Below are 48696 nucleotides of genomic sequence, written 5' to 3' on the forward strand. Positions count from 1 at the left end.
ATAAACAGAATTTGCCTGGCGGCTGTAGCGCGGTGGTCCCACCTGACCCCATGCCGAACTCAGAAGTGAAACGCCGTAGCGCCGATGGTAGTGTGGGGTCTCCCCATGCGAGAGTAGGGAACTGCCAGGCATCAAATAAGCAAAAAGGCCATCCGAAAGGATGGCCTTTTTGCGTTGTGCTGAGAAAAAACAGGGCGGCACTGCATTTATCCGGCCTGCACGACAAATCAGGCAATATCTGGCTAAAATAATAAGACCTACTGTGATGTGAGGTTATTTTGCCGAACCCACCCTTCAATTATCAACAGGATTTCGCTAATACTAATTTTCGCACCCATCCCGAGCTCTACCAGGTTGGGCGGGGAGAACAAGGCGTTCTGTCAGTTGAGCCCTATAAAAGCGAAATCTTGCCTCACTGGCGATATAAAAACGCTGAAGTTGCCACAACATCTGCGCAGGAAATCTATGCGCTATTTGAGCAATACCGCCAGCAAAACGATTTTGTGGGAATGGATATGGCACGAAAATTCATTCAGATGGGATACACCCGCGCAAGACGCTATGCCAATCATAAAGGTGGAAAAAAATATGATGAAGAGGGGAATGTCCGTCCATTAGATCACGATCCTGTCAAAACCGAAGCGGCTGGGATCTTTAAAAAGTGGTGGGATAAAATTCGCGCCGATCGGGATTATCTGCAACGAAAACAAGCGCATCAAAAGCAGTGGGGATGAGTTCGACCTTATCTGCGTTAATGTTCTGCCAGCTGCCATACAGCGTAGCCGGTAGTTGCACCTGCTACGTCCCAGGCAAAGTCTTTCCAGCTCCACCCACTTCCGCCTGGGCGACTGTCCCAGAACTCTTTCGTTGCCCCAAGACTGACAGAAAACATCAACCCAATGGCCGCGCTGCGGTCGGGACTATTACCCTGACGCTGTGCATACTCATTACCAGCGGCAGATAACATCGCCGAGGCAATAAAGTGCTGCGCTTTATCCTGGCCCTGCCAGCGGTCGTTTGCCGTATGGCTGCAGCCGGTCAGAAGCAGAGCGGTAAAGATGAGAGCCAAACGCATGGCGGATTCCATAAAAAAAGCCCCGTCAATGACAGGGCCTGTGGGTTACAGAATACGGCTGATTAAGCGGTCGATACGAATGCGGCGTAAACGACGAATCAGCTTACGCACTTTAACCGGATAGTCGGCGATACTTTGCAGATCGCGATAGTGACGCACCACGGTGGTGTGAGTGCGGATCAATTCCAGTTCACGATCGCGCTGGACTGCCAGCTCCTGACGTGGATCGTGGATCAAAATGGCGTTCTCAAGATCCAGACGCCATGCGCGCGGGTTAAGGTTGTTCCCCGTTAGCAGCATCCATTCATCATCAACCCACATCCCTTTCAGATGATAGCTATTGTCATCATCTTTCCAGAGACGCACGACCAGCTGATCGGTATTCACATAATATTGCAGGCGACTCAGGAAACGACGCAGGTTAATCTCGTACAGATAAGGCAGTGCGCCGATGATTTTAAACGGCTGATCTTCCGGGATAAAGAAGTCGTTTGCGGTTTTATCACCAACGATAATTTCTACCTTTTTACCGTCGCGCAGAAGCTGAATAATATTGCGCACCAGCACCGCTGGCAGGTTGAAGTACGGGGTGCAAATCGTCAGCTTATGCTCGGTGCATGGCATCAGATGGAAGATAGTTTTATTGAGCAGGCTCGATTTACCGAGACCTACCAGTGGGGTCACTGCGAGCTGTTCGTTATCCGCATCACCCTGGAAATGGAATGTGGCATCGCGCAGCTCCTGACGGAAAACGCGAATGTCATTTTTAATTTCAGGGCTTTTTGGCCGATGGGGATCGTCCAGGCGATTCACGCCGCGACCCTGAATCAGGTTCTGATCTACCCACTCGAACATGACGTCAGCCATCCGGGCATTGCGCACCAGGTGATAGCGATCGTAGCGGTATTTATCGAGCTGATGCAGATAGACATCATTCAGACTGGCGCCGCTGTACAGCACGCTGTCATCAATAATGAAGCCTTTAAAATGAAGGACGCCCAGCGCCTCGCGGGTATTCACCGGCACGCCATAGACAGGTACCTCAACGCCCGGGTTCTCCTGGGCCATGCGGCAGTACCAATCGGCATTGGTGTTGGAGGCTGCGGCGCCAATGCGTCCACGCTGGCCACGGTGCCAGTCTACCAGAACGCGAACGTCCAGCTCTGGACGCTGGCGTTTGGCGTCGTACAGTGCGCGTAAAATAGCGCTGCCGCCCTCATCCTGTTCAAGATAGAGGGCGATAATGCAGATACGATGCGTTGCGCTGGCAATTTTTTCCAGAAGCGTCTCCCGAAAATGGGCGGGAGCGTAAAAGAACTCTACATCATCAACTGACTGAGAAATCTTCGGTAGTTGAGCAAGGTGTTGTTGATGTTTATTACGCTTAAATTTTGACAACATCACAGTGCGTTTCTTCTCTGTTCATTGAAGGATTATATGTACTATGCAGACGACATAAGCCGGCAATGATACCACCAGTGCCGTTTAAAGTGGTCAACATTTCCAGTACCTTACTCTTGTTTACCTGCTGCCTTTAGCTGCAGCGTTAGGCCGACAATGCCCTCTTCGAGCTGGACATCAACGGTGAAGCCTAATTTCCGCGCCAGGGCGACCATGCCGCGATTGTTGGGCATAGTAATGCCATTCAGGCGGATGAGTCCGTGATCGCGCGTGTAACTGATAAGCTTTTCCAGCAGTTTTCTACCCAGCCCCAGACCTTTAAGATCTGAGCGAACAAGCACGGCAAATTCCGCATCGACATTATCTGGATCGGAAATCGCACGCGTCACGCCAAGGATCTCATCACCTGCATCCGATCGTCTAACGGCAACGAAAGCCATTTCCCGATCGTAGTCGATCTGCGTCATATTGGCTAAATCTTCGTGGGTAAATTCGTTGATTTCGCTAAAGTAGCGATAGTACAAATCTTCTTTTGTTACCTGGGCAATAAAGCGCTGAAGCTGCGGTTCATCTTCCGGAAGAATAGGGCGAAACAGCGACGATTCGCCATTTTTCATCTCGACCCACTCTTCAAGCTGGTGAGGATATGGGCGGATAGCGAGTCGGCTTTCACGATCGCCGGTAAAAGCGGCAACCTCCAGCGTCACATCCAGCGCGGTCAGTTCGCTGCCTGAGACCAATAAAGGGTGAATATCCAGGCGCTGAATTTCCGGGCTATCGATAATCAGGTTCGAGACCTGCACGAGAAACTGGCTGAGTCCGGCGATGTCCAGCGGTCGCAGGGCGCTGCGCCCGCGGATCTTCTTGCTTTTAATGGCCTGGATCACCAGATAGCGCGCCAGGTTCATGTTCAGCGGCGGCAGGGCGACGACGGCCTGCTCTTCCGGATGCCACTCCACGCCCCCTTCGCCGAGCATGATCAGCGGACCAAAGACCGGATCCTGTTCCACCACCACCCGTAGCTCCTGTGCGCCCGCGCGGTTGGCCATGCTTTGCACCAGCAGCCCGTGGATCCGCGCCTGGGGCCAGGCCATTTTTACGCGATCGATAATCGCATCTGCAGCCTGTTGAACTTCCGCAGCGGTCCGCAGATACAGCATCACCCCCTGAACTTCAGATTTATGGGGGATATCGGGTGAACGCAGTTTTAACGCCACCGGATAACCGATTTGCTCGGCAATATGGACTGCTTCTGCACTGTCGCTGGCAATCCAGGTCGGCAGGGTATGCATGCCATAGGCATTCAGAATCGGCTGTACTTCATGGGTATCCAGGGTACGCACGCCGTCATCAATGGCGCTTTGCAACAGGTTACGTACGTGGCCAGTGTTTGCCGTCAGATTGCCCGGCAGCGCAGGGGTTTCCCTCAGCTGCTTCTGATTACGCCGGTACTCCACCATATGCATAAAGGCGGTGATCGTCCCTTCCGGGGTTCGATAGGTTGGCAGCCCCGCTTCGCTGAACAGACGGCGCGCCTCCTGCGAGGAGAACTCCCCGCACCAGTTGGTCAGCAGAGAGACATATTTCCCGCGCGGATGCTGCTTAACTGCTTCAATCAGCGAGCGGGCGCTTTCGCTACCGGGTGCCACGGCGCTCGGAGAGTGGATCACCATCAGAGCGTCAAAATCCTGGCTATCCAGCAGGATATTCAGTGCGCTGAGATAGCGCTCGCTGCTGGCGTCATCGCGGAGATCGAGCGGATTACCAGGCTCCACGCCGGGCGGCAGAGCATCACGCAGGCGCGCAAGCGTCGCGTCGCTGAGGGTGGCGAGTTTGCCATTGCGCAGCCAGAGCTCGTCCAGTGCCAGCGCCGCGGGTGCGGCACCGTTGCTGATAATCATCAGTCGCTCACCCCGTAGCGGACGCATGTGGCTGAGGGTTTCTACCGCTGAAAAGAGCTCGTGCGTATCCTGCACGCGCAGTAACCCTGCGCGCTGGATGGCGGCATCCCACGCCGGATCCATCCCTGAATGGGAATGCAGCAGACGCTGGGCGGCCGGACTACGTCCACTTTTGATGACCAGAATGGGCTTATTGCGTGAAGCGCTGCGCGCGGCCGAGACAAAGCGTCGCGCGTCGCTGAGATGCTCAAGATACAGCAGGATTGCACTGGTTTTGCTGTCCCTCGCCAGAAAATCCAGCAGTTCATCAACATCAATATCCAGCCCATCACCCAGGGCGATGAAATAGGAAAAGCCCATTTCGCGCTGCTGGGCCCAGTCGAGGATCGTATTTGAGACCGCTGCCGACTGGGAGATAAAGGCCAGCTTGCCTTTGCGAATGGGAACCGGAGAAAAACTGGCATTCAGCCCTTGCCACGGCGCCAGTAACCCGAGGCTGTTTGGTCCCAGCAAGCGCATCTGGAATCGCGTGGCGCAGGCCAGCAACGCGGCCTGCTGTTCAGGTGGTGAAGAGAGAATGATGCAGGTTTTACAGCCTTTTTGCCCTAATGCCTCAAGTAACGCCAGGTTGCGTCTGGCATGAACGCAGAGCACCGCGAGATCGGGGATGAAGGGCAGGCTGTCGACATCGGGCCAGGCGAGAACGCCGAGCACGGCTTTATACGCGGGCGTCACCGGCATCACCGGGCCATTAAAACCGCCTGCCAGCAGATTTCGCATCATCAGATAACCGGCGCGATCGGGTTTCATCGACGCGCCAATGACGGCGATGGATTTAGGGCGGAGTAACGCTTCTAACCCGCGCTGGCTCATACAAGTCTCCTGAAAAGGCGAATGACCTGATGATTTTAAACGCTTTCCGGCTCCGCTGCTGTGATGCTTCCCGTACGAATGGGTTTTCCCGCCAGGTAGCGTTCGCGAAAACAGGAGAAGTGATCGCCCAGCGCGTTTGCCGCCTGGATATCACCCGCCAGATCCAAAAGCGCAATCGCCACTTCAGCGGTGCAATACTGTCCCTCGGCATGGGCTTCACGCAGCCGGTAAGTGGACACGCGGGAGAGGTCGACAGAGATAACCGGCAGTGCATCCAGATAAGGACTCTTGCGGAACATTTTGCGTGCTTCGGTCCAGGTACCGTCCAGCATAATAAACAGCGGCGGCTTTCCGGAAGGGGGAGTAGCAAGAACCTGACGTGCTTCACCCGCATAGGATGCCGGGAACACGACCATCGGCTGATAATCAGGGCTGGCGACCAAATCCAGTAACGCCTGCGGCGGCTCGGTGCGTGACCACTGGAAGGCGGCGGTATCCGGCAAAATATCGGCGATCAGACGGCCGGTATTGCTGGGCTTCATCGGTTCGGTATCAAACATCACCAGACAGAACCGGCTTTGGGCGTGGCTGGGGGCCAGCGTAGCGCACAGGCACTGCTTTAACGGCAGCAGACAGCGCTGGCAGCGTCGAACACGATTACCACGGGCAAGAAAAGGGCGGGTCGCACGCGCCAGGCGTTCGGCACGCAATTGCAGTACGGCGTTATCAGTCATGGGGGAGGGCGCAGAAAAAACGCCATTCTCGCAGAGGCGAGGACGGGGCACAAGTTACGTGCCCCGGAATGTCAGATGGATTCGTTAAGCCAGCTATCAAAGGGGGCTTTAGGCACTGCGCCATTTAGCATATCGACAACTTCACCCTTTTTGAAAATCATGATGGTCGGAATGCTGCGAATGCGAAAACGGGCGCTAAGCTCAGGTTCAGCTTCAGTGTTGACCTTAACGAAACGCACTTTGCCGCTACGCTCTTCGGCGACATCTTCAAAGATCGGCGCAAAATTACGGCACGGACCACACCACGGTGCCCAGAAGTCTACAACCACGGGCAGATCGTCCTTGAGGAGTTTATCCAGAGTTGCACCGGTAGCATTAATGACATCACCATCGAACAATTCCTGACCGCAGCGACCGCATTTTGCTCCATCATCAATTCGATCGTCTGGAATGCGGTTAAGAGCCTGGCAGTTGGCACATACGGTATTCATAACTAACCTCAGGTAGTGCAGGGGGAGCAAACCGGCATGGCGCCGATCATGTTTCAAATATGTTACATATTATCAACGACCCTGTTTGAAACGACAATGCGTTTTATTCAATGAGAACAATAGTCACAGGCTTTTATACGAAGTAATGGCTATGCGCGGGTACATCGGGTAATCTGCGCGCTTCGCGCAGCGCTGGTGGAGAAAAGCATGAACGACGAACTGAAAAACAAAAGCGGCAAGGTCAAAGTGATGTATGTCCGCAGTGATGATGACTCTGATAAACGCACCGAAAATCCGCGTACCGGAAAAGGTGGCGGGCGTCCAGGGCCATCTCGTGCAGACGGTGGCCGTCGCCCCGCCCGCGATGAGAGAAATAGCCGCGGTAATGACCGCAAAAGCGACGATCGCAAACGTGACGATCGTAAACGCGATGATTTTAAACGTGATGACTTCAGTCGCGATGCATCACCATGGCGCACTGTTTCTCGCGCCCCAAATGATGAGTCGACGGCACCTGTCGATCATGGCAGCATGAGCGGTAAAGCGGTTATCGATCCTGAAGTCATCCGCCGTCAACGTGCGGAAGAAACCCGTGTGTATGGCGAAAATGCCTGTCAGGCCCTGTTCCAGAGCCGCCCTGATTGCATCGTGCGCGCCTGGTTTATCCAGGGCGTAACGCCGCGTTTCAAAGAGGCGCTGCGCTGGATGGCGGCTAACCGCAAAGCCTACCACGTGGTGGATGACGCTGAGATCGCCAAAGCGTCTGGTACCGAGCACCATGGCGGTGTTTGCTTCATCATCAAGAAACGTAACGGTACCACCGTTCAGCAGTGGGTCAGTCAGGCTGATGAAGATGACTGCGTACTGGCGCTGGAAGATGTGGGCAATCCCCACAACCTCGGTGCAATGATGCGTAGCTGTGCGCATTTCGGCGTGAAAGGTGTCCTGCTGCAGGATGCTGCTCTGCTGGAATCCGGCGCGGCCATCCGTACTGCGGAAGGCGGAGCGGAACACGTTCAGCCAATCACCGGTGATAGCGTCCTTGAGGCAATTGAGCAGTTCCGTAAAGCGGGCTACGCCATCGTGACCACCTCCAGCCATAAAGGCACCACGCCGCTGTTTAAAGCGACGCTGCCGCGTAAAATGGTACTGGTACTGGGTCAGGAGCGTGATGGTCTGTCCGATGCGGCACTGGAGAGCGCCGATCTGAGCGTCTCTATCGATGGGACTGGCAAAGTAGAAAGCCTCAACGTCTCCGTGGCGACCGGCGTACTGCTGGCAGAGTGGTGGCGTCAGAACAAAGCGTAATCACGCGTTGTTTGTGTTGTTTTGTAAGCCGGGTCAGGCGAAGCCGCCACCCGGCACTATTTCCGATAAATCTATTCGCTTTCGGCCGGCAACACCGGCATCCAGTCAATTGGCGTTTCACCCCGTTTTTCCAGCCATTCATTCGCCAGTGTAAAATGATGACATCCCAGAAAACCGCGATGCGCTGACAGCGGTGAAGGGTGCGGTGCTTTCAGCACATGGTGACGCTGGGTATCAATAATCGCCCCTTTCTTCTGCGCATGCGCACCCCACAGCAAGAACACCACACCTTCGCGGTGCTGGTTAATCAGGCTTATCACTTTATCCGTAAAAGTTTCCCAGCCGAGGCTGGCATGCGAATGCGCCTGTCCCGCACGAACCGTCAATACAGTGTTCAGCAGCAATACGCCCTGTCGCGCCCAGCTTTCCAGATAACCATGTGCCGGTCGGCTAAAGCCCGGTATCGACGCCTCGAGCTCTTTATACATGTTCAGCAATGAAGGTGGCGTCGCCACACCCGGACGCACGGAAAATGCCAGACCGTGGGCCTGCCCCGGACCGTGATAGGGATCCTGACCGAGGATCACCACTTTTACCTCGCCCAGTTCGGTAAAGCGAAAGGCGTTAAAAACATCTTTCTGCGGGGGATAAATGGTGATCTCCGCCTGGCGTTCGGCGGCGACGGTATTTAGGGTGTTCAAAAAATAGGGCTGCTGTTTTTCATCGGCCAGTACGTCGTGCCATGTCAAAGAGGTTGTCATCTCGCTCTCCTGCGAATTTTCTCTGGCCCTAGCTTAACTGCATATGGCGACGACGCAAAATCGGCAGACTAAAAACGCCATCTTGCTGAATAATATTTAAAAATTATTAAAAAAGTTGAAGTTTGGGAGGGGTGAAAATTGATATAAAACAATAATATTCTGTTATCACCCTTTTGCTGGTGGGGTTTTTATTGATTTAGGTCAATGAATGACAGAGGGTCGCCTGATATATATACACTCAAGCAACAATGGTTTTACCAATTGCCCTGAACAGGGCAGACACCTAATACTGTAGTTTAAGGGAGGCATCACATGATTACTGGTATCCAGATTACTAAAGCTGCAAATGACGACCTGCTGAACTCTTTCTGGCTGCTGGACAGCGATAAAGGCGAAGCGCGTTGCGTCGTCGCGAAAGCCGGTTTTGCCGAAGATGAAATTGTACCGGTGAACAAACTGGGTGAAATCGAATATCGCGAAATCCCAATGGAAATCAAACCGGAAGTGCGTGTTGAAGGTGGTCAGCATCTGAACGTTAACGTGCTGCGCCGCGAAACGCTGGAAGATGCGGTAAAACACCCGGAAAAATATCCGCAGCTGACTATCCGTGTTTCTGGCTATGCCGTTCGCTTCAACTCACTGACGCCAGAACAGCAGCGCGACGTTATTGCGCGTACCTTTACCGCAAGCCTGTAAGGTTCGCTGTAAATAAAAACGCCGGGTGATAAGCCCGGCGTTTTTTTATTCTTCTTTCGCAGAAGTCGCTGTCGTGCCACTCGGCTTACGGCGTTTACCAATATTCTTGGCGTCGCGGTGACGTTTCTTCACGCGCGGTTTCTCTTTGTCTTTCTGTTTCTGCTCTTCGCGCTTAGCGAGCACTTTCTTAGACGGTTTACCCGTCATTTTCTCGCTGGGTGGACGCGTTGTCGGGCGCAGTTCATCGATTACGCGCGCTTTCACTGACTCTTCGATGTAGCGACCCACTTTCTGCAGCAGCAGATAGTCATGCGCTTCAACCAGAGAAATAGCCGTACCTTTGAGGCCAGCACGTCCGGTACGACCGATACGGTGGAGGTAAGTATCCCCGCTGCGTGGCATGTCGAAGTTAATCACATGGCTCACTTCAGGAATGTCGATACCGCGCGCCGCCACGTCAGTGGCCACCAGGACATTGACGCGACCTTCAGTCAGACGTTTAATCCCTTCGGTGCGTTTCACCTGCGGCATGTCACCTTCAAGATAACAGTTATCGATGCCTGCAGAACGCAGCTGAGCGGCCAGCTCATGCACACGCTCACGTTTACGAACGAAGATGATGGTACGCGTCGTATCATCTTGTTTCAGCACGTGTTTGAGTAATTCAAACTTATGTTCATAATTATCAGCACGGTAATACCACTGATGAATTTTCTTGCGCTCACGCGTGGACGGCGTGGCAGAGACTTCTACCGGCTCTTCAAGCAGACGATCAGCAAAGTCCTTGATCGCATCGCCTTCAAGCGTTGCGGAGAACAGCATCGTCTGTTTACGCCAGCGCGTTTCACCTGCGATGTGTTCAATATCCTGCGCGAAGCCCAGTTCCAGCATGCGGTCGGCTTCATCCAGAATCAGCGTTTCGACAGCACGACAGTCAAAGTTCTCTTCTTTGATGTACTGCATCAGGCGCCCAGTCGTGGCGACCACGATATCCTGGTTCTCACTGAACACTTCGGCGTGGTTCATATAGGCAACGCCACCGGTGATTGTCGCAATATCCAGATGGGTATTGGCGGCCAGTTCACGCGCATGCTCCGCAACCTGAACGGCTAACTCACGTGTCGGTGTCAGAATCAGAATGCGCGGCGGGCCGGATTTTTTGCGTGGAAAATCAATCAGATGCTGCAAGACGGGCAGCAGGTACGCCGCCGTTTTACCGGTGCCTGTCGGCGCTGAACCGAGTACGTCGCGGCCTTCTAATGCAGGCGGAATGGCTGCCGCCTGGATGGCAGTCGGGCGTGTGAAACCTTTATTCTGGAGTGCTTCCAGCAGGCTTTCATCGAGTTCAAGTTCGGAAAAAGTCGTTACAGTCATGTTCTACCTCTGTGTGGGGCGCTGATTATAGACGTTATGGCTGCAATCTTCATCTGTTTGTATGGATATCCCTTTTCCACCCCTTCGGTTTCCCCTATGCTACTCCGGTTTTGAAGAAGAAGGTTGCTTTGATATGTCTCAACTCAAAGCGCAGTTGCGCCGCGATGGTTTTACCTTTAAGCAGTGCTTTGTTGCGCACGATCGCTGTGCGATGAAAGTCGGCACGGATGGCATTTTACTGGGCGCATGGGCGCCGGTTGCTGGCGCTACACGTATCCTCGATATCGGCAGCGGCAGCGGATTGTTAGCGCTGATGCTGGCCCAGCGTACCGAACCATCCGTTACCCTCGACGCGGTTGAACTGGATCCCCAGGCGGCCGGGCAGGCGGCAGAAAACGTAGCCGAGTCGCCGTGGGCCTCGCGCATCACGCTTCATTGTGCTGATGTTCTCAGCTGGGCGCCAGAGCAAACGGCACGCTATGACTTAATTGTCAGCAATCCTCCTTATTATGAACCCGGCGTTCAGTGCGCGACGCCTGAGCGCGACCAGGCCCGCTATACGGGCTCACTCGACCATAGCGCACTGCTGACCTGTGCAGCTGAGCTCATCTCGGAAGAGGGTTTTTTCTGCGTGGTACTCCCGGAGAGTACGGGCAGCGCATTTGTGAAAAACGCACTGGAGATGGGCTGGTTTTTACGCCTGCGTACCGATATCGCCGATACCGATGGCAGACTCCCGCATCGGGTTCTGCTGGCGCTGTCGCCGAAAGAGGGAGAGTGCTTCAGCGACAGGATGGTGATCCGCGGGCCAGATCAGCGTTATTCCGACGATTACACGGCGCTGACCCGCGAGTTTTATCTGTTTATGTGAGCCAGCGGCGAAAGCACGGAGGGCCCGGAGTGCTCAAGTTGCTCCGGGTAATCCAGCGTGTAATGCAGGCCGCGGCTCTCTTTTCGCATCATTGCGCAGCGCACGATCAGCTCCGCCACCTGCACCAGATTACGTAATTCAAGCAGATTGTTTGAGACGCGGAAATTGGCGTAATACTCGTCCATCTCCTGCTGCAGCATGGTGATACGGCGCAGGGCACGCTCCAGGCGCTTGCTGGTGCGCACAATACCAACGTAATCCCACATAAAGAGGCGCAGCTCGTGCCAGTTGTGCTGGATAACAACGCGCTCGTCCGGGTTTTCTACCCGACTTTCATCCCAGGCCGGCAGGCTTTCTGCGTGGCGGGCGTATGGCATGCGCTTAATAATATCCTCAGCCGCCGACCAGCCGTACACCAGACACTCCAGCAGAGAGTTGGATGCCATGCGGTTAGCACCGTGCAGGCCGGTGTAACTCACTTCGCCGATAGCGTACAGACCATCAACATCGGTCCGACCATGATCGTCCACCATCACGCCACCGCAGGTATAGTGCGCGGCAGGTACCACAGGTACCGGATCTTTGGTGAGGTCAATGCCTAAGCCCATCAGCTTCTCATAAATGGTCGGGAAGTGCTGACGTACAAATTCTTCGGGCTTATGGCTAATATCCAGATACATGCAGTCCACGCCTAAACGCTTCATTTCATGATCAATGGCGCGGGCGACGATGTCGCGCGGGGCCAGCTCGCCACGCTCATCGAAGTCCGGCATAAAGCGCGTCCCGTCAGGGCGTTTTAAGTGCGCACCTTCACCACGAAGGGCTTCGGTGAGCAGAAAATTACGCGCCTGCGGGTGAAATAACGCGGTGGGGTGGAACTGGTTAAATTCAAGGTTGGCGACGCGACAGCCCGCGCGCCAGGCCATGGCAATGCCATCCCCGGAGGAGATATCCGGGTTGGTGGTATACTGATAAACCTTGGACGCGCCGCCGGTCGCAAGCACAACGGATTTCGCCCGGCAGGTTTCAACCGTTTCTTTATTCCGGTTCCAGACCCAGGCACCGACAACGCGACGCGTTCCCGGCAGGCCAATTTTATCGGAAATGATCAGGTCGACCGCATTGCTGCGTTCCAGTACCTGGATATTCGGGTGACTCAACGCCTGACTGACCAGCGTGGTTTCAACTTCTTTACCGGTGGCGTCCGCCGCATGCAGGATCCGGCGATGGCTGTGCCCGCCTTCCCGCGTCAGATGATAACCCTCTTCACCGTTCGCCTGCATGTGGGTATCAAACAACACGCCCTGATCGATAAGCCACTGTACGCACTGTCGGGCGTTACTGGCGACGAATCTGGCCGCGTGGGGATCCACGATCCCGGCTCCGGCAATCAGGGTGTCGTCCACGTGCGAGTCGATGCTGTCGGTCTCATCAAACACTGCGGCAATACCGCCCTGGGCATAGAAGGTGGAGCCTTCGCTGACAGGACCTTTGCTAAGGACAATCACTTTTTGATGTGGCGCGAGTCGCAGCGCCAGGGAGAGTCCAGCGGCGCCGCTGCCAATAATCAGTACATCACAGGTAAGTTCAGACATTGCGTTCATGATGTTTGTTTAATTTACTAAACAGTGTCGGGCCAGCATAGCACCCGAATGCGATGAATCGCACGTTTTATTTGCATGGGGTTGCAATGGCTAAACACGTGGGGCGACACGGGGAAGCGCAAAAAAGACGAAAATATTTTGCGAAGCAGATCGTTAGCTTCAGATTTTGTGATGAAATAAAGCCCGTCTTGCGGTACCCTTCAAGCGGAAAATGCCATTTCTTATCAGAAACTGGGTGCGTATCAGTATCAGACTTATAATGATAGAAAATGAACAGTCTGCGACGTGATTAACAAAAACAAAGGCGTGACGGAACTATTTGAAAAAAAGACCCTCAAAGCAACTGCTTGCTCACAGTGCAGTGTTTGGAGTGGCGTTTCGATAACGCGTGGATTTTAGGTTTGGGGAGACATTACCTCGGATGAGCGAGCAGTTAACGGACCAGGTCCTGGTTGAACGGGTCCAGAAGGGAGAACAGAAAGCCTTTAACTTACTGGTGGTGCGCTACCAGCATAAAGTGGCGAGTCTGGTTTCCCGCTATGTACCGTCAGGGGATGTCCCTGATGTAGTACAAGAATCTTTTATTAAGGCCTATCGCGCGCTGGAATCTTTCCGGGGGGATAGTGCTTTTTACACCTGGCTTTACCGTATTGCCGTCAATACGGCCAAAAATTACCTGGTTGCTCAGGGTCGTCGTCCGCCTTCAAGCGATGTGGACGCTATCGACGCAGAGAATTTTGAAAGCGGCGGCGCGCTGAAAGAAATTTCGAACCCTGAGAACTTAATGTTGTCAGAAGAACTGAGACAAATAGTTTTTCGTACCATCGAGTCGCTTCCGGAAGATTTACGTATGGCAATTACGTTGCGGGAGCTGGATGGGCTGAGCTATGAAGAGATAGCCGCTATCATGGATTGCCCGGTCGGTACGGTTCGCTCACGTATTTTTCGTGCGCGAGAAGCTATTGATAATAAAGTTCAACCGCTAATCAGGCGTTGACTCTAGCGGGATACTGGAAAAGGTATTAGGCATGCAGAAAGAAAAACTTTCCGCTTTAATGGATGGTGAAACGCTGGACAGTGAGCTGCTCAACGAGCTCTCTCGCTCTCCTGAGATGCAAAAAACCTGGGAGAGTTATCACCTCATCCGCGATACTTTGCGCGGTGATACCGGCGACGTCCTCCATTTCGATATCTCAGCACGTGTAATGGCGGCCATTGAGAACGAACCTGTTCCTCAGGCCACTCCGCTGATTCCTGAAGCCCAACCTGCACCGCACCTGTGGCAGAAGATGCCGTTCTGGAACAAAGTGCGTCCCTGGGCGAGTCAATTGACTCAAATGGGAGTGGCTGCTTGCGTATCGCTTGCAGTTATTGTTGGCGTCCAGCAGTATAATACCCAATCTGAAGCGAACCAGCAGCCAGAAGCGCCAGTGTTTAACACGCTGCCGATGATGGGCAAAGCCAGCCCGGTAAGTCTGGGCATACCTTCTGATGCATCGTCGGCGGGAGCCGGTCAGCAGCAGCAGGTACAAGAGCAGCGCCGTCGCATCAATGCGATGTTGCAGGATTACGAATTGCAGCGTCGTCTGCATTCCGAACAGCTCCAGTTTGAGCAGGCGCAAACCCAGCAAGCTGCTGTGCAAGTGCCCGGAAACCAAACCTTAGGAACGCAATCGCAGTAATGAAGCAACTTTGGTGCGCCATGTCTCTGATGGCGGGTGGCCTGTTCTTCTCTGTAAACGCCTCGGCTGATAATTCATCCGGGGCGTTGTTGCAGCAAATGAACCAGGCCAGCCAGTCACTCAACTACGAACTGGCTTTTATCAGTATCAACAAGCAAGGTGTAGAATCATTACGCTACCGCCATGCCCGACTTGATAAACAGCCGCTTGCCCAGCTCTTGCAGATGGATGGCCCGCGCCGCGAAGTGGTGCAGCGTGGCAATGAAATCAGCTATTTTGAGCCGGGGCTCGAACCCTTTACGCTAAACGGCGACTACATCGTAGATTCGCTGCCTTCGCTAATCTACACAGACTTCAAGCGTCTTGCGCCTTACTACGACTTTATCTCCGTAGGCCGCACCCGTATTGCGGACAGGCTGTGCGACGTCCTGCGCGTGGTGGCAAGAGACGGTACGCGATATAGCTATATCGTCTGGATGGATGCAGAAACCAAGCTGCCAATGCGTGTCGATCTGCTGGATCGCGACGGTGAGACGCTGGAACAGTTCCGCGTAATCTCCTTCACCGTGGATAACCAGGTCGGCAATAGCATGCAGAATCTGGCTAAAGCCAACCTGCCGCCGTTACTCTCCGTGCCTGTGGGTGATACGGTTAATTTCAACTGGGCACCAAACTGGATCCCGCAAGGGTTTAGTGAAGTGTCCAGCAGTCGACGTCAGCTGCCCACCATTGATACTCCGGTTGAATCACGTCTCTATTCCGACGGTTTGTTTAGCTTCTCGGTCAATATCAACCGCGCCACAGCGGTGAGCGCCGATCAGATGCTGCGCACCGGACGTCGTACGGTGAGCACTACGGTGCGCGATAATGCAGAGATCACCATAGTCGGTGAACTGCCGCCTCCGACGGCAAAACGCATCGCCGACAGTATTAAATTCAAGGCCGGACAATGATCAAAGAATGGGCAACCGTCGTTTCATGGCAGGACGGTGTCGCGCGGGTGAGCTGTGATGTTAAAGCCTCCTGCAACAGTTGCGCCTCCCGGGCGGGTTGCGGAAGCCGGGTCCTCAATAAACTGGGTCCGCAAACCACGCACACCATCGTCGTGCCCAGCTCTCAGCCGCTGGTAGAAGGGCAGAAGGTGGAGCTAGGTATCGCAGAAGGTAGCTTGCTGGGATCAGCCATGCTGGTCTACCTCTCTCCATTGGTGGGACTCTTTACGGTAGGCGGCGTATTCCAGGTGCTGTTCGGCACCGATCTGGCCGCCATGTGCGGCGCAGCGCTGGGTGGCGTTGGCGGCTTTTTACTGGCGCGTGGCTTTTCGCATAAGCTCGCGGTGCGTGAAGCATGGCAGCCCGTTATCCTCAGCGTCGGGTTACCGCCCGATGAGCTTCGTGTCGAAATGCTCTCCTCAGAAGCCCGGTGAATTAAACCGGGCTTTATTATATTTACATCTCATAAAAGAAAACGCTGAATCTTCACGCTATGCTTGCGGGAAGAGCATTTCCTGGTGAAGGAGATGTAGTGTAGAATGCTGCGTTTTCGCACTGAAAAACGTCAGGCTAATAACAGCGGCCCCCAGGAATTCGTAAGGCATAATTATTAACTATATGAAGAACATACGTAACTTTTCGATCATTGCTCACATTGACCACGGTAAGTCGACGCTGTCTGACCGTATTATCCAGATTTGCGGTGGCCTGTCTGATCGTGAAATGGAAGCCCAGGTTCTGGACTCCATGGACCTGGAACGCGAACGTGGTATCACCATCAAAGCGCAGAGCGTAACGCTCGACTTCAAATCTGCTGATGGCGAAACTTATCAACTGAATTTTATCGATACCCCAGGCCACGTTGACTTCTCTTATGAAGTTTCCCGTTCGCTGGCGGCCTGCGAAGGTGCGCTGCTGGTGGTTGATGCCGGGCAGGGCGTAGAAGCTCAGACCCTGGCAAACTGCTATACCGCGCTGGAAATGGATCTTCAGGTGGTACCGGTGCTTAACAAAATCGACCTGCCTGCGGCCGATCCTGAGCGCGTAGCGGAAGAGATTGAAGACATCGTCGGCATTGATGCCACTGATGCAGTGCGCTGCTCGGCGAAAACCGGTGTGGGCGTGACCGACGTTCTGGAACGTCTGGTGCGTGAAATTCCGGGCCCGGAAGGTGACGCAGATGGCCCACTGCAGGCATTGATCATCGACTCCTGGTTCGATAACTATCTGGGCGTGGTGTCGCTGGTGCGTATTAAAAACGGCACCATGCGTAAAGGCGACAAGATTAAGGTTATGAGTACCGGACAGGTCTATAACGCCGATCGCCTGGGGATCTTCACGCCGAAGCAGGTCGACCGTACCGAACTGAAGTGCGGTGAAGTTGGCTGGCTGGTGTGTGCGATTAAAGACATCCTGGGCGCGCCGGTTGGCGATACCCTGACTCAGGCACGTAACCCGGCAGATAAAGCGCTGCCAGGCTTTAAAAAAGTGAAGCCGCAGGTTTACGCTGGTCTGTTCCCGGTGAGCTCCGACGACTACGAAAACTTCCGCGACGCGCTTGGTAAACTGAGCCTGAACGACGCCTCCCTGTTCTATGAGCCAGAAAGCTCAACGGCGCTGGGCTTCGGCTTCCGCTGTGGCTTCCTCGGCCTGCTGCACATGGAGATCATTCAGGAACGTCTGGAGCGTGAATACGATCTGGATCTGATCACCACGGCACCAACGGTTGTTTACGAAGTTGAAACCACCTCTAAAGAGGTGATCTATGTCGACAGCCCATCCAAGCTGCCACCGCTGAACAACATTGCTGAACTGCGTGAACCTATCGCCGAGTGTCACATGCTGCTGCCGCAGGAATTCCTCGGCAACGTGATCACCCTGTGTATCGAAAAGCGCGGCGTGCAGACCAACATGGTTTACCACGGCAACCAGGTTGCGCTGACCTATGAAATTCCAATGGCGGAAGTGGTGCTCGACTTCTTCGACCGCCTGAAGTCAACGTCGCGCGGCTATGCGTCGCTGGACTACAACTTCAAGCGTTTCCAGGCCTCTAACATGGTGCGTGTGGACGTGCTGATCAACAGTGAGCGCGTTGATGCGCTGGCGCTGATCACCCACAACGATAATGCCCCGTATCGTGGTCGTGAGCTGGTCGAGAAGATGAAAGAACTGATCCCACGCCAGCAGTTCGACATTGCGATTCAGGCGGCGATCGGTAACCACATCATCGCTCGTGCGACGGTGAAACAGTTACGTAAAAACGTTCTGGCAAAATGCTATGGCGGTGACGTCAGCCGTAAGAAAAAGCTGCTCCAGAAGCAGAAAGACGGTAAGAAACGTATGAAGCAGGTCGGTAACGTCGAGCTGCCGCAGGAAGCGTTCCTCGCCATTCTGCACGTGGGTAAAGACGGAAAATAATTCTTAAGGAGTTGGCATGGCGAACATGTTTGCCCTGATCCTGGTGATTGCCACACTGGTGACGGGGCTGTTGTGGTGTCTGGATAAGTTTATTTTTGCACCAAAACGTCGCGAACGTCAGGCCGCCGCACAGGCGGCCACGGGCGACCAGTTAGATCCGAAAACCCTGAAAAAAGTCAGCCCGAAGCCGGGCTGGCTGGAAACAGGCGCTTCGGTCTTTCCGGTGCTGGCGATTGTGCTGGTGGTACGTTCGTTCATCTATGAACCTTTCCAGATCCCATCCGGTTCGATGATGCCAACGCTGCTGATCGGTGATTTTATTCTGGTAGAAAAGTTTGCCTACGGCATTAAAGATCCTATCTACCAGAAAACGCTGATCGAGACCGGTCATCCGAAGCGTGGCGACATTGTGGTGTTCAAATATCCGGACGATCCGCGTCTGGACTACATCAAACGCACCGTTGGCGTTCCGGGCGATAAGGTCACTTATAACCCGGTTTCAAAAGAGGTGACGGTTCAGCCAGGCTGCAGTTCCGGTACAGCCTGTGGCAGCGCCTTAGCGGTGACCTATTCTGGCGTTGAGCCCAGCGATTTTGTGCAGACCTTTGCGCGTCGCAACGGCGGTGAAGCGACCAGCGGGTTCTTCCAACTGCCGAAAAGCGAGAGCAAAGAGAACGGCATCCGCCTGAGCGAACGTAAAGAGACATTGGGTGATGTTACCCACCGTATTCTGACCGTCTCGATCGCCCAGGATCAACTCGGCATGTACTATCAGCAGCAAGGCCAGCAGCTGGCGACCTGGATTGTGCCGCCTGGACACTACTTCATGATGGGTGATAACCGCGATAACAGCGCGGACAGCCGTTACTGGGGCTTTGTACCGGAAGCGAATCTGGTGGGTAAAGCGACCGCTATCTGGATGAGTTTTGAGAAACAGGAAGGTGAATGGCCTACCGGCGTACGTTTAAATCGTATTGGCGGCATCCATTAATTCCTGAGAAATGAATACGTAGCCTCTTTTATTGGAGGCTACGTAAATTATTTAACTGATAAATGCCTACGGACTAACGACAACCCCTGTCGTTGTGTATAGAATATTCCCCCGAAGTTTAAGGTTGGCGCTGACTCAGTGCCACGGCACACGAAACCGCGTTGGCTCCCCCAGGTCGGTTTCGTGTGCTGCATTTTTGACGCATTCATTTATTGGTATCGCATGAACCCCATCGTAATTAATCGGCTTCAACGAAAGCTGGGCTACACTTTTCAGCATCAGGAGTTGTTGCAACAGGCATTAACCCACCGCAGTGCCAGCAGCAAACACAACGAGCGTCTCGAGTTCCTGGGCGACTCCATTTTGAGTTACGTTATTGCCAACGCGCTTTATCATCGCTTCCCGCGGGTGGACGAGGGTGATATGAGCCGCATGCGTGCAACGTTGGTGCGTGGAAATACGCTTGCTGAAATCGCGCGCGAATTTGAACTGGGTGAATGTCTGCGACTCGGTCCTGGCGAACTGAAGAGCGGCGGTTTCCGTCGTGAATCTATTCTCGCAGATACGGTCGAAGCTCTGATCGGTGGTGTTTTCCTCGACAGTGACATTCAGACAGTTGAACAACTGATCCTGAACTGGTACCAGACGCGTCTGGATGAAATCAGTCCCGGTGATAAGCAGAAAGATCCAAAAACACGTTTGCAGGAGTACCTGCAGGGTCGCCATCTGCCGCTGCCATCGTATCTGGTGGTGCAGGTACGTGGCGAAGCACACGATCAAGAATTTACCATCCATTGCCAGGTTAGCGGCCTGAGTGAACCGGTGGTTGGCACAGGTTCAAGTCGTCGTAAGGCTGAACAGGCTGCCGCCGAACAGGCGTTGAAAATACTGGAGCTGGAATGAGCGAAGAAAAAAGTTACTGCGGTTTTATTGCCATCGTCGGACGCCCGAACGTTGGCAAATCAACCCTGTTGAATAATCTGCTGGGTCAGAAAATTTCCATCACCTCTCGTAAGGCGCAGACCACGCGTCACCGTATTGTCGGTATTCATACCGAAGGTGTGTATCAGGCTATCTACGTTGATACCCCGGGTCTGCACATGGAAGAGAAGCGCGCCATCAACCGTCTGATGAACAAGGCGGCGAGCAGCTCTATCGGTGACGTTGAGCTGGTTATCTTCGTGGTTGAAGGCACCCGCTGGACCGCGGACGACGAGATGGTGCTGAATAAACTGCGTGATGGCAAAGTGCCGGTGATCCTCGCGGTCAATAAAGTGGACAATGTGCAGGAAAAAGCCGACCTGCTGCCGCATCTGCAGTGGCTGGGTAGCCAGATGAACTTCCTCGATATCGTTCCGCTGTCTGCAGAGACCGGTCTGAATGTCGATACCATCGCGGGCATTGTGCGTAAACATCTGCCGGAAGCGATTCATCACTTCCCGGAAGATTACATCACAGACCGTTCTCAGCGCTTCATGGCGTCAGAAATCATCCGCGAGAAGCTGATGCGTTTCCTCGGTGCTGAACTGCCATACTCCGTTACCGTGGAAATCGAACGTTTCCAGACCAACGAGCGCGGCGGGTACGACATCAACGGCTTGATCCTCGTTGAGCGCGAAGGGCAGAAGAAGATGGTAATCGGTAACAAAGGTTCCAAAATCAAAACCATCGGTATCGAAGCTCGCAAAGACATGCAGGAAATGTTTGAAGCGCCGGTTCACCTCGAACTGTGGGTGAAAGTGAAATCCGGCTGGGCCGATGACGAGCGCGCTCTGCGCAGCCTCGGTTACGGCGACGACGTCTAAGCCACTAAAACGTGGAAGGCTGGCAGCGCGCATTCGTCCTGCATAGTCGTCCCTGGAGCGAAACCAGCCTGATGCTGGACGTCTTCACGGAAGAGTCGGGCCGCGTGCGCCTTGTTGCCAAAGGCGCACGTTCCAAACGCTCGAATCTGAAAGGGGCCCTGCAACCCTTCACACCTCTGCTGGTGCGTTTTGGCGGACGCGGAGAAGTCAAAACCCTGCGCAGTGCTGAAGCCGTCTCTCTGGCGCTCCCCCTCTCTGGTATTACGCTGTACAGCGGTCTGTATGTGAACGAGCTTATCTCGCGCGTACTGGAACATGAGACCCGCTTTTCTGAACTCTTTTTCGACTATCTGTACTGTATCCAGGCCCTGGCGGGCACCACCGGCTCGCCGGAACCTGCGCTGCGTCGCTTTGAGCTGGCGCTGCTCGGCCATCTGGGATACGGCGTCGATTTTCTGCACTGTGCGGGCAGCGGCGAACCTGTGGATGACACCATGACCTACCGCTATCGCGAAGAGAAAGGCTTTATCGCGAGTATCGTCATCGATAACAGCACCTTTACTGGACGGGATCTCCGGGCGCTGGCGGAACGCGAATTTCCTGATGCCACCACCCTGCGTGCGGCAAAACGCTTTACCCGCATTGCGCTCAAGCCGTATCTTGGTGGCAAGCCCTTAAAGAGCCGAGAATTATTCCGGCATTTTTTGCCGAAGCGTTAACGAATCAAAAGAAAATCGAGGATTGTCATGGCTGAATTACTGTTAGGCATCAACATTGACCACATCGCCACCCTGCGCAATGCGCGCGGCACCGCGTATCCGGATCCGGTTCAGGCAGCATTTATCGCCGAGCAGGCGGGCGCAGACGGCATTACCGTGCACCTGCGTGAAGATCGTCGCCACATCACCGACCGCGACGTGCGCGTTTTGCGCCAGACTCTGGATACGCGCATGAATCTGGAGATGGCGGTCACTGAAGAGATGCTGGCGATTGCCGTTGAGACGAAACCGCATTTCTGCTGCCTGGTGCCGGAAAAGCGTCAGGAAGTGACCACCGAAGGCGGGCTGGATGTGGCCGGGCAACTGGACAAAATGCGCGATGCCTGCAAACGTCTGGCCGATGCTGGGATCCTTGTGTCGCTGTTCATCGATGCTGACGAGGCGCAGATCAAAGCCGCTGCGGACGTGGGCGCGCCCTACATTGAGATCCACACCGGCTGCTATGCCGATGCTGAAGACGAAGCCACCCAGGCCAAAGAGCTGGCGCGGATCGCCAAAGCTGCCACCTATGCGGCAGGCCTTGGCCTGAAGGTCAACGCCGGTCACGGTCTGACTTACCATAATGTCAAAGCCATTGCGGCGATCCCGGAGATGCACGAGCTGAACATCGGCCATGCGATTATCGGTCGCGCGGTAATGAGCGGCCTGAAAGACGCCGTCGCCGAGATGAAACGCCTGATGCTGGAAGCGCGCAACTAATGGCCATCCTTGGCTTAGGAACCGATATCGTTGAAATCACCCGCATCGAAGCAGTGATTTCCCGCAGCGGCGATCGCCTGGCGCGACGAGTGCTCAGCGATAACGAATGGGCCATCTGGGAAACGCACCAGCAGCCGGTGCGTTTTCTTGCCAAACGCTTTGCAGTCAAAGAAGCAGCGGCTAAAGCTTTCGGTACCGGGATCCGCAACGGTCTGGCGTTTAATCAGTTTGAAGTGTTTAACGATGAGCTGGGCAAGCCGCGTCTGCGGTTGTGGGGCGAGGCGTTAAAGCTGGCAGAAAAGCTGGGCGTGGCGCACATGCACGTGACGCTGGCGGATGAACGTCATTACGCCTGCGCGACGGTGATTATCGAAAGCTAGATTTTGTCCGCGTGGTGCATCAGGACAAACTTATCCCACAGCTGCTCTTCGGATTCAGGACGTGCCGGATCTTTCAGGATTGTATTGGGGATCGGGCACACCTTCTGGCAGGTCGGCGTTTCATAATGGCCGATGCATTCGGTGCAAAGATCGCTGTTAATCTCATAAATGTCGTTACCCATCGAGATGGCCTGGTTAGGGCATTCGGGCTCGCACATATCGCAATTAATGCATTTTTTGGTAATTAACAGCGCCATCAGGAAATTCTCAGAAACATCACAAACAGGGCGGGCATTATACGCTCATTCCCTGTTCAGACCAGTTTTTTTACCAGCGCCTCACTGTGGCGAATGCGCTCGGGGGCATGCTCCAGATCCTGCTGAACCAGCGCCATAAACAGCAGATCAGTCAGCAGCATCTGCGCGCTGGTGGACGAAATCGCCGCGCTGCGGGTGGCCTGCTCCTCGGCGATGGTGTACAGACAGCGCGTCGCCCGCTGCTGCAGGGCATTGGGGGTAAACCCGGTGATCGCCAGTATTTTCCCGCCCACGCGCAGCGCCTCATCGGCGGCAAGATTAATTTCACGCCGTTCCCCGGAATACGAGATGGCCAGCAGCAGATCGTCGGGCGCCATCGCCTGAACCGTCGCCAGCAGGGCGTGCATGTCCTGTTCCGCAATCGCGATCAGACCAATTTTGTTTAGCTTCCAGCCAAAATTACGTGCCACCAGCCCCGAGGCACCAATCCCGGTCAGGATCACCCGCCGTGCCGCGCGCAGCATGCCGACGCTTTCCAGCAGCTTCTCCTCGCTGTTCACATCCAGCGTGGCGTGCATCGCCGCCACCTTCTCTTTAATCAGCTTCTCGCCGACAAGGCGCATTGGGTCATCGCCGCGGATCTGATTATGCACCGGCATCGACTGCGGGTTAGGGTTACTGGCCAGCGCTTCGCTGATCGCCAGCTTCAGCGCCGGAAAGCCTTTAAACCCCATCTTCTGGGCAAATTTAACCACGCTGGACTGGCTGACGCCCGCTTCGCTTGCCAGCTGCTGCGAGCTTAAATGGCGTGCGCGATCGGGCTGGGAGAGCAAAAAATCCGCCAGCTTTTTGTCGCTCTGGGCAAGACCCGCGTAGCGCTGGCGGATCCGAATTAAACAGTTCATGAGTACTCCTGGCGAAATGTGATGACTACAGCAATTGCGAATTCTTCTCGCCTGAATGAATTTTATATTCCATTATAGTGTGACTATTATGAATTAAAAATTCTTGAGGTACAAAAGATGAATCTCGGCTCACTCGTTTCTGAATCCCGCAACCCACAAACTCTGGATCTGGACGCGCTCTCCACGTTCGACCTTGTTACTCGTTTTAATCAGCAGGATACGCTGGTCGCGCAGGCAGTAAAAGAGACATTGCCGGAAGTGGCAAAAGCCGTGGATGCCGCCGCAGGTGCACTGAAAGCGGGCGGGCGCATCATCTACATGGGCGCTGGCACCAGCGGGCGTCTCGGGGTGCTGGATGCCTCGGAATGCCCGCCCACTTTTGGCGTTCCACACGGTCTGGTGGTTGGCCTGATTGCCGGCGGTCCCGGTGCGCTGCTGAAGGCGGTGGAAGGGGCAGAGGACAGCAAGCAGCTCGGCGAAGACGACCTGAAGGCCCTCAACCTGACGGCAAACGACCTGGTGGTGGGGCTCGCGGCCTCCGGGCGCACGCCGTATGTGATTGGTGGGCTGGAGTATGCCAACCAGACTGGCTGCACCACGGTGGCAATCTCCTGTAATCCGGGATCGCCAATTGCCCAGGTTGCGGCGATTGCTATCTCGCCGGTGGTGGGGCCGGAAGCCCTGACCGGCTCCACCCGCATGAAGTCCGGCACCGCGCAGAAGCTGGTGCTGAACATGATCTCCACCGGCGCGATGGTGAAATTCGGCAAGGTGTATCAGAACCTGATGGTGGACATGAAAGCCACCAACGTGAAGCTGATTGACCGGGCGTGTCGGATGGTGGTCGAGGCCACCGGTGCGGCGCGCGAAGAGGCAGAAACGGTGCTCCAGCAGACCGGGTATGACGTCAAACCCGCCATTCTGATGATCCTGAGCGGTCTCGATGCCGCCGCAGCGCGCGCAAAACTCGATGCGCATCAGGGATTCTTACGGGCAGCATTAGAAAACTAAAGAGGCGTGTATGGAAAAAACAGCGGCGCTCGCCAGCGATATTCTTGCCGGTATCGGCGGAGAGCACAATATTCTGCGTCTGGAAAACTGCATGACGCGGGTGCGGGTGGAAGTTCAGGATGACGACATGCTCGATCTGACGCGGCTCAAAAAGCTGCCCGGGATCAGCGGCTATGTTAAGCAGGGTGCGCAGCATCAGCTGATTGTCGGCCCCGGCAAAGCCGCGCAGGTGGTGGACGCCATGCGCTCGCTGATGGGTGGCGCGGTGGTTGATGACGCCGAGCGTACGAAAGCGCAGGCGAAGGCCAAATATAAAGCCCCGATGAGTGACGCGCTGCGCCAGCTGGCGAACGTTTTCATACCGCTGATCCCGGCCTTTATCGCCTCGGGGCTGATCACCGGCATCATCAACATTCTTAAACGCCCGGACATCGTCGGTGACTTTGCGACCCACTATCCAAACCTGCTGGGGATCCTCGGCATTTTCGGTAGCGCGGTGTTTGCCATCATGAACATTCTGGTGGGGGTCAACACTGCCAAAGTGTTTGGTGGCTCGCAGGCGTTAGGCGGGGTAATGGCGGGGATCCTGTCCAGCCCGCAGCTGGCACAAATCACCCTGTTTGGTGAAGCCCTGCAGCCGGGACGCGGCGGGGTGATCGCCGTCCTGCTGGTGGTGGTGCTGATGTGCTGGATCGAGAAAAAGCTACGCAATGCCCTGCCGGGCTCGCTGGAGCTGATCCTTAATCCGCTGCTGACCACCTTAATTACCGGCAGCGTGGCGATCATTGCCCTGCAGCCGCTGGGCGGCGTGATCTCTGAATCCATCGCCCACGGTGCCTCCTGGGCTATCGACCGCGGCGGCTTCCTCGTGGGGGCAGTGCTGTCGGGGACCTTCCTGCCGCTGGTCTTGACTGGATTACACCAGGGCCTGGTGCCGATCCACGTGGAACTGGTGCAGGCGCACGGCTACAACGCGCTGCTGCCGATCCTGTCGATGGCGGGCGTCGGCCAGGTCGGGGCGGCCATTGCGGTGCTGATGAAAACCCGCAATCAACGCCTGAAAAAAGTGATCAAAGGCGCGCTGCCGGTGGGTCTGCTGGGAATTGGCGAGCCGCTGATCTTTGGCGTTACGCTGCCGCTGGGCAAGCCCTTTATCGGCGCCTGTCTGGGCGGTGCGGTCGGCGGGGCGCTGATCAGCTACTGGAAAGTGGCGACGGTGATCACCTTCGGGATTTCCGGTTTGCCACTGGCATTAACCATCGTGACCGGAAAAGTCATGCTCTATCTGTTAGGCTATTTAGTAGCGGTTATCGCCGGGTTCCTGTTTACCTGGCTGTTGGGGTTCAACGATCCAGAGGAGTAAGATTTGGTTAATCATGCGCGTCGCGTTGTCTTTTTTGACCTGGACGGAACGCTGCATCAGCAGGATATGTTCGGCACCTTTATGCGCTACTTACTGCGCCGACAGCCCTTAAATGTGCTGCTTGTGTTGCCACTCCTGCCGATTGTAGGCGTTGCGCTGCTGATCAAAGGGCGCGCCGCCCGCTGGCCAATGAGCCTACTGCTGTGGGGATGTACTTTTGGCCACAGCGAGGCGCGGCTCAAGCAGCTTGAGCAGGATTTTGCCCTCTGGTTTCGCGGGCACGTTACCGCGTTTCCGGTTGTGCAGGAGAGGCTGACCAATTACCTGAGCGCCAGCGATGCCGACATCTGGCTGATTACCGGTTCGCCGCAGTCGCTGGTCGAGCAGGTCTACTTCGATACCCCGTGGCTACCGCGGGTCAATCTTATCGCGACCCAGATGGGGCGCGCGTATGGCGGATGGGTGCTGACCCTGCGCTGCCTTGGGCACGAGAAAGTGGTGCAGCTGGAGAAGCAAATCGGTACCCCGCTGCGCCTCTACAGCGGCTACAGCGACAGCAAGCAGGACAACCCGCTGCTCTACTTCTGCCAGCACCGCTGGCGCGTCACGCCGCTCGGCGAACTTCAGCAACTGGAATGATTTTGTGATTATGTATAGCGGGTGTGTATAATGCGCCCGCTTTTCAGACTGGAGTAATCACCGTTGTCCGACCTCGAACACAATCATGAATACTGGATGCACCACGCACTCCAGCTTGCCAGACGCGCCTGGGAAGAGGGCGAAGTGCCCGTTGGCGCCGTGCTGGTACACAATAATCAGGTGATTGGCGAAGGCTGGAACCGCCCGATTGGCCGTCACGATCCCACCGCTCACGCCGAAATCATGGCCCTGCGCCAGGGCGGGCTGGTGCTGCAAAACTACCGCCTGCTGGATACCACGCTGTATGTCACCCTCGAGCCCTGCGTCATGTGTTCCGGCGCGATGGTCCACAGCCGGATCGGTACGCTGGTGTTCGGGGCGCGGGATGAAAAAACCGGGGCGGCAGGCTCGCTACTGGACGTGCTCAGACATCCCGGTATGAATCACCAGGTGAATGTTATTGGGGAAGTACTGGCGCCAGCATGTTCGGCGATGCTAAGTGACTTCTTTCGAATGCGGCGTCAGCAGAAAAAGCAACAAAAGGCAGGATTGGCGTTATCGGGCGAGTAAGTTCATTCGGCGTCACCACCGGATAACTTTGCGCCAGCTGCTCTGCCGCCATCGCCTCTTTCTCTTTCTCCATCAGATAGCCGACCAGGCTTATCTGATATTTGCGGATATTTTCCACGTAGGCGTAAGCTTCGTGACCGCGCGCGTAGCCGTAGGTCAGCTTGTTGTACCACGGCTTCTGGCTCAGCAGCGGCAGGCGCTGTTTGACATCTGACCAGCTGTCGGGGTTGCCTTTGGTCTTCGCCGTCAGGGCGCGGGCGTCGATCATGTGGGCATAGCCCATGTTATACGCCGCCAGTGCAAACCAGATCCGCTCCTCTTCCGGCACCGTCTCCGGCACCTTATCCATCATGTCCTGCAGATAGCGCGCGCCGCCGCTGATGCTCTGTTCCGCATCGGTACGGTCGGTCAGGCCAAGGCTCTGGGCGGTGTTTTTGGTCAACATCATCAGACCGCGCACGCCGGTAGGCGAGGTGGCCTGCGCATCCCAGTGGGATTCCTGATACGAGATTGCTGCCAGTAACCGCCAGTCAATTTCCTGCGCGTATTTTTCAAACAGCGGCTGCAGGTCCGGCAGGACGTTATCCACCGCCCGCAAGAAGCTGCGGGTGTCGACATAATCAAAGTCACCGCCGTGACCGAGGTACTTCTCCTCCAGCCGCGCCAGGGTGCCGTCTTCATTCATGCCGTTAAAGAAATCGAGCATCGCCGCGGACAGGGTCTGGTCGTCATCCAGTCGGCTGAACCAGGTCACCGGCTGCTCGTCGGTCACATCCAGCGCCACCGCCAGCTCCGGGTGGACGCGCTGATACAGGCTGATGGCGACCGAGTCGGCAATGGTATAAGGCAGCTTGCCATCCTTAACCTGCTCCAGCAGCTCAGTGGTGCCCAGCTTCTCATCGACCGTCCAGCCAAGGTTTGGATACTTTTTCTCTTTCAGCGCGCGCAGGTCATCGATAACCACGTGTCCTGGGGCGACGGTGAGCTGGTCTGCGTTGAGGCCAGTAAGCGAGCGCGGGCGCAGCTTGCCCACGCGATAGACCAGCTGCTGCGAAACGGAGTAATAGGTCGGGCCCGGCTGATAGTTTTTGCTGCGCTCGCTGTTATAAACCAGACCGGCGGCCAGCATGTCGGCCTCGTCATGATCCAGGTCATCAAACAGCTGGCTGATGTTCTGTCGCACCGTGATTTTGAGTTTTACGCCCAGGTAGTCAGCAAACTGCTGCGCCAGTTCGTAATCCAGCCCAATTACTTTGTCGTTGATGGCGGTATAGGTCAGCGGCGAGGAGATCGTACTGACGCGCAGCTCCCCCCGCGCCTGGATGGCGGCGATGCGGTTGTCGGCTTTGCCGAACCAGGGTATGGAAGGCCATAGCGCCGCTGCCAGTAGCAGGGTCACGATGCCAATAAACAAATAATTAATCTTTAATTTTTTCAATAAGTTAATTCTATGTGCTGGGTGTTATGTCGGTCTGTAGTGGCCATAGTAAAAACAAGTATTGCCAAAGATTTCGCGGCATTTTGCGCAAAGTTACGCCACTTGGCAACTTATTAGCGGGAATCGCCATACCGATGGCTAAATAACCGCGTCGATTTTATTACGACGCAAACGGTTTCGTCGGCGCTCAGGATCCACTATAATAGCGCCCGTTTTCCCCCCTTGCGCACACTGTAAGCGCCCCGGCGCTTCGAAGACGAGAGACTTATGATGGAAATTCTGCGTGGTTCGCCTGCACTGTCTGCCTTCCGTATCAACAAACTGCTGGCACGTTTCCAGGCGGCCGACCTTCCGGTAAGCAATATTTACGCTGAGTATGTCCATTTTGCTGACCTGAACGCTCCCTTAACGGCAGAGGAGCTGACCCGCCTTGAACGCCTGCTGAAATACGGCCCAAGCCTGAGCAGCCATACACCGAACGGTAAACTCCTGCTGGTCACGCCTCGCCCGGGCACCATCTCCCCCTGGTCTTCTAAAGCAACCGACATCGCCCACAACTGCGGCCTGAGCCAGGTAAGCCGTCTTGAGCGCGGCGTAGCGTATTACGTTGAAGCCTCTACCCTGACTGACGCACAGTGGGCGGTCGTGGCGACCGAACTGCACGATCGCATGATGGAGAGCGTGTTTGCCTCTCTGGACGACGCGCAGAAGCTGTTCTCTCACCACCAGCCTGCGCCAGTACAGAGCGTGGATCTGCTGGGTGAGGGCCGTCAGGCGCTGATCGACGCCAACCTGCGTTTAGGTCTGGCGCTGGCAGAGGATGAAATTGATTACCTGCAGGACGCGTTTGTTAAGCTCAACCGCAATCCGAACGACATCGAACTGTATATGTTCGCGCAGGCTAACTCTGAACACTGCCGCCACAAGATTTTTAACGCCGACTGGATTATCGACGGCGAGCAACAGCCAAAGTCGCTGTTCAAAATGATCAAGAACACCATGGAACAGACCCCTGACCACGTGCTGTCTGCTTATAAAGACAACGCCGCGGTGATGGAAGGTTCCGAGGTGGGCCGCTTCTTCGCCGATCGCGAAGCAGGGCGCTATGACTTCCATCAGGAAGCCGCGCACATTCTGATGAAGGTTGAAACCCATAACCACCCGACGGCGATCTCCCCATGGCCGGGCGCGGCGACCGGTTCTGGCGGTGAAATTCGTGACGAAGGCGCCACCGGCCGTGGCGCTAAGCCAAAAGCGGGTCTGGTGGGCTTCTCGGTCTCTAACCTGCGTATCCCGGGCTTTGAACAGCCGTGGGAAGAAGATTTCGGCAAGCCGGAGCGCATTGTTACCGCACTCGACATCATGACCGACGGCCCGCTGGGCGGCGCGGCATTCAACAATGAATTTGGTCGTCCGGCGCTGAACGGCTACTTCCGTACCTATGAAGAGAAAGTTGAGAGCCATAACGGCGAAGAGCTGCGCGGCTACCACAAGCCGATCATGCTGGCAGGCGGGATCGGCAACATCCGCGCCGATCACGTGCAGAAAGGCGAGATCGTCGTAGGCGCGAAGCTGATCGTCCTCGGCGGTCCGGCGATGAATATCGGTCTGGGCGGCGGGGCGGCGTCGTCGATGGCCTCGGGCCAGTCTGACGCCGACCTTGATTTTGCCTCGGTCCAGCGCGACAACCCGGAGATGGAACGCCGCTGCCAGGAAGTGATTGACCGCTGCTGGCAGCTGGGTGAAGCCAACCCGATCCTGTTTATTCACGACGTCGGCGCGGGTGGCCTGTCTAACGCCATGCCGGAGCTGGTGAGCGATGGCAACCGCGGTGGCCGCTTCAACCTGCGCGATATCCTCAGCGATGAGCCAGGCATGAGCCCGCTGGAGATCTGGTGTAACGAATCCCAGGAGCGTTACGTGCTGGCCGTTGCCCCGGATCAACTCCCGCTGTTTGATGAGCTGTGCCGCCGCGAGCGCGCGCCGTACGCGGTGATCGGTGAAGCCACCGAAGAGATGCACCTCTCTTTAAGCGACACCCATTTTGACAACCAGCCGATTGACCTGCCGCTGGACGTGCTGCTGGGCAAAACGCCGAAGATGACCCGCGACGTACAAACCCGTAAAGCCAGTGGTAAAGCTCTCGATCTGCAGGGCGTCACTGTCGCCGATGCCGTCAACCGCGTATTGCATCTGCCGGCCGTCGCGGAGAAAACCTTCCTTGTTACCATTGGCGACCGTACCGTGACCGGCATGGTAGCGCGCGATCAGATGGTTGGCCCGTGGCAGGTACCCGTAGCAAACTGCGCGGTGACCACCGCCAGCCTCGACAGTTACTACGGTGAAGCGATGGCGCTGGGCGAACGCTCCCCGGTTGCGCTGCTGGACTTTGCGGCCTCGGCTCGTCTGGCGGTCGGTGAAGCGCTGACCAACATTGCCGCCACCCAGATTGGTGACATCAAACGTATCAAGCTCTCGGCAAACTGGATGGCCGCAGCCGGTCACCCGGGCGAAGACGCCGGGCTGTATGAAGCGGTGAAAGCGGTGGGCGAAGAGCTCTGTCCGGCGTTGGGTCTGACCATTCCGGTGGGCAAAGACTCCATGTCGATGAAAACCCGCTGGCAGGAAGGTAACGAGCAGCGCGAGATGACCTCTCCGCTGTCGCTGGTGATCACCGCCTTTGCCCGCGTGGAAGATGTGCGTCACACCATCACCCCGCAGCTCTCTACTGAAGACAACGCCCTGCTGCTGATTGATCTGGGCAAAGGGCATAACGCGCTGGGCGCAACCGCGCTGGCGCAGGTTTACCGTCAGCTGGGCGACACCGCGGCGGATGTGCGCGACGTGGCGCAGCTGAAAGGCTTCTACGATGCCATTCAGGCGCTGGTGGCAGCGGGCAAACTGCTGGCCTATCACGACCGTTCCGACGGCGGCCTGCTGGTGACCCTGGCAGAGATGGCCTTTACCGGCCACTGTGGCGTGGAAGCCAACATCGCCACGCTGGGCGACGATCGTCTGGCGGCGCTGTTTAACGAAGAGCTGGGTGCGGTGATTCAGGTGCGTGCGGCCGACCGCGAGGCGGTTGAAGCCCTGCTGGCGCAACACGGCCTTGGCGACTGCGTGCACTATCTGGGTAAAGCGGTGACCGGGGATCGTTTTGTTATCGAATCCAACGGTCAGGCTGTGTTTGCTGAAAGCCGCGCCACGCTGCGCATGTGGTGGGCAGAAACCACCTGGCAGATGCAGCGTCTGCGTGATAACCCGGCGTGTGCCGATCAGGAGCACGAGGCGAAAGCCAACGATAACGATCCGGGTCTGAACGTGAAGCTTTCGTTCGACATCAATGAAGACATTGCCGCGCCGTACATCGCGAAGGGTGCGCGTCCGAAAGTGGCGGTCCTGCGCGAGCAGGGCGTTAACTCCCACGTGGAGATGGCGGCTGCCTTCCACCGCGCGGGCTTCGACGCTATCGACGTTCACATGAGCGATCTGCTGGCTGGACGGACCGGTCTGGAGAGCTTCCAGGCGCTGGTGGCGTGCGGCGGGTTCTCTTACGGGGACGTGCTGGGCGCGGGCGAGGGCTGGGCGAAGTCGATTCTCTTCAACGACCGCGTGCGTGATGAGTTCGAAACCTTCTTCCACCGTCCGCAGACCCTGGCACTGGGCGTTTGTAACGGCTGCCAGATGATGTCGAACCTGCGCGAGCTGATCCCAGGCAGTGAAGCCTGGCCGCGCTTTGTGCGTAACCAGTCCGACCGCTTTGAAGCGCGTTTCAGCCTGGTTGAAGTCACGCAAAGCCCGTCTCTGCTGCTTCAGGGGATGGTGGGCTCACAGATGCCAATCGCTGTTTCCCACGGTGAAGGGCAGGTTGAAGTGCGTAACGCCGCGCATCTGGCGGAGCTGGAGAGCAAAGGTCTGGTGGCGCTGCGCTTTGTGGATAACTTCGGCAAAGTGACGCAAACGTACCCGGCTAACCCGAACGGCTCGGCCAACGGCATTACCGCGGTGACCAGCGAAAGCGGTCGCGTAACGGTGATGATGCCGCACCCTGAGCGCGTGTTCCGTACCGTCAGCAACTCCTGGCACCCGGAAAACTGGGGCGAGGATAGCCCGTGGATGCGTATCTTCCGCAACGCACGTAAGCAGTTGGGGTAAGCGTTATGTTGCCGTCGTAGTGCCTGGCGGCACTACGACGGTGTCGCATATTTACGACAACCCCTGTAATACGATGTCGCCAAATGGCGACATTTAAGTTATTGATTTATATGATAGTGGTAATAAGCCCGTCAGGGTGTTGCTAATTAACGACAGATCGTGCGAAAAGCGTACCGCGAGATAATCACAATCATTTCATTAAATGTCCTTATGTTTCATATAATTAAAATTTATATTTGCATTGTGGCATATCTGTTGCATAATAATACCCAGTGGCTCATTCACCCTCTTATGTCAGCCCCTTCGGGACGTGCTACATAAACTTCGAATGACGCACAAAAAGGTGCCTGCCGTCCAACTACTGATTATTGCATTGCTTTATCAGACCTCCGGGCGAAACGTCGAGTTAGGCACCGCCTCATTTCACAACAAAGCCGGGTTTTAACCCGGCTTTGTTGTATCTAACCTATTGTCCAGTTAGCATCTTCCTACACTCCCCCTGCGACAGAGAGTCACGCGTTGAAACGCTGGTCAGTTTTCCCTCGCTCGTTACGACAGTTAGTCATGATGGCTTTCCTGCTGATCCTGCTCCCGCTGCTGGTGCTGGCGTGGCAGGCCTGGCAAAGCCTGAACGCACTCAGCGCCCAGGCGGCGCTTACCAACCGCACCACGCTGATTGATGCCCGGCGCAGCGAAGCGATGACCAATGCGGCGCTGGAGATGGAGCGCAGCTATCGCCAGTACTGCGTGCTCGACGACCGGACGCTGGAGCGGGTGTATCAGAACCAGCGCAAGCGCTACAGCGAAATGCTCGATGCGCACGCGGGCGTGCTGCCGGACGATAAGCTCTATCAGGCCCTGCGTCAGGATATTAATGCCCTGGCGCAGCTGCAGTGTCATAACAGCGGCCCCGATGCTCAGGCCGCGCTGCGGCTGGAATCCTTCGCCAACGCCAATACCGAGATGGTGCAGACTACCCGGTCGGTGATCTTCTCCCGCGGGCAGCAGCTCCAGCAGGAGATTGCCGAGCGCGGCCAGTTCTTCGGCTGGCAGGCGCTGGTGCTTTTTCTGGTCAGTCTGGGGTTAGTTCTGCTGTTTACCCGCATGATCATCGGCCCGGTGAAGGGCATCGAGCGGATGATTAACCGGCTGGGGGAGGGACGAACGCTTGGCAATACCGTCGCCTTTACCGGACCGCGCGAGCTGCGCTCGGTCGGGCAGCGCATCATCTGGCTCTCCGAGCGGCTGGCGTGGCTGGAGTCCCAGCGCCACCAGTTCCTGCGCCACATCTCCCATGAACTCAAAACGCCTCTTGCCAGCATGCGCGAGGGCACCGAACTGTTGGCCGACCAGGTCGCCGGCCCGCTGACTACGGAACAGCGGGAGATTGTCGACATCCTCGATGCCAGCAGCCGTAACCTGCAAAAATTGATTGAACAACTGCTCGACTACAACCGTAAACTGGCTGACGGTGCACCCGAGCTGGAGACGGTAGAGCTGGCGCCGCTGGTGGATATGGTGCTCTCCGCCCACAGCCTGCCTGCACGCGCTAAAATGATGCATACTGAACTCACGCTTGCGGCGCCCGTCTGTTTTGCCGAGCCAATGCTGCTGATGAGCGTGCTGGATAATCTTTATTCCAATGCGGTGCACTATGGTATTGAATCCGGTACCATTTATATTCGCAGTTTTACGCAAGGCTCGCGGGTCTGTATTGATGTCGCCAACACCGGAAGCCCGATCCCGAACGACGAAAAAGCGATGATCTTCGAACCGTTTTTCCAGGGGAGTCATCAACGAAAAGGGGCGGTTAAGGGGAGTGGTCTGGGGCTGAGTATTGCCCGCGACTGCATCCGCCGTATGCAGGGAGAGCTAAATCTTGTCACTGACGACCGTACCGATGTCTGTTTTCGCATCGAACTGCCGCTTGAGTCGGAAAAATCACTAAAATGAATCTAAGTCTGGTGAGTATGTCACACGTCTTTTCCCGCGCCATTAACGCGGTGTTTTCCGCAAAAAAAATTCGCTTATCCCTCTCCTGCCTTTTGCTCGCGGGATGCGTCTCGCATGCCCCGACCAGCGCTATCAGCGATAAGCAGGATGAAAAATTACCCGATCATCAGCTGGCGGACTTCCTTGCGACCGACTGCAATAATATCTGGCAGCTGCAGGGGCACGAAACCGAGAGCAACCCGCTTTACTGGCTGCGCGGTATGGATTGTGCCGAACGTCTGGCACCTGCTGCCGCCCGCGCAGAGGCGCGTCATTGGACGGATGACATCTGGCAGGCGCGCTTTAAGCGGGGTATTTTGCTGGCGAATGCCAAAATTAACCCGGTGGAGCGGCGACTGCTGACCACCCGCCTCGATGCCCTGAGCGCGCAAATTCCCGCCCAGGTACGCCCGCTGTATCAGCTGTGGCGCGACGGGCAAGTGTCACAACTGCAGCTGGCAGAGGAGCGCTCCCGCTACGGCAAGCTGCAGCAGTCTGCCGATGCCCAGCTCGATACCCTGCGCCAGCAGCAGCAGTATTTGCGCTCGCAGCTTGATACCACTACCCGGAAGCTGGAGAACCTGACTGATATCGAACGCCAGCTCTCAACCCGCAAGCCAGCGAGTAATTATCTGCCGGATGCGCCAAAAAGCGCCGCAGCACCGGCAAAAGCTGATGCCGCGCCAGCGGAGCCGGACAGCGCTCCCGCGAAACCAGAGGACGTGAAGCCATGACAACCCGCAAACCTGCGCACCTTTTGCTGGTGGATGATGACCCCGGCTTGCTGAAACTGCTGGGCATGCGCCTGGTGAGTGAGGGCTACAGCGTGGTCACCGCCGAAAGCGGTCAGGAAGGGCTGAAAGTGCTGGGGCGCGAGAAAGTCGACCTGGTGATCAGCGATCTTCGGATGGACGAAATGGACGGCATGCAGCTGTTTGCCGAGATCCAGAAACTGCAGCCGGGGATGCCGGTGATCATTCTCACCGCCCACGGCTCAATCCCGGATGCGGTGGCGGCCACCCAGCAGGGCGTATTCAGCTTCCTTACCAAACCGGTGGACAAAGACGCGCTGTACAAGGCGATCGATAACGCCCTTGAGCACGCCGCGCCCTCCAGCGACGACCAGTGGCGAGAAGCGATAGTCACCCGCAGCCCAATCATGCTACGTCTGCTGGAGCAGGCCAGAATGGTGGCGCAGTCTGACGTCAGCGTGCTGATTAACGGTCACAGCGGCACCGGGAAAGAGATCCTCGCTCAGGCCATTCACAACGCCAGCCCGCGTGGCAAAAAAGCCTTTATCGCCATTAACTGCGGGGCATTGCCGGAACAGCTGCTGGAGTCCGAGCTGTTTGGTCACGCGCGCGGGGCCTTTACCGGGGCGGTCAGCAGCCGTGAAGGGCTGTTCCAGGCGGCGGAAGGCGGCACATTATTCCTCGATGAAATTGGTGATATGCCTGCTGCCCTGCAGGTCAAACTGCTGCGCGTTCTTCAGGAGCGTAAGGTCAGGCCGCTGGGCAGCAACCGCGATATCGACATCAACGTGCGTATTATTTCCGCCACCCACCGGGATCTGCCGAAGGCGATGGCGCGCAACGAATTTCGCGAAGACCTGTTCTATCGTCTGAACGTTGTTAACCTCAAAATTCCGGCGCTGGCGGAACGTGCCGAAGATATCCCTCTGCTGGCGACCCAGCTGCTGCGCCAGTCCGCCGAGCGGCATAAGCCCTTTGTGCGGGCTTTCTCCACCGATGCGATGAAGCGTCTGATGACCGCCAGCTGGCCCGGTAACGTGCGTCAGCTGGTGAACGTGATTGAGCAGTGCGTGGCGCTGACCTCTTCGCCGGTAATCAGCGACGCGCTGGTGGAACAGGCGCTGGAGGGTGAAAACACCGCCTTACCGACCTTCGCTGAAGCGCGTAACCAGTTTGAACTCAACTATCTGCGCAAGCTTTTGCAGATCACCAAAGGCAACGTTACCCATGCCGCGCGGATGGCCGGACGCAACCGCACCGAGTTTTATAAACTGCTGTCGCGCCACGAGCTGGAAGCAAACGACTTCAAAGAGTGATACCGTAAAATCCGATTGATATGCTACTGTGAGCAATCGATTACGAGGCTGCAGACAGGCAAGAAGGACCCCCATGAAAAAGATTGATGCGATTATTAAACCTTTCAAACTGGATGATGTACGCGAAGCGCTGGCAGAAGTCGGCATCACCGGGATGACGGTGACGGAAGTGAAAGGCTTTGGTCGTCAGAAGGGCCACACGGAGCTGTACCGTGGCGCGGAATACATGGTCGACTTCCTGCCGAAAGTGAAAATTGAGATCGTGGTGTCGGACGACATCGTGGATACCTGTGTGGACACCATTATCCGTACCGCGCAGACCGGCAAAATCGGTGACGGCAAAATCTTCGTCTTTGACGTCGCGCGCGTGATCCGTATCCGTACCGGTGAAGAAGACGACGAAGCGATTTAATCCCTGCGCCGCCGGATAAAAAAAGCCCCTCGTCTGAGGGGCTTTTTGCATTACAGCACCTTATGCGGGCCGAAGCATTCGTAGTGAATGTTGTCTTTATTCGCACCCAGTTCAATCAACTGCTGAGCGGCAAACTGCATAAACGCCACCGGGCCACAAACGTAGAACTGCATCTTCGCTGCGCTAAGCTGCTCTTTATACTGCGCTAAATCCATCAGACCTTCGCTGCCAAACAGGGCCTGGGCACGGTCGTTGTCGCTCGGCAGACGATACCAGGTGTGAGCGTGAAAGTCCGTCAGCGCGGCGGCAACGGTTTTCACTTCGTCGTCAAAGGCATGCACTTCGCCGTTTTCCGCCGCGTGGAACCAGTTCACCTGCGCGCCGTGCGCGGATTTCGCCAGCGTGTCCAGCATTGCCAGCATCGGGGTCTGGCCCACGCCTGCGGAGATCAGCGTCACAGGGGTACTGGCATCCACCGCCATAAAGAAGTCGCCCGCTGGCGCGGCAAGGTGCACCACGTCACCGACGTTGGCGCTGTTATGCAGCCAGGTTGAGACCTGACCGCCGTCCTCGCGCTTCACCGCGATACGGTAGCCTTTGCCATTCGGCTTGCGGGTCAGGGAGTACTGACGAATTTCCTGATGTGGGAAGCCTTCCGGCTTCAACCACACGCCGAGATACTGGCCGGGCTGATAGTCAGCAACCGGCTTACCGTCGACGGGCTCAAATTCAAAGCTGGTGATAAGCTGGCTGCGCGGCGTTTTTTCCACGATGCGGAAGGCGCGGGTGCCTTCCCAGCCACCGGTTTTATCGGCATTTTCGCTGTAAATCTGCGCTTCACGGTTGATAAACACATTCGCCAGCACGCCGTAGGCTTTGCCCCACGCGTCCAGCACCTCCTGACCCGGGCTGAACATCTCGTCCAGCGTCGCCAGCAGGTGGCCGCCGACAATATTGTACTGTTCAGGTTGGATCTGGAAGCTGGTGTGCTTCTGGGCAATTTTTTCCACCGCGGGCAGCAGGACCGCCAGGTTTTCGATGTTGCTGGCGTAAGCGGCGATGGCGTTGAACAACGCTTCGCGCTGATCGCCGTTACGCTGGTTGCTCATGTTGAAAATCTCTTTGAGCTCCGGATTGTGCGTGAACATGCGATCGTAAAAATGGGCGGTGAGTTTAGGACCCGTTTCAACCAGCAGGGGAATGGTGGCTTTAACCGTAGCGATGGTTTGGGCGTCTAACATAGCAGCTTCCTTAAGATGTTATTTTAAAGTGTATTTTAAATGCATCTTATAAAAAATAACCCTGCGTTGTAAATGGTTCTTTGTAACATGAATTATTTGCATCACAAACCTGAAAAGAAATCCGTTGTAAAATCGGCAGATCTTTATTCCTCAAACCCTTGCGCTACGGGTAGGTAAACGTTTGCGTAAAATCGTTTGTCAAGACCTGTTATCACTGTGCTAATCAGTTATACTGTTGCCCGTCGTCCAACTGGACTGCCTTTTTCAGGGCAAAAATTTACTTGTTAGCTGAGTCAGGAGATGCGGATGTTAAAGCGTGAAATGAACATTGCCGATTATGATGCCGAACTGTGGCAGGCTATGGAGCAGGAAAAAGTACGTCAGGAAGAGCACATCGAACTGATCGCCTCCGAAAACTACACCAGCCCGCGCGTGATGCAGGCGCAGGGTTCTCAGCTGACCAACAAATACGCTGAAGGTTACCCGGGCAAGCGCTACTACGGCGGTTGCGAGTACGTCGATATCGTTGAGCAACTGGCGATTGACCGTGCAAAAGAGCTGTTTGGCGCGGATTACGCTAACGTGCAGCCGCACTCCGGTTCTCAGGCTAACTTCGCGGTTTACACCGCGCTGCTGCAGCCGGGCGATACCGTTCTGGGTATGAACCTGGCGCAAGGCGGTCACCTGACTCACGGCTCCCCGGTGAACTTCTCCGGCAAGCTGTACAACATCATCCCTTACGGTATTGATGAGTCCGGTAAAATTGACTACGAAGACATGGCTAAGCAGGCTCAGACCCACAAACCGAAGATGATCATCGGCGGCTTCTCTGCTTATTCCGGCGTCGTTGACTGGGCAAAAATGCGTGAAATCGCAGACAGCATCGGTGCCTACCTGTTCGTTGACATGGCGCACGTTGCCGGTCTGATTGCAGCAGACGTATACCCGAACCCGGTTCCACATGCGCACGTTGTGACCACCACCACCCACAAAACCCTGGCGGGTCCACGCGGTGGCCTGATCCTGGCGAAAGGCGGTGACGAAGATCTGTATAAGAAACTGAACTCTGCGGTGTTCCCAAGCGCGCAGGGCGGCCCGCTGATGCACGTTATCGCCGCGAAAGCCGTAGCGCTGAAAGAAGCGATGGAGCCAGAGTTCAAAGTTTACCAGCAGCAGGTTGCTAAAAACGCCAAAGCGATGGTTGAAGTGTTCCTGAACCGTGGCTACAAAGTGGTGTCTGGCGGCACGGAGAACCACCTGTTCCTGCTGGACCTGGTTGATAAAAACCTGACCGGTAAAGAAGCAGACGCTGCCCTGGGCCGCGCCAACATCACGGTGAACAAAAACAGCGTGCCAAACGATCCGAAGAGCCCGTTTGTGACCTCCGGTATCCGTATCGGCTCCCCAGCTGTGACGCGCCGTGGCTTTAAAGAGGCGGAAGTCAAAGAGCTGGCTGGCTGGATGTGTGATGTGCTGGACAACATCAACGACGAAGCGGTTATCGAACGCGTGAAGGGCAAAGTGCTGGATATCTGCGCACGCTTCCCGGTTTACGCATAATTCTGCCCGGCAGAATGAAAAAGGCCGCGCAAGCGGCCTTTGTTTTATCTAGCGTCGGTCGATGGAAATCGCCCCCGGCCCGGTGACGGCCAGTAACAGAAACGCCCCCGCAATACTGATATTCTTATAGAAGTTAATCATGTTCGGCATCACCGCATCACCACTCATATCCCAGTACGGGTGACCAATCACCGCCGTGCCCAGCGTATAAAAGACAAACAGCACCGCCAGCGGACGGGTGAAAAAGCCCAGCACGATCAGAATGGCGGCGGGGACTTCCATAATCACCGCAATAATTGCAGCCAGCATCGGCATGGGCGCACCCAGCTTCGCCATGTACTGCACCGTGCCGTCAAAGCCGGTCATTTTGGGCAGGCCGAAGATAATAAACAGCGCCACAATGGCGATACGGGCAATCAACAGGATCAGCGGGCGGGACTGGCCGAAATCGAAATAGCGTAGTGCGTTCATGACGGTATGACCTTTTTAAGCTGTGTCACTTAACCCTAATACAGTTTTTCAGCCCTCGCCATGAGCCATCCGGCTCTGTTTTTTGTTAATCGAAGGTTAATTTATAGCAGGCTATCGACTTGCTTAATTGTTGCTTTCTCGCCAGACTAGCGCCTCCAAAACGGGAGGGATTCATGGTTTTGCATTCCACACGCTGGCTGGCGCTCAGCTACTTTACCTATTTTTTCAGCTACGGTATTTTTCTGCCTTTCTGGAGCGTCTGGCTTGCGGGAATCGGCCTCACCCCAGAGATGATTGGCATTTTGCTGGGCTCCGGCCTGGTGGCGCGTTTTCTCGGTAGCCTGCTGATTGCCCCGCGCGTCAGCGACCCTGCGTTACTGATCAAAGCCGTGCGCGTGCTGGCGCTGTTAACGCTGGTGTTTGCGGCGGGCTTCTGGGTCAGCCAGCAGTTTGCCTGGCTGGTGGTGGTGATGGTCGGGTTTAACCTCTTTTTCTCGCCGCTGGTCCCGCTGACCGATGCGCTGGCTAACACCTGGCAAAAGCAGATCACCATGGACTATGGCCGGGTGCGGCTGTGGGGCTCGATTGCCTTTGTGATTGGCTCGGCGCTGGTGGGCAAGCTGGTGAGCCTGTACGACTATCAGGCTATTCTGGCGCTGCTGAGCGTGGGGCTGGTGTCGATGCTGCTCGGGATGCTGCTGCGGCCAACGGTGATGCCGCAAGGCGAGAGTCGTCAGCAGGAGAGCGCAGGCTGGCCAGCCTGGCGCGTGCTGGTGTCGCAGAGCTGGCGTTTTCTCGCCTGCGTCTGCCTGCTGCAGGGGGCACATGCTGCCTACTATGGCTTTAGCGCCATCTACTGGCAGGGCGTGGGTTATTCAGCATCGGCGGTGGGCTATCTGTGGTCGCTCGGCGTGGTGGCGGAATTGATTATTTTTGCCCTCAGCAACCGCTTGTTCCGCCGCTTTAGCGCCCGGGATCTGCTCCTGCTGTCTGCCGTCTGCGGCGTGCTCCGCTGGGGGATCATGGGCTGGACGCATGAATTGCCGTGGCTGATTGTCGCGCAAATCCTGCACTGCGGCACCTTTACGGTGTGCCATCTGGCGGCGATGCGCTATATCTCCGCGCGGGAAGGCAGCGACGTGATCCGCCTGCAGGCGGTCTACTCGGCGGTGGCGATGGGCGGCAGCATTGCGATCATGACCGTTTTTGCGGGCTTCCTGTACCAGCATCTCGGTCACGGTGTCTTCTGGGTGATGGCGTTGGTGGCGCTGCCCGCGATGCTGTTGCGTCCGCGGGTCGCGGCGCGCTAAGACTCCAGCATCACGCGAATATGTTCCTGCTGCTGCGCATTCAGGGTCTCAACGGCATGAATGAGCGGCGGCGAGAACAGCGGCAAAGCGGTGGCGTAGGGAGTGATCACCAGCGCGGCCTCGCGCGGTGCGCCCTCCTTCTGGAAGGTCTGCAACGTCACATAGCGAATGTTCAGCGGCAGCAGGGTCAACTCCCGCAGCTGCTGTTCGATCAGATCTTCACAGGCTTTATCCCCCCCGGTCAGTAACACCACCTGCTTTTCATGCAGATCGTTCTCCTGCATCAGCCACGCGCCAAAGATAACGGCCACCAGGCTCGACTCCTCTTCGGAAAAACGCAGGCCAAATTCCGCCTCCAGCTCAAACATCACCTCCCGGGTGGTGCGCATCAGCCGCGGGTAAAGGCGGTTGATCTCCTCCGGCAGGCTGTTGTCGATGCCAATGCCAAACAGGGAGCGATCCAGCGCCTGGGCAAGATGAATATACAGCTGGTCGGTCAGCCCTTGCTCGTCGCTGAAATGCATCCCGGTTTGTCCGCGAAAGCGGACGATCATCCGGGTGATGGCGCGGCGCAGGCGTTCATCCTGCTGATGGGCGTCGCGCACGGGGTCGGGCGTGCGCAGCATCATAAACAGCAGGGTCAGAAACGGTTGTTCATCAACGTGGGGGAGGGGGACCACGCGGCGCTGCCAGTGGCGCACGATCTCCTGCGCCATCAGGTATTCACCGCGCGATTCCGTCCAGCTGCGCTGCACCGGCGAAAACTGCGGGGTCTGGCCCAGATGGTGCTGGAGCAGGCAGTACTGCAAATAGAGCTGCAAAAACTGCACGTCGCGGCACTCAAACTGACGCTGCAGACGACGGGCGCAGAAATTGATTAGCGCCCGTAGGTTGGTATCGTCATATAAGGTTCGCGCAATGCCGAGTTGCTTTAGCGTGGTCTTCAGAGATGGGGTAAACTGCTGCGCGACAAAGTGGGGGCACAGGCGTAACGCCCGGCGCAGCCAGTGCAACAGGCATAAGCGTTGGTCGAGGTGGGTGCCTTCAATCCGGTAGCTGCCATCAGGGTGCGCCGCAATGTCGAGCCGGTGATAGCGCTGGATCTCGATGCGCGTCTCGGCGATGTCCTGCCGGGTCAGGGGACCATCGACCCCATTGATGTCACCGATGCGTTGCACGGTGGCGCTGAAGCCCGGAATATAGAGCATCAACAGAACCTGGCAGCGACGCTGCGAACTGGAAAGTGCAGATGGCATTTCGAGAGTCATCATCATCTGTCGGGTTCCAGTGAGTGTGTCTGATAAGAATAGCTAAAGGATGCCCGCCAGAAAGCGCACCGAAGGGTCTTTCCTTCAGGAATGCTGGCGAACATCACAGAATTTTTGACGTGAGGAACAGATGCAAATAGTTAAACACAGCGCGACGGCGCTTTTTTTGGCGGTTTTATCTTTTACCGTCGCCGCGCATCCTCACAGTTTTATCACCCTGAAAACGCAAATCATGGTCAAAGATAACCAGCTGACCGGCCTGAAGATGCGCTGGACGATGGATGAGCTGACCTCCGCCGATTTGCTCTATGACGCCGGAGAGGCGAAGCCGGGGGATGAGATCTGGAAAAAGCTGGCGGCGGAGGTGATGGCCAACGTGCTTGGTCAGCACTATTTTACCGAGTTCTGGCACAACGGGCAGAAGGTGAAATTCCTTAACCGGCCCACCCAGTACGGGATGACCCGCCACGAGCACCAGGCGGTATTGACCTTTGTGTTGCCGCTGGCAGCACCCCAGCCGCTGGCCGGGCAGAAATACACCTTTTCCACGTTCGATCCCTCGTACTACGTCGACATGAGCTACGCCGAAGATGACGATGCCTCGCTGCCTGCCGGGCTGAACGCCACCTGCTCAATTAAGATAGATACCCCGGAGCCCAGCGATGAGACGCTGAACTTTGCCAGCGCGCTGGATAAAGACGATGCCCCGCCGGAAGACATGGATCTCGGCAAGCAGTTTGCCCAGACGGTGACGCTGCAATGCTCGTAAATCGCCCCCGCCGCTGGCTGCATCTGTGGCCGCTGGCGCTGTTTTTAGTGGTCGCGGCGTTGGGCGCCGTCTGGCTCTGGCAGGCGTGGCCGCAGGTGATGCGCCAGAGCATTCTCTGGCAGCGGGACGTGAACCAGCAGATGAGCGGACTACTGAAAGCGGTGGCCGCCAATCCCACTGCTGCGGGCGGTTCACTACTGATGTTCAGCTTCCTGTACGGCGTGCTGCATGCTCTGGGGCCGGGGCATGGCAAAATCGTGATCGCCACCTGGCTTGCTACACATCCTTCTAAGCTGAAGTCGAGTATTGGCCTGACGCTGGCCTCTTCATTATTGCAGGGCTGCGTGGCGGTTGGGCTGGTGGTGGTGGTACTCACCCTGCTGCAGCTCCCGGCGCGGGAACTGCACATGAGCAGCTTCTGGCTGGAGAAGGGCAGCTATGCGCTGGTGGGCGTGTTGGGGCTGATCCTCAGCGTAAGGGCGCTGAAAAAACTGCGCGCGCTGCTGCGCAAACCCACATTCAAATCTTTTACCCCACAACATGTTCATGATGAACATTGTGGCTGTGGTCATCAGCATCTGCCTACGCCGGCGCAGCTTGAGCGCGGGGACGACTGGCGCGCGCGGCTGATGATTATTCTGTCGATGGGGATGCGGCCCTGCTCCGGGGCGATCATGGTATTGCTGTTCAGTAAGGTTATCGGGGTGTTTAGCTGGGGCGTGGCTGCGGCACTGGCGATGGCGTCTGGTACGGCGCTTACCATTTCGTCGCTGGCGCTGCTGGTACACAGTTTTCGGCAACTGGCGGTCAGACTCAGCGGCAATAAAACGCCGGTACTGTGGCGACAGGTTGGCTGGACAACGCTTGCACTGGCAGGGGGGATAGTCTTGCTGGTGGCGGCAATCACCCTGTGGATGAGTGCGGTGCCGGTGGGAAGAGGGTTGAGACCGTTTTAACAGGGGCGGTCTGATGCCTTCACCCTAACCCTCTCCCACAGGGAGAGGGAACCGCGCGGTGCGGTTATCGGGAATTAACGCTTCAGCGCTTCACTCAGTTCGTCACGCATGCTGGCCAGCATGGATTTCACCACACGTGGGTTACCGGCAACGATGTTGCCGCTCAGTAGGTAGTTGTGGCCGCCGGTGAAATCACACACCAGTGCGCCAGCTTCGCGGGCAATCAGTTCGCCAGCAGCGAAGTCCCACGGTTTCAGACCAATTTCAAAGTAACCATCCACGCGGCCAGCGGCAACGTAGGCCAGATCCAGCGCAGCTGAACCGGTGCGACGGAAGTCCGCGCATTCGGTGAACAGTTTGCCCAGGATTTTCATGTAAGCAGGAGCGTGCTGTTTGGCTTTGAACGGGAAACCGGTCGCCAGAATGGTGCCGTCGAGGTCACGAGCGTTGGTGCCGCGCAGACGGTAGCCATTCAGCTGTGCGCCCTGACCGCGGGAAGCCGTGAAGAGTTCGTTACGCATTGGATCGTAAACCACCGCCACTTCAGTACGGCCTTTGATGCGTACGGCGATAGAAACAGAGAAGTGTGGCAGACGTTTGACGAAGTTGGTGGTGCCATCCAGTGGATCAATAATCCATTGAACATCCTGATCAACGCCGACATGCTCACCGCTTTCTTCGGTGATGATGGTGTGCTGCGGGTAAGATTTGCGAATGGTTTCGATAATAATCGCTTCTGCGGCTTTATCGACGTTAGTCACAAAGTCATTGCTGCCTTTCTGGCTGGTTTCTACAGAATCGGGTGTTTCGTAGTGTTTGGCAATTACATTACCCGCCTTGCGCGCTGCGCGCACGGCGATGGTCAACATAGGATGTTGCATCGGTTACTCTCACTGGATGTTAAAGAACAGGGAAACGAAAACGGCGCAGAGTATAGCAGTGGGATCGGATTCTGTCTTCCGTTTATGGTAGCATGGCCGAATATTCTTCAAACTCAGAAAAATTATGCTGCAAAATATCCGAATCGTGCTGGTCGAAACCTCGCATACTGGCAACATGGGCTCCGTCGCCCGTGCTATGAAAACCATGGGCTTAACCAATCTCTGGCTGGTTAACCCGCTGGTCAAACCCGACTCTCAGGCCATCGCCCTTGCGGCGGGCGCCAGCGACGTGATCGGCAACGCGCAGATCGTCGATACGCTGGACGAAGCCCTGGCCGGCTGTAGCCTGGTGGTCGGCACCAGCGCGCGCTCGCGGACCCTGCCGTGGCCGATGCTCGATCCGCGTGAATGCGGGCTGAAAAGCGTCGGCGAAGCCGAACATGCCCCCGTCGCACTGGTGTTTGGTCGCGAACGCGTGGGCCTGACCAATGATGAACTGCAGAAATGTCATTATCATGTCGCGATTGCCGCCAATCCGGAGTACAGCTCGCTGAACCTGGCGATGGCCGTGCAGGTTATCGCCTACGAAGTGCGTATGGCGTGGCTGGCAACTCAGGAAAACGCGCCCCACGCCGAGCCGGAAGAGACCCCGTATCCGCTGGTGGACGACCTGGAGCGTTTCTACGGTCATCTGGAGCAGACGCTGCTCAGCACCGGTTTTATCCGCGCCGGTCATCCCGGGCAGGTGATGAATCGACTGCGTCGCCTGTTCACCCGCGCACGCCCGGAAAGCCAGGAGCTGAACATCCTGCGCGGTATTCTGGCGTCGATTGAGCAGAAGAATAAAGAATAATTGCGCAAACCGTAGACCGGGATCGCTGCGCGTTACCCGGTAATAACATTAGCGCACGGAAGGTTAAATACCTGACTAAAACAGTCAAGTAAATAGTTGACCATTTTAGTCGGGAATGTCAGACTTGGCCCTGCTATGCAATACCCCCCACTTTACAATAAAAACCCCGGGCAGGGGCGAGTTTGAGGTTAAGTAAGACATGAGACTGACATCTAAAGGGCGTTATGCCGTGACCGCGATGCTGGACGTTGCGCTCAACTCCGAATCGGGCCCGGTTCCGTTGGCTGATATTTCTGAACGTCAGGGAATTTCCCTCTCTTATCTGGAACAGCTGTTCTCCCGACTGCGTAAAAATGGCCTGGTTTCCAGCGTCCGTGGTCCAGGCGGTGGTTATCTGTTAGGTAAAGATGCGGGCAGTATTGCCGTTGGCGAAGTGATTAGCGCAGTTGACGAATCCGTTGACGCGACCCGTTGCCAGGGTAAAGGTGGCTGTCAGGGCGGCGATAAATGCCTCACCCACGCGTTGTGGCGCGACCTGAGTGACCGTCTGACCGGCTTCCTGAACAACATCACCATTGGTGAACTGGTTAACAACCAGGAAGTGCTGGACGTCTCTGGCCGTCAGCATTCTCACGAGTCCCATCGTAACACCCGCCCGCAGGACGCTATCGACGTTAAACTGCGCGCGTAATAAAACGATAAGAATTTTAGAATCAGGCAGGGGCGTGCATTCGCCCCGATGATCGGGTTGTACATCCGACCCGCCGCCTGGTTCCTTGCATTGAAGCGATGTACGGAGTCTATAGAGCAATGAAATTACCGATCTATCTCGATTACTCCGCAACCACGCCGGTGGACCCGCGTGTTGCCGAGAAAATGATGCAGTGTCTGACCCTGGACGGAAACTTTGGTAACCCGGCTTCCCGTTCTCACCGTTTTGGCTGGCATGCTGAAGAGGCGGTAGATATCGCCCGTAATCAGATTGCTGAGCTGGTTGGCGCTGACCCGCGTGAAATTGTTTTCACCTCCGGCGCGACCGAATCCGATAACCTGGCGATCAAAGGTGCGGCCAATTTCTATCAGAAAAAAGGCAAGCACATCATCACCAGCAAAACCGAACACAAAGCCGTGCTGGACACCTGTCGTCAGCTCGAGCGTGAAGGTTTTGAAATCACCTACCTGGCACCTCAGCGTAACGGCATCATCGACCTCAAAGAGCTCGAAGCCGCGATGCGTGACGACACCATTCTGGTGTCCATCATGCACGTGAACAACGAAATCGGCGTAGTGCAGGATATCGCGACCATCGGCGAACTGTGCCGTGCGCGTGGTATCATCTACCACGTTGATGCGACCCAGAGCGTGGGCAAACTGCCTATCGACCTGAGCCAGCTGAAAGTCGACCTGATGTCCTTCTCCGGCCACAAAATCTATGGCCCGAAAGGTATTGGTGCGCTGTACGTGCGTCGTAAGCCACGTATCCGTATCGAATCCCAGATGCACGGTGGCGGTCACGAGCGCGGTATGCGTTCCGGTACTCTGCCTGTTCACCAGATCGTCGGTATGGGTGAAGCCTACCGTATCGCCAAAGAAGAGATGGAAAGCGAGATGGCGCGTCTGCGCACCCTGCGCAACCGTCTGTGGGAAGGCGTGAAAGATATGGAAGAGGTCTACCTGAACGGCGACCTCGAGCAGGGCGCACCTAACATCCTCAACGTCAGCTTCAACTATGTTGAAGGCGA

The 48696-nt window shown here is 56.2% G+C and carries 47 protein-coding genes and 1 rRNA gene; 33 read left to right on the forward strand and 15 right to left on the reverse strand.

Annotated features, from left to right (window positions below; translation table 11 throughout):
* The first annotated feature begins 14 nt into the window (after positions 1-14).
* Both rrf and ACRDD5_RS11180 read left to right on the forward strand, forming a co-directional pair.
* Positions 15-130 (forward strand): 5S ribosomal RNA (gene rrf, locus ACRDD5_RS11175).
* 148 nt (positions 131-278) lie between these two features.
* The gene (locus ACRDD5_RS11180; RefSeq protein ID WP_438676792.1) at positions 279-734 is read left to right on the forward strand and encodes a DUF4385 domain-containing protein; all 456 of its coding nucleotides are present in this window, start codon (positions 279-281) and stop codon (positions 732-734) included.
* Positions 735-751: 17 nt separating this feature from the next.
* On the opposite strand, the gene ACRDD5_RS11185 is transcribed toward ACRDD5_RS11180, so the two are convergent.
* The 5 genes from ACRDD5_RS11185 to trxC all read right to left on the reverse strand — a co-directional run bounded on the left by ACRDD5_RS11185 (position 752) and on the right by trxC (position 6475).
* On the reverse strand, positions 752-1075 hold the full coding sequence (locus ACRDD5_RS11185; RefSeq protein ID WP_271280956.1) for a YfiM family lipoprotein: 324 nt from the start codon (positions 1073-1075) through the stop codon (positions 752-754).
* Between the two features lie 45 nt (positions 1076-1120).
* Positions 1121-2476, reverse strand: a complete 1356-nt coding sequence (gene pssA / locus ACRDD5_RS11190; RefSeq protein ID WP_271281044.1) for a CDP-diacylglycerol--serine O-phosphatidyltransferase — start codon at positions 2474-2476, stop codon at positions 1121-1123.
* A 110-nt stretch (positions 2477-2586) separates the two neighbouring features.
* Positions 2587-5250, reverse strand: a complete 2664-nt coding sequence (locus tag ACRDD5_RS11195) for a bifunctional acetate--CoA ligase family protein/GNAT family N-acetyltransferase (protein WP_271280957.1) — start codon at positions 5248-5250, stop codon at positions 2587-2589.
* 35 nt (positions 5251-5285) lie between these two features.
* Positions 5286-5984 (reverse strand): tRNA-uridine aminocarboxypropyltransferase, encoded by a 699-nt coding sequence (gene tapT, locus ACRDD5_RS11200; protein WP_438676793.1) that lies wholly within the window; start codon positions 5982-5984, stop codon positions 5286-5288.
* Positions 5985-6055: 71 nt separating this feature from the next.
* A complete protein-coding gene (trxC, locus tag ACRDD5_RS11205) occupies positions 6056-6475 on the reverse strand; it encodes a thioredoxin TrxC (protein ID WP_271280959.1) in 420 nt (139 codons plus the stop codon).
* A 207-nt stretch (positions 6476-6682) separates the two neighbouring features.
* On the opposite strand from trxC, the gene ACRDD5_RS11210 reads away from it, so the two are divergent.
* Positions 6683-7783, forward strand: a complete 1101-nt coding sequence (locus tag ACRDD5_RS11210; protein ID WP_438676794.1) for a tRNA/rRNA methyltransferase — start codon at positions 6683-6685, stop codon at positions 7781-7783.
* Positions 7784-7854: 71 nt separating this feature from the next.
* Here the strand turns inward: ACRDD5_RS11210 and ung are convergent, their stop codons facing one another.
* The gene (gene ung, locus ACRDD5_RS11215) at positions 7855-8544 is read right to left on the reverse strand and encodes a uracil-DNA glycosylase (protein WP_438676795.1); all 690 of its coding nucleotides are present in this window, start codon (positions 8542-8544) and stop codon (positions 7855-7857) included.
* A 312-nt stretch (positions 8545-8856) separates the two neighbouring features.
* On the opposite strand from ung, the gene grcA reads away from it, so the two are divergent.
* A complete protein-coding gene (gene grcA, locus ACRDD5_RS11220) occupies positions 8857-9240 on the forward strand; it encodes an autonomous glycyl radical cofactor GrcA (RefSeq protein ID WP_438676796.1) in 384 nt (127 codons plus the stop codon).
* 45 nt (positions 9241-9285) lie between these two features.
* On the opposite strand, the gene srmB is transcribed toward grcA, so the two are convergent.
* Positions 9286-10614, reverse strand: coding sequence for an ATP-dependent RNA helicase SrmB (gene srmB, locus ACRDD5_RS11225; RefSeq protein WP_438676797.1), 1329 nt, complete (start codon positions 10612-10614; stop codon positions 9286-9288).
* Between the two features lie 133 nt (positions 10615-10747).
* Here srmB and trmN point away from each other — a divergent pair, with 133 nt between their 5' ends.
* The gene (gene trmN / locus ACRDD5_RS11230) at positions 10748-11485 is read left to right on the forward strand and encodes a tRNA(1)(Val) (adenine(37)-N(6))-methyltransferase TrmN (protein ID WP_271280964.1); all 738 of its coding nucleotides are present in this window, start codon (positions 10748-10750) and stop codon (positions 11483-11485) included.
* Here the strand turns inward: trmN and nadB are convergent.
* Positions 11470-13089 (reverse strand): L-aspartate oxidase, encoded by a 1620-nt coding sequence (gene nadB / locus ACRDD5_RS11235; protein ID WP_271280965.1) that lies wholly within the window; start codon positions 13087-13089, stop codon positions 11470-11472. The genes trmN and nadB overlap by 16 nt on opposite strands.
* A 356-nt stretch (positions 13090-13445) precedes the next feature.
* On the opposite strand from nadB, the gene rseD reads away from it, so the two are divergent.
* The 12 genes from rseD to acpS all read left to right on the forward strand — a co-directional run bounded on the left by rseD (position 13446) and on the right by acpS (position 22835).
* A complete protein-coding gene (gene rseD, locus ACRDD5_RS11240; protein WP_231313890.1) occupies positions 13446-13514 on the forward strand; it encodes a rpoE leader peptide RseD in 69 nt (22 codons plus the stop codon).
* Entirely contained in the window at positions 13511-14086 is a 576-nt protein-coding gene (gene rpoE, locus ACRDD5_RS11245; RefSeq protein ID WP_271269076.1) for an RNA polymerase sigma factor RpoE, read from the forward strand. The genes rseD and rpoE overlap by 4 nt, the downstream gene beginning before the upstream one ends.
* A 31-nt stretch (positions 14087-14117) precedes the next feature.
* Positions 14118-14771: an anti-sigma-E factor RseA gene (rseA, locus tag ACRDD5_RS11250; RefSeq protein WP_271280966.1), complete on the forward strand. Its 654-nt coding sequence runs from the start codon at positions 14118-14120 to the stop codon at positions 14769-14771.
* A complete protein-coding gene (rseB, locus tag ACRDD5_RS11255; RefSeq protein WP_271280967.1) occupies positions 14771-15724 on the forward strand; it encodes a sigma-E factor regulatory protein RseB in 954 nt (317 codons plus the stop codon). Before rseA ends, rseB begins: the two co-directional genes overlap by 1 nt.
* A complete protein-coding gene (gene rseC / locus ACRDD5_RS11260; RefSeq protein WP_438676798.1) occupies positions 15721-16197 on the forward strand; it encodes a SoxR-reducing system protein RseC in 477 nt (158 codons plus the stop codon). The genes rseB and rseC overlap by 4 nt, the downstream gene beginning before the upstream one ends.
* Positions 16198-16381: 184 nt before the next feature.
* Positions 16382-18181, forward strand: a complete 1800-nt coding sequence (lepA, locus tag ACRDD5_RS11265; protein WP_271280969.1) for a translation elongation factor 4 — start codon at positions 16382-16384, stop codon at positions 18179-18181.
* Between the two features lie 16 nt (positions 18182-18197).
* On the forward strand, positions 18198-19172 hold the full coding sequence (gene lepB, locus ACRDD5_RS11270; RefSeq protein ID WP_271280970.1) for a signal peptidase I: 975 nt from the start codon (positions 18198-18200) through the stop codon (positions 19170-19172).
* 222 nt (positions 19173-19394) lie between these two features.
* The gene (gene rnc, locus ACRDD5_RS11275; RefSeq protein WP_271280971.1) at positions 19395-20075 is read left to right on the forward strand and encodes a ribonuclease III; all 681 of its coding nucleotides are present in this window, start codon (positions 19395-19397) and stop codon (positions 20073-20075) included.
* A complete protein-coding gene (gene era / locus ACRDD5_RS11280) occupies positions 20072-20977 on the forward strand; it encodes a GTPase Era (protein WP_271280972.1) in 906 nt (301 codons plus the stop codon). Before rnc ends, era begins: the two co-directional genes overlap by 4 nt.
* An 11-nt stretch (positions 20978-20988) precedes the next feature.
* Positions 20989-21696, forward strand: coding sequence for a DNA repair protein RecO (gene recO / locus ACRDD5_RS11285; RefSeq protein WP_438676799.1), 708 nt, complete (start codon positions 20989-20991; stop codon positions 21694-21696).
* Positions 21697-21723: 27 nt separating this feature from the next.
* On the forward strand, positions 21724-22455 hold the full coding sequence (gene pdxJ, locus ACRDD5_RS11290; RefSeq protein WP_271280974.1) for a pyridoxine 5'-phosphate synthase: 732 nt from the start codon (positions 21724-21726) through the stop codon (positions 22453-22455).
* Positions 22455-22835 (forward strand): holo-ACP synthase, encoded by a 381-nt coding sequence (acpS, locus tag ACRDD5_RS11295; RefSeq protein ID WP_204558399.1) that lies wholly within the window; start codon positions 22455-22457, stop codon positions 22833-22835. The genes pdxJ and acpS overlap by 1 nt, the downstream gene beginning before the upstream one ends.
* Here the strand turns inward: acpS and ACRDD5_RS11300 are convergent.
* Positions 22832-23092 carry a YfhL family 4Fe-4S dicluster ferredoxin gene (locus ACRDD5_RS11300; protein WP_271280975.1) on the reverse strand — a complete coding sequence of 87 codons (261 nt, stop codon included), beginning with the start codon at positions 23090-23092 and terminating at the stop codon, positions 22832-22834. The genes acpS and ACRDD5_RS11300 overlap by 4 nt on opposite strands.
* A gap of 56 nt (positions 23093-23148) precedes the next feature.
* On the reverse strand, positions 23149-23997 hold the full coding sequence (locus ACRDD5_RS11305) for a MurR/RpiR family transcriptional regulator (protein WP_271269065.1): 849 nt from the start codon (positions 23995-23997) through the stop codon (positions 23149-23151).
* A gap of 117 nt (positions 23998-24114) precedes the next feature.
* Here ACRDD5_RS11305 and murQ point away from each other — a divergent pair, with 117 nt between their 5' ends.
* The 4 genes from murQ (at position 24115) to tadA (ending at position 27580) form a co-directional block, all read left to right on the forward strand.
* The gene (gene murQ / locus ACRDD5_RS11310; protein WP_271280976.1) at positions 24115-25008 is read left to right on the forward strand and encodes an N-acetylmuramic acid 6-phosphate etherase; all 894 of its coding nucleotides are present in this window, start codon (positions 24115-24117) and stop codon (positions 25006-25008) included.
* Between the two features lie 10 nt (positions 25009-25018).
* Complete coding sequence (locus tag ACRDD5_RS11315) at positions 25019-26371, forward strand: PTS transporter subunit EIIC (protein ID WP_438676800.1); 1353 nt, start codon at positions 25019-25021, stop codon at positions 26369-26371.
* A gap of 3 nt (positions 26372-26374) precedes the next feature.
* Complete coding sequence (gene yfhb, locus ACRDD5_RS11320) at positions 26375-27010, forward strand: phosphatidylglycerophosphatase C (protein WP_438676801.1); 636 nt, start codon at positions 26375-26377, stop codon at positions 27008-27010.
* A 63-nt stretch (positions 27011-27073) separates the two neighbouring features.
* Positions 27074-27580 (forward strand): tRNA adenosine(34) deaminase TadA, encoded by a 507-nt coding sequence (gene tadA, locus ACRDD5_RS11325; RefSeq protein ID WP_438676802.1) that lies wholly within the window; start codon positions 27074-27076, stop codon positions 27578-27580.
* On the opposite strand, the gene mltF is transcribed toward tadA, so the two are convergent.
* Positions 27468-29018 (reverse strand): membrane-bound lytic murein transglycosylase MltF, encoded by a 1551-nt coding sequence (gene mltF / locus ACRDD5_RS11330; protein ID WP_438676803.1) that lies wholly within the window; start codon positions 29016-29018, stop codon positions 27468-27470. The genes tadA and mltF overlap by 113 nt on opposite strands.
* A gap of 267 nt (positions 29019-29285) precedes the next feature.
* Here mltF and purL point away from each other — a divergent pair, with 267 nt between their 5' ends.
* The 5 genes from purL to glnB all read left to right on the forward strand — a co-directional run bounded on the left by purL (position 29286) and on the right by glnB (position 37645).
* Positions 29286-33173 carry a phosphoribosylformylglycinamidine synthase gene (gene purL, locus ACRDD5_RS11335; RefSeq protein ID WP_271280981.1) on the forward strand — a complete coding sequence of 1296 codons (3888 nt, stop codon included), beginning with the start codon at positions 29286-29288 and terminating at the stop codon, positions 33171-33173.
* 519 nt (positions 33174-33692) lie between these two features.
* Positions 33693-35126, forward strand: coding sequence for a two component system sensor histidine kinase QseE/GlrK (qseE, locus tag ACRDD5_RS11340; protein ID WP_271280982.1), 1434 nt, complete (start codon positions 33693-33695; stop codon positions 35124-35126).
* Entirely contained in the window at positions 35123-35899 is a 777-nt protein-coding gene (gene qseG, locus ACRDD5_RS11345; RefSeq protein WP_438676804.1) for a two-component system QseEF-associated lipoprotein QseG, read from the forward strand. Before qseE ends, qseG begins: the two co-directional genes overlap by 4 nt.
* Complete coding sequence (glrR, locus tag ACRDD5_RS11350) at positions 35896-37233, forward strand: two-component system response regulator GlrR (RefSeq protein ID WP_271280984.1); 1338 nt, start codon at positions 35896-35898, stop codon at positions 37231-37233. The genes qseG and glrR overlap by 4 nt, the downstream gene beginning before the upstream one ends.
* A 73-nt stretch (positions 37234-37306) precedes the next feature.
* A complete protein-coding gene (gene glnB / locus ACRDD5_RS11355; protein WP_271269055.1) occupies positions 37307-37645 on the forward strand; it encodes a nitrogen regulatory protein P-II in 339 nt (112 codons plus the stop codon).
* A 50-nt stretch (positions 37646-37695) separates the two neighbouring features.
* On the opposite strand, the gene hmpA is transcribed toward glnB, so the two are convergent.
* Complete coding sequence (gene hmpA, locus ACRDD5_RS11360) at positions 37696-38886, reverse strand: NO-inducible flavohemoprotein (RefSeq protein ID WP_438676805.1); 1191 nt, start codon at positions 38884-38886, stop codon at positions 37696-37698.
* A 306-nt stretch (positions 38887-39192) separates the two neighbouring features.
* Here hmpA and glyA point away from each other — a divergent pair, with 306 nt between their 5' ends.
* Positions 39193-40446, forward strand: coding sequence for a serine hydroxymethyltransferase (glyA, locus tag ACRDD5_RS11365; protein WP_438676806.1), 1254 nt, complete (start codon positions 39193-39195; stop codon positions 40444-40446).
* Between the two features lie 48 nt (positions 40447-40494).
* On the opposite strand, the gene ACRDD5_RS11370 is transcribed toward glyA, so the two are convergent.
* Entirely contained in the window at positions 40495-40917 is a 423-nt protein-coding gene (locus tag ACRDD5_RS11370) for a DoxX family protein (RefSeq protein WP_271280987.1), read from the reverse strand.
* 173 nt (positions 40918-41090) lie between these two features.
* Here ACRDD5_RS11370 and ACRDD5_RS11375 point away from each other — a divergent pair, with 173 nt between their 5' ends.
* Positions 41091-42227, forward strand: coding sequence for a 3-phenylpropionate MFS transporter (locus ACRDD5_RS11375; RefSeq protein ID WP_438676807.1), 1137 nt, complete (start codon positions 41091-41093; stop codon positions 42225-42227).
* Here the strand turns inward: ACRDD5_RS11375 and csiE are convergent.
* The gene (gene csiE, locus ACRDD5_RS11380) at positions 42224-43501 is read right to left on the reverse strand and encodes a stationary phase inducible protein CsiE (RefSeq protein WP_271280989.1); all 1278 of its coding nucleotides are present in this window, start codon (positions 43499-43501) and stop codon (positions 42224-42226) included. The genes ACRDD5_RS11375 and csiE overlap by 4 nt on opposite strands.
* 124 nt (positions 43502-43625) lie before the next feature.
* Between csiE and ACRDD5_RS11385 the strand changes: the two genes are divergently transcribed.
* Positions 43626-44264, forward strand: coding sequence for a DUF1007 family protein (locus ACRDD5_RS11385; protein ID WP_438676808.1), 639 nt, complete (start codon positions 43626-43628; stop codon positions 44262-44264).
* Positions 44255-45220: a nickel/cobalt transporter gene (locus ACRDD5_RS11390; protein WP_438676809.1), complete on the forward strand. Its 966-nt coding sequence runs from the start codon at positions 44255-44257 to the stop codon at positions 45218-45220. Before ACRDD5_RS11385 ends, ACRDD5_RS11390 begins: the two co-directional genes overlap by 10 nt.
* A 74-nt stretch (positions 45221-45294) precedes the next feature.
* Here ACRDD5_RS11390 and suhB read toward each other — a convergent pair whose 3' ends face one another.
* The gene (gene suhB, locus ACRDD5_RS11395) at positions 45295-46101 is read right to left on the reverse strand and encodes an inositol-1-monophosphatase (RefSeq protein WP_271280992.1); all 807 of its coding nucleotides are present in this window, start codon (positions 46099-46101) and stop codon (positions 45295-45297) included.
* 124 nt (positions 46102-46225) lie between these two features.
* On the opposite strand from suhB, the gene trmJ reads away from it, so the two are divergent.
* The 3 genes from trmJ to ACRDD5_RS11410 form a co-directional block, all read left to right on the forward strand.
* Positions 46226-46954, forward strand: a complete 729-nt coding sequence (trmJ, locus tag ACRDD5_RS11400; RefSeq protein WP_271280993.1) for a tRNA (cytosine(32)/uridine(32)-2'-O)-methyltransferase TrmJ — start codon at positions 46226-46228, stop codon at positions 46952-46954.
* Between the two features lie 199 nt (positions 46955-47153).
* Positions 47154-47645 carry a Fe-S cluster assembly transcriptional regulator IscR gene (gene iscR / locus ACRDD5_RS11405; RefSeq protein ID WP_271280994.1) on the forward strand — a complete coding sequence of 164 codons (492 nt, stop codon included), beginning with the start codon at positions 47154-47156 and terminating at the stop codon, positions 47643-47645.
* A 119-nt stretch (positions 47646-47764) separates the two neighbouring features.
* The coding region (locus ACRDD5_RS11410; protein WP_438676810.1) for an IscS subfamily cysteine desulfurase at positions 47765-48696 on the forward strand (932 nt) is incomplete at its 3' end.

Origin of the sequence: Silvania sp., assembly GCF_051656365.1 — a bacterium.
In the GTDB taxonomy this organism is placed as follows: Bacteria; Pseudomonadota; Gammaproteobacteria; order Enterobacterales; family Enterobacteriaceae; genus Enterobacter; species Enterobacter hatchlandensis.

Bases quoted from the DNA above. Each gene is read 5' to 3' on its own strand.
- grcA (WP_438676796.1), top strand. From the start codon at position 8,857: ATGATTACTGGTATCCAGATTACTAAAGCTGCAAATGACGACCTGCTG.
- acpS (WP_204558399.1), top strand. From the start codon at position 22,455: ATGGCCATCCTTGGCTTAGGAACCGATATCGTTGAAATCACCCGCATC.
- csiE (WP_271280989.1), bottom strand. From the start codon at position 43,501: ATGATGATGACTCTCGAAATGCCATCTGCACTTTCCAGTTCGCAGCGT.
- tapT (WP_438676793.1), bottom strand. From the start codon at position 5,984: ATGACTGATAACGCCGTACTGCAATTGCGTGCCGAACGCCTGGCGCGT.
- trmN (WP_271280964.1), top strand. From the start codon at position 10,748: ATGTCTCAACTCAAAGCGCAGTTGCGCCGCGATGGTTTTACCTTTAAG.
- rpoE (WP_271269076.1), top strand. From the start codon at position 13,511: ATGAGCGAGCAGTTAACGGACCAGGTCCTGGTTGAACGGGTCCAGAAG.
- ung (WP_438676795.1), bottom strand. From the start codon at position 8,544: ATGACAACCTCTTTGACATGGCACGACGTACTGGCCGATGAAAAACAG.
- pdxJ (WP_271280974.1), top strand. From the start codon at position 21,724: ATGGCTGAATTACTGTTAGGCATCAACATTGACCACATCGCCACCCTG.
- srmB (WP_438676797.1), bottom strand. From the start codon at position 10,614: ATGACTGTAACGACTTTTTCCGAACTTGAACTCGATGAAAGCCTGCTG.
- pssA (WP_271281044.1), bottom strand. From the start codon at position 2,476: ATGTTGTCAAAATTTAAGCGTAATAAACATCAACAACACCTTGCTCAA.
- era (WP_271280972.1), top strand. From the start codon at position 20,072: ATGAGCGAAGAAAAAAGTTACTGCGGTTTTATTGCCATCGTCGGACGC.
- rseA (WP_271280966.1), top strand. From the start codon at position 14,118: ATGCAGAAAGAAAAACTTTCCGCTTTAATGGATGGTGAAACGCTGGAC.
- ACRDD5_RS11375 (WP_438676807.1), top strand. From the start codon at position 41,091: ATGGTTTTGCATTCCACACGCTGGCTGGCGCTCAGCTACTTTACCTAT.
- ACRDD5_RS11370 (WP_271280987.1), bottom strand. From the start codon at position 40,917: ATGAACGCACTACGCTATTTCGATTTCGGCCAGTCCCGCCCGCTGATC.
- glnB (WP_271269055.1), top strand. From the start codon at position 37,307: ATGAAAAAGATTGATGCGATTATTAAACCTTTCAAACTGGATGATGTA.
- ACRDD5_RS11385 (WP_438676808.1), top strand. From the start codon at position 43,626: ATGCAAATAGTTAAACACAGCGCGACGGCGCTTTTTTTGGCGGTTTTA.
- ACRDD5_RS11305 (WP_271269065.1), bottom strand. From the start codon at position 23,997: ATGAACTGTTTAATTCGGATCCGCCAGCGCTACGCGGGTCTTGCCCAG.
- trxC (WP_271280959.1), bottom strand. From the start codon at position 6,475: ATGAATACCGTATGTGCCAACTGCCAGGCTCTTAACCGCATTCCAGAC.
- suhB (WP_271280992.1), bottom strand. From the start codon at position 46,101: ATGCAACATCCTATGTTGACCATCGCCGTGCGCGCAGCGCGCAAGGCG.
- qseG (WP_438676804.1), top strand. From the start codon at position 35,123: ATGAATCTAAGTCTGGTGAGTATGTCACACGTCTTTTCCCGCGCCATT.
- iscR (WP_271280994.1), top strand. From the start codon at position 47,154: ATGAGACTGACATCTAAAGGGCGTTATGCCGTGACCGCGATGCTGGAC.
- glrR (WP_271280984.1), top strand. From the start codon at position 35,896: ATGACAACCCGCAAACCTGCGCACCTTTTGCTGGTGGATGATGACCCC.
- ACRDD5_RS11195 (WP_271280957.1), bottom strand. From the start codon at position 5,250: ATGAGCCAGCGCGGGTTAGAAGCGTTACTCCGCCCTAAATCCATCGCC.
- purL (WP_271280981.1), top strand. From the start codon at position 29,286: ATGATGGAAATTCTGCGTGGTTCGCCTGCACTGTCTGCCTTCCGTATC.
- trmJ (WP_271280993.1), top strand. From the start codon at position 46,226: ATGCTGCAAAATATCCGAATCGTGCTGGTCGAAACCTCGCATACTGGC.
- rseC (WP_438676798.1), top strand. From the start codon at position 15,721: ATGATCAAAGAATGGGCAACCGTCGTTTCATGGCAGGACGGTGTCGCG.
- murQ (WP_271280976.1), top strand. From the start codon at position 24,115: ATGAATCTCGGCTCACTCGTTTCTGAATCCCGCAACCCACAAACTCTG.
- lepA (WP_271280969.1), top strand. From the start codon at position 16,382: ATGAAGAACATACGTAACTTTTCGATCATTGCTCACATTGACCACGGT.
- ACRDD5_RS11300 (WP_271280975.1), bottom strand. From the start codon at position 23,092: ATGGCGCTGTTAATTACCAAAAAATGCATTAATTGCGATATGTGCGAG.
- lepB (WP_271280970.1), top strand. From the start codon at position 18,198: ATGGCGAACATGTTTGCCCTGATCCTGGTGATTGCCACACTGGTGACG.
- ACRDD5_RS11315 (WP_438676800.1), top strand. From the start codon at position 25,019: ATGGAAAAAACAGCGGCGCTCGCCAGCGATATTCTTGCCGGTATCGGC.
- nadB (WP_271280965.1), bottom strand. From the start codon at position 13,089: ATGAACGCAATGTCTGAACTTACCTGTGATGTACTGATTATTGGCAGC.
- ACRDD5_RS11185 (WP_271280956.1), bottom strand. From the start codon at position 1,075: ATGCGTTTGGCTCTCATCTTTACCGCTCTGCTTCTGACCGGCTGCAGC.
- rseB (WP_271280967.1), top strand. From the start codon at position 14,771: ATGAAGCAACTTTGGTGCGCCATGTCTCTGATGGCGGGTGGCCTGTTC.
- hmpA (WP_438676805.1), bottom strand. From the start codon at position 38,886: ATGTTAGACGCCCAAACCATCGCTACGGTTAAAGCCACCATTCCCCTG.
- glyA (WP_438676806.1), top strand. From the start codon at position 39,193: ATGTTAAAGCGTGAAATGAACATTGCCGATTATGATGCCGAACTGTGG.
- ACRDD5_RS11390 (WP_438676809.1), top strand. From the start codon at position 44,255: ATGCTCGTAAATCGCCCCCGCCGCTGGCTGCATCTGTGGCCGCTGGCG.
- ACRDD5_RS11210 (WP_438676794.1), top strand. From the start codon at position 6,683: ATGAACGACGAACTGAAAAACAAAAGCGGCAAGGTCAAAGTGATGTAT.
- rnc (WP_271280971.1), top strand. From the start codon at position 19,395: ATGAACCCCATCGTAATTAATCGGCTTCAACGAAAGCTGGGCTACACT.